Annotated in this window: 60 protein-coding genes, 1 pseudogene and 1 riboswitch (1 of these 62 cut by a window edge); of the genes and pseudogenes, 19 read left to right on the forward strand and 42 right to left on the reverse strand. The window is 43.2% G+C overall.

Annotated features, from left to right (window positions below; all coding sequences use genetic code 11):
* The first annotated feature begins 307 nt into the window (after positions 1 to 307).
* Positions 308 to 1,234 carry a helix-turn-helix domain-containing protein gene (locus tag ABF487_RS05575; protein ID WP_415634754.1) on the forward strand — a complete coding sequence of 309 codons (927 nt, stop codon included), beginning with the start codon at positions 308 to 310 and terminating at the stop codon, positions 1,232 to 1,234.
* On the opposite strand, the gene ABF487_RS05580 is transcribed toward ABF487_RS05575, so the two are convergent.
* Genes ABF487_RS05580 through sufC form a run of 6 tightly spaced genes read right to left on the reverse strand, consistent with a single transcriptional unit; the run spans position 1,231 to position 6,728 of the window.
* Positions 1,231 to 1,557 carry a metal-sulfur cluster assembly factor gene (locus ABF487_RS05580; protein ID WP_415634755.1) on the reverse strand — a complete coding sequence of 109 codons (327 nt, stop codon included), beginning with the start codon at positions 1,555 to 1,557 and terminating at the stop codon, positions 1,231 to 1,233. The two genes, ABF487_RS05575 and ABF487_RS05580, sit on opposite strands and share 4 nt — an antisense overlap.
* A gap of 9 nt (positions 1,558 to 1,566) precedes the next feature.
* Complete coding sequence (gene sufB / locus ABF487_RS05585; RefSeq protein ID WP_415634756.1) at positions 1,567 to 2,970, reverse strand: Fe-S cluster assembly protein SufB; 1,404 nt, start codon at positions 2,968 to 2,970, stop codon at positions 1,567 to 1,569.
* Positions 2,963 to 3,418: a Fe-S cluster assembly sulfur transfer protein SufU gene (sufU, locus tag ABF487_RS05590; protein WP_415626296.1), complete on the reverse strand. Its 456-nt coding sequence runs from the start codon at positions 3,416 to 3,418 to the stop codon at positions 2,963 to 2,965. Before sufU ends, sufB begins: the two co-directional genes overlap by 8 nt.
* Positions 3,405 to 4,643, reverse strand: a complete 1,239-nt coding sequence (locus tag ABF487_RS05595; protein ID WP_415634757.1) for a cysteine desulfurase — start codon at positions 4,641 to 4,643, stop codon at positions 3,405 to 3,407. The genes sufU and ABF487_RS05595 overlap by 14 nt, the downstream gene beginning before the upstream one ends.
* Entirely contained in the window at positions 4,636 to 5,907 is a 1,272-nt protein-coding gene (locus tag ABF487_RS05600; protein ID WP_415634758.1) for a SufB/SufD family protein, read from the reverse strand. The genes ABF487_RS05595 and ABF487_RS05600 overlap by 8 nt, the downstream gene beginning before the upstream one ends.
* Positions 5,904 to 6,728, reverse strand: coding sequence for a Fe-S cluster assembly ATPase SufC (gene sufC, locus ABF487_RS05605; RefSeq protein ID WP_415634759.1), 825 nt, complete (start codon positions 6,726 to 6,728; stop codon positions 5,904 to 5,906). The genes ABF487_RS05600 and sufC overlap by 4 nt, the downstream gene beginning before the upstream one ends.
* 250 nt (positions 6,729 to 6,978) lie before the next feature.
* Here sufC and nrdD point away from each other — a divergent pair, with 250 nt between their 5' ends.
* The 3 genes from nrdD (at position 6,979) to ABF487_RS05620 (ending at position 10,793) form a co-directional block, all read left to right on the forward strand.
* Positions 6,979 to 9,147 carry an anaerobic ribonucleoside-triphosphate reductase gene (nrdD, locus tag ABF487_RS05610; protein ID WP_415634760.1) on the forward strand — a complete coding sequence of 723 codons (2,169 nt, stop codon included), beginning with the start codon at positions 6,979 to 6,981 and terminating at the stop codon, positions 9,145 to 9,147.
* Entirely contained in the window at positions 9,148 to 9,720 is a 573-nt protein-coding gene (gene nrdG / locus ABF487_RS05615) for an anaerobic ribonucleoside-triphosphate reductase activating protein (protein WP_415634761.1), read from the forward strand.
* A gap of 98 nt (positions 9,721 to 9,818) precedes the next feature.
* A complete protein-coding gene (locus ABF487_RS05620) occupies positions 9,819 to 10,793 on the forward strand; it encodes a HoxN/HupN/NixA family nickel/cobalt transporter (protein WP_415634803.1) in 975 nt (324 codons plus the stop codon).
* Positions 10,794 to 10,838: 45 nt separating this feature from the next.
* Here ABF487_RS05620 and ABF487_RS05625 read toward each other — a convergent pair whose 3' ends face one another.
* Complete coding sequence (locus ABF487_RS05625) at positions 10,839 to 11,126, reverse strand: hypothetical protein (RefSeq protein ID WP_007745296.1); 288 nt, start codon at positions 11,124 to 11,126, stop codon at positions 10,839 to 10,841.
* 152 nt (positions 11,127 to 11,278) lie between these two features.
* A riboswitch (Lysine riboswitch) is annotated at positions 11,279 to 11,450 on the forward strand.
* Between the two features lie 97 nt (positions 11,451 to 11,547).
* On the opposite strand from ABF487_RS05625, the gene ABF487_RS05630 reads away from it, so the two are divergent.
* The 3 genes from ABF487_RS05630 to mutY all read left to right on the forward strand — a co-directional run bounded on the left by ABF487_RS05630 (position 11,548) and on the right by mutY (position 15,138).
* Complete coding sequence (locus ABF487_RS05630) at positions 11,548 to 13,152, forward strand: ABC transporter substrate-binding protein/permease (RefSeq protein ID WP_415634762.1); 1,605 nt, start codon at positions 11,548 to 11,550, stop codon at positions 13,150 to 13,152.
* A gap of 6 nt (positions 13,153 to 13,158) precedes the next feature.
* Positions 13,159 to 13,905: an amino acid ABC transporter ATP-binding protein gene (locus ABF487_RS05635; RefSeq protein ID WP_007745294.1), complete on the forward strand. Its 747-nt coding sequence runs from the start codon at positions 13,159 to 13,161 to the stop codon at positions 13,903 to 13,905.
* Positions 13,906 to 14,016: 111 nt separating this feature from the next.
* A complete protein-coding gene (mutY, locus tag ABF487_RS05640) occupies positions 14,017 to 15,138 on the forward strand; it encodes an A/G-specific adenine glycosylase (RefSeq protein WP_415634763.1) in 1,122 nt (373 codons plus the stop codon).
* A gap of 69 nt (positions 15,139 to 15,207) precedes the next feature.
* Here the strand turns inward: mutY and ABF487_RS05645 are convergent, their stop codons facing one another.
* From ABF487_RS05645 to ABF487_RS05675, 7 genes are all read right to left on the reverse strand, one after another.
* A complete protein-coding gene (locus ABF487_RS05645; RefSeq protein ID WP_415634764.1) occupies positions 15,208 to 15,717 on the reverse strand; it encodes a thioredoxin family protein in 510 nt (169 codons plus the stop codon).
* An 8-nt stretch (positions 15,718 to 15,725) separates the two neighbouring features.
* On the reverse strand, positions 15,726 to 16,097 hold the full coding sequence (locus ABF487_RS05650) for a hypothetical protein (protein ID WP_415634765.1): 372 nt from the start codon (positions 16,095 to 16,097) through the stop codon (positions 15,726 to 15,728).
* Positions 16,094 to 16,357 (reverse strand): hypothetical protein, encoded by a 264-nt coding sequence (locus ABF487_RS05655; RefSeq protein WP_415634766.1) that lies wholly within the window; start codon positions 16,355 to 16,357, stop codon positions 16,094 to 16,096. The genes ABF487_RS05650 and ABF487_RS05655 overlap by 4 nt, the downstream gene beginning before the upstream one ends.
* A complete protein-coding gene (locus tag ABF487_RS05660; protein WP_415634767.1) occupies positions 16,354 to 17,712 on the reverse strand; it encodes a hypothetical protein in 1,359 nt (452 codons plus the stop codon). The genes ABF487_RS05655 and ABF487_RS05660 overlap by 4 nt, the downstream gene beginning before the upstream one ends.
* On the reverse strand, positions 17,687 to 18,403 hold the full coding sequence (locus ABF487_RS05665) for an ATP-binding cassette domain-containing protein (protein WP_415634768.1): 717 nt from the start codon (positions 18,401 to 18,403) through the stop codon (positions 17,687 to 17,689). The genes ABF487_RS05660 and ABF487_RS05665 overlap by 26 nt, the downstream gene beginning before the upstream one ends.
* Positions 18,404 to 18,430: 27 nt before the next feature.
* Complete coding sequence (locus ABF487_RS05670) at positions 18,431 to 18,646, reverse strand: hypothetical protein (protein WP_415625200.1); 216 nt, start codon at positions 18,644 to 18,646, stop codon at positions 18,431 to 18,433.
* Between the two features lie 90 nt (positions 18,647 to 18,736).
* Positions 18,737 to 19,360, reverse strand: a complete 624-nt coding sequence (locus ABF487_RS05675) for a sugar O-acetyltransferase (RefSeq protein ID WP_415634769.1) — start codon at positions 19,358 to 19,360, stop codon at positions 18,737 to 18,739.
* Between the two features lie 178 nt (positions 19,361 to 19,538).
* Here ABF487_RS05675 and ribB point away from each other — a divergent pair, with 178 nt between their 5' ends.
* Entirely contained in the window at positions 19,539 to 20,231 is a 693-nt protein-coding gene (gene ribB / locus ABF487_RS05680; RefSeq protein WP_415634770.1) for a 3,4-dihydroxy-2-butanone-4-phosphate synthase, read from the forward strand.
* Between the two features lie 54 nt (positions 20,232 to 20,285).
* On the opposite strand, the gene ABF487_RS05685 is transcribed toward ribB, so the two are convergent.
* Complete coding sequence (locus ABF487_RS05685) at positions 20,286 to 21,179, reverse strand: LysR family transcriptional regulator (RefSeq protein ID WP_007745279.1); 894 nt, start codon at positions 21,177 to 21,179, stop codon at positions 20,286 to 20,288.
* A 141-nt stretch (positions 21,180 to 21,320) separates the two neighbouring features.
* Between ABF487_RS05685 and ABF487_RS05690 the strand changes: the two genes are divergently transcribed.
* Complete coding sequence (locus ABF487_RS05690) at positions 21,321 to 22,532, forward strand: PLP-dependent aminotransferase family protein (RefSeq protein WP_415634771.1); 1,212 nt, start codon at positions 21,321 to 21,323, stop codon at positions 22,530 to 22,532.
* A gap of 65 nt (positions 22,533 to 22,597) precedes the next feature.
* Here the strand turns inward: ABF487_RS05690 and ABF487_RS05695 are convergent.
* A pseudogene (locus ABF487_RS05695) lies at positions 22,598 to 23,165 on the reverse strand (dTDP-4-dehydrorhamnose 3,5-epimerase family protein).
* A 328-nt stretch (positions 23,166 to 23,493) separates the two neighbouring features.
* On the opposite strand from ABF487_RS05695, the gene ABF487_RS05700 reads away from it, so the two are divergent.
* The 3 genes from ABF487_RS05700 (at position 23,494) to ABF487_RS05710 (ending at position 26,123) form a co-directional block, all read left to right on the forward strand.
* On the forward strand, positions 23,494 to 24,978 hold the full coding sequence (locus tag ABF487_RS05700; protein ID WP_415634772.1) for an ATP-binding cassette domain-containing protein: 1,485 nt from the start codon (positions 23,494 to 23,496) through the stop codon (positions 24,976 to 24,978).
* A gap of 64 nt (positions 24,979 to 25,042) precedes the next feature.
* A complete protein-coding gene (locus ABF487_RS05705; protein ID WP_415625207.1) occupies positions 25,043 to 25,315 on the forward strand; it encodes a DUF2087 domain-containing protein in 273 nt (90 codons plus the stop codon).
* A gap of 94 nt (positions 25,316 to 25,409) precedes the next feature.
* The gene (locus ABF487_RS05710; RefSeq protein WP_415634773.1) at positions 25,410 to 26,123 is read left to right on the forward strand and encodes a hypothetical protein; all 714 of its coding nucleotides are present in this window, start codon (positions 25,410 to 25,412) and stop codon (positions 26,121 to 26,123) included.
* Between the two features lie 300 nt (positions 26,124 to 26,423).
* Here the strand turns inward: ABF487_RS05710 and ABF487_RS05715 are convergent, their stop codons facing one another.
* The 10 genes from ABF487_RS05715 to ABF487_RS05760 form a co-directional block, all read right to left on the reverse strand.
* Complete coding sequence (locus tag ABF487_RS05715) at positions 26,424 to 27,095, reverse strand: hypothetical protein (RefSeq protein WP_415634774.1); 672 nt, start codon at positions 27,093 to 27,095, stop codon at positions 26,424 to 26,426.
* A 15-nt stretch (positions 27,096 to 27,110) separates the two neighbouring features.
* Complete coding sequence (locus ABF487_RS05720; protein ID WP_415634775.1) at positions 27,111 to 27,932, reverse strand: hypothetical protein; 822 nt, start codon at positions 27,930 to 27,932, stop codon at positions 27,111 to 27,113.
* A 50-nt stretch (positions 27,933 to 27,982) separates the two neighbouring features.
* Entirely contained in the window at positions 27,983 to 29,104 is a 1,122-nt protein-coding gene (locus ABF487_RS05725; RefSeq protein ID WP_415634776.1) for a hypothetical protein, read from the reverse strand.
* Complete coding sequence (locus ABF487_RS05730; RefSeq protein ID WP_415634777.1) at positions 29,101 to 29,790, reverse strand: ATP-binding cassette domain-containing protein; 690 nt, start codon at positions 29,788 to 29,790, stop codon at positions 29,101 to 29,103. Before ABF487_RS05730 ends, ABF487_RS05725 begins: the two co-directional genes overlap by 4 nt.
* A gap of 1 nt (position 29,791) precedes the next feature.
* Positions 29,792 to 29,992 carry a hypothetical protein gene (locus tag ABF487_RS05735; RefSeq protein WP_415634778.1) on the reverse strand — a complete coding sequence of 67 codons (201 nt, stop codon included), beginning with the start codon at positions 29,990 to 29,992 and terminating at the stop codon, positions 29,792 to 29,794.
* 34 nt (positions 29,993 to 30,026) lie between these two features.
* Positions 30,027 to 30,998, reverse strand: coding sequence for a hypothetical protein (locus ABF487_RS05740; protein WP_415634779.1), 972 nt, complete (start codon positions 30,996 to 30,998; stop codon positions 30,027 to 30,029).
* 76 nt (positions 30,999 to 31,074) lie between these two features.
* Positions 31,075 to 31,941, reverse strand: coding sequence for a hypothetical protein (locus ABF487_RS05745; RefSeq protein WP_415634780.1), 867 nt, complete (start codon positions 31,939 to 31,941; stop codon positions 31,075 to 31,077).
* Between the two features lie 177 nt (positions 31,942 to 32,118).
* Positions 32,119 to 32,421, reverse strand: coding sequence for a type II toxin-antitoxin system YafQ family toxin (locus tag ABF487_RS05750; RefSeq protein ID WP_007745252.1), 303 nt, complete (start codon positions 32,419 to 32,421; stop codon positions 32,119 to 32,121).
* Positions 32,411 to 32,689, reverse strand: coding sequence for a type II toxin-antitoxin system RelB/DinJ family antitoxin (locus ABF487_RS05755; protein WP_007745251.1), 279 nt, complete (start codon positions 32,687 to 32,689; stop codon positions 32,411 to 32,413). The genes ABF487_RS05750 and ABF487_RS05755 overlap by 11 nt, the downstream gene beginning before the upstream one ends.
* 229 nt (positions 32,690 to 32,918) lie before the next feature.
* Positions 32,919 to 33,386 (reverse strand): hypothetical protein, encoded by a 468-nt coding sequence (locus ABF487_RS05760; RefSeq protein WP_415634781.1) that lies wholly within the window; start codon positions 33,384 to 33,386, stop codon positions 32,919 to 32,921.
* A gap of 347 nt (positions 33,387 to 33,733) precedes the next feature.
* Between ABF487_RS05760 and ABF487_RS05765 the strand changes: the two genes are divergently transcribed.
* Both ABF487_RS05765 and ABF487_RS05770 read left to right on the forward strand, forming a co-directional pair.
* Entirely contained in the window at positions 33,734 to 34,051 is a 318-nt protein-coding gene (locus ABF487_RS05765; RefSeq protein ID WP_412178722.1) for a putative quinol monooxygenase, read from the forward strand.
* A 432-nt stretch (positions 34,052 to 34,483) separates the two neighbouring features.
* Complete coding sequence (locus ABF487_RS05770; RefSeq protein ID WP_415634782.1) at positions 34,484 to 35,851, forward strand: MFS transporter; 1,368 nt, start codon at positions 34,484 to 34,486, stop codon at positions 35,849 to 35,851.
* Between the two features lie 128 nt (positions 35,852 to 35,979).
* Here ABF487_RS05770 and ABF487_RS05775 read toward each other — a convergent pair whose 3' ends face one another.
* The 13 genes from ABF487_RS05775 to ABF487_RS05835 form a co-directional block, all read right to left on the reverse strand.
* Positions 35,980 to 36,225, reverse strand: coding sequence for a hypothetical protein (locus ABF487_RS05775; RefSeq protein WP_415634783.1), 246 nt, complete (start codon positions 36,223 to 36,225; stop codon positions 35,980 to 35,982).
* Positions 36,226 to 36,298: 73 nt separating this feature from the next.
* Positions 36,299 to 38,038, reverse strand: a complete 1,740-nt coding sequence (locus ABF487_RS05780; RefSeq protein WP_263779749.1) for an ABC transporter ATP-binding protein — start codon at positions 38,036 to 38,038, stop codon at positions 36,299 to 36,301.
* 143 nt (positions 38,039 to 38,181) lie between these two features.
* Entirely contained in the window at positions 38,182 to 39,429 is a 1,248-nt protein-coding gene (locus ABF487_RS05785; RefSeq protein ID WP_415634784.1) for an ammonium transporter, read from the reverse strand.
* An 81-nt stretch (positions 39,430 to 39,510) separates the two neighbouring features.
* Positions 39,511 to 40,377: an acetylglutamate kinase gene (gene argB / locus ABF487_RS05790; protein WP_415634785.1), complete on the reverse strand. Its 867-nt coding sequence runs from the start codon at positions 40,375 to 40,377 to the stop codon at positions 39,511 to 39,513.
* Complete coding sequence (gene carB / locus ABF487_RS05795; RefSeq protein ID WP_415634786.1) at positions 40,370 to 43,552, reverse strand: carbamoyl-phosphate synthase large subunit; 3,183 nt, start codon at positions 43,550 to 43,552, stop codon at positions 40,370 to 40,372. Before carB ends, argB begins: the two co-directional genes overlap by 8 nt.
* 12 nt (positions 43,553 to 43,564) lie before the next feature.
* Entirely contained in the window at positions 43,565 to 44,638 is a 1,074-nt protein-coding gene (locus tag ABF487_RS05800; RefSeq protein WP_415634787.1) for a carbamoyl phosphate synthase small subunit, read from the reverse strand.
* Positions 44,635 to 45,648, reverse strand: a complete 1,014-nt coding sequence (gene argF, locus ABF487_RS05805) for an ornithine carbamoyltransferase (protein ID WP_415634788.1) — start codon at positions 45,646 to 45,648, stop codon at positions 44,635 to 44,637. Before argF ends, ABF487_RS05800 begins: the two co-directional genes overlap by 4 nt.
* A complete protein-coding gene (locus ABF487_RS05810; protein WP_415634789.1) occupies positions 45,645 to 46,805 on the reverse strand; it encodes an acetylornithine transaminase in 1,161 nt (386 codons plus the stop codon). The genes argF and ABF487_RS05810 overlap by 4 nt, the downstream gene beginning before the upstream one ends.
* Before the next feature lie 9 nt (positions 46,806 to 46,814).
* Positions 46,815 to 47,996, reverse strand: coding sequence for a bifunctional glutamate N-acetyltransferase/amino-acid acetyltransferase ArgJ (gene argJ / locus ABF487_RS05815; protein WP_415634790.1), 1,182 nt, complete (start codon positions 47,994 to 47,996; stop codon positions 46,815 to 46,817).
* A 16-nt stretch (positions 47,997 to 48,012) separates the two neighbouring features.
* On the reverse strand, positions 48,013 to 49,062 hold the full coding sequence (gene argC, locus ABF487_RS05820) for an N-acetyl-gamma-glutamyl-phosphate reductase (protein WP_415634804.1): 1,050 nt from the start codon (positions 49,060 to 49,062) through the stop codon (positions 48,013 to 48,015).
* 197 nt (positions 49,063 to 49,259) lie between these two features.
* Entirely contained in the window at positions 49,260 to 50,252 is a 993-nt protein-coding gene (locus ABF487_RS05825) for a Gfo/Idh/MocA family protein (RefSeq protein WP_415634791.1), read from the reverse strand.
* A gap of 35 nt (positions 50,253 to 50,287) precedes the next feature.
* Complete coding sequence (locus ABF487_RS05830; protein WP_415634792.1) at positions 50,288 to 51,628, reverse strand: PTS sugar transporter subunit IIC; 1,341 nt, start codon at positions 51,626 to 51,628, stop codon at positions 50,288 to 50,290.
* 27 nt (positions 51,629 to 51,655) lie between these two features.
* Positions 51,656 to 52,678, reverse strand: coding sequence for a Gfo/Idh/MocA family oxidoreductase (locus tag ABF487_RS05835; protein ID WP_415634793.1), 1,023 nt, complete (start codon positions 52,676 to 52,678; stop codon positions 51,656 to 51,658).
* Positions 52,679 to 52,901: 223 nt separating this feature from the next.
* On the opposite strand from ABF487_RS05835, the gene ABF487_RS05840 reads away from it, so the two are divergent.
* From ABF487_RS05840 to ABF487_RS05860, 5 genes are all read left to right on the forward strand, one after another.
* The gene (locus ABF487_RS05840) at positions 52,902 to 53,774 is read left to right on the forward strand and encodes a MurR/RpiR family transcriptional regulator (protein WP_415634794.1); all 873 of its coding nucleotides are present in this window, start codon (positions 52,902 to 52,904) and stop codon (positions 53,772 to 53,774) included.
* A 14-nt stretch (positions 53,775 to 53,788) separates the two neighbouring features.
* Entirely contained in the window at positions 53,789 to 54,757 is a 969-nt protein-coding gene (locus tag ABF487_RS05845) for a Gfo/Idh/MocA family protein (RefSeq protein ID WP_415634795.1), read from the forward strand.
* 82 nt (positions 54,758 to 54,839) lie between these two features.
* Entirely contained in the window at positions 54,840 to 55,133 is a 294-nt protein-coding gene (locus tag ABF487_RS05850; protein ID WP_415633718.1) for an MFS transporter, read from the forward strand.
* Positions 55,075 to 55,497, forward strand: a complete 423-nt coding sequence (locus tag ABF487_RS05855) for a hypothetical protein (protein ID WP_415634796.1) — start codon at positions 55,075 to 55,077, stop codon at positions 55,495 to 55,497. The genes ABF487_RS05850 and ABF487_RS05855 overlap by 59 nt, the downstream gene beginning before the upstream one ends.
* Positions 55,498 to 55,547: 50 nt before the next feature.
* Complete coding sequence (locus tag ABF487_RS05860; protein ID WP_415634797.1) at positions 55,548 to 55,844, forward strand: hypothetical protein; 297 nt, start codon at positions 55,548 to 55,550, stop codon at positions 55,842 to 55,844.
* Between the two features lie 52 nt (positions 55,845 to 55,896).
* Here the strand turns inward: ABF487_RS05860 and ABF487_RS05865 are convergent, their stop codons facing one another.
* The 3 genes from ABF487_RS05865 to ABF487_RS05875 form a co-directional block, all read right to left on the reverse strand.
* On the reverse strand, positions 55,897 to 56,313 hold the full coding sequence (locus ABF487_RS05865) for a MerR family transcriptional regulator (RefSeq protein ID WP_415634798.1): 417 nt from the start codon (positions 56,311 to 56,313) through the stop codon (positions 55,897 to 55,899).
* 328 nt (positions 56,314 to 56,641) lie between these two features.
* A complete protein-coding gene (locus ABF487_RS05870; RefSeq protein WP_415634799.1) occupies positions 56,642 to 57,328 on the reverse strand; it encodes a flavodoxin in 687 nt (228 codons plus the stop codon).
* An 83-nt stretch (positions 57,329 to 57,411) separates the two neighbouring features.
* Positions 57,412 to 57,671, reverse strand: the 3' portion of a protein-coding gene (locus ABF487_RS05875) for an alpha/beta hydrolase (protein WP_415634800.1). Its footprint extends 745 nt past the window's final position; 260 of the gene's 1,005 nt are visible here — the last part of the coding sequence; the start codon falls outside the window, past its right edge — the gene reads right to left on this strand; the stop codon is at positions 57,412 to 57,414.

The raw sequence follows: 57,671 nt of genomic DNA on the forward strand, positions 1-57,671 counted from the left end.
TTCGAATCATGAAATTCCATACAAAATCCATTTAACGATCAGATTTTTCTGTGTGAAAAAACCTCAAACCAGCGTGATATCGCGATTATTGCCAAAGGATTGACAATTCAAAATGACTGAATTCTGATCAAACGGCATTTAATAAAATGACTGTTTATTATAACCGGTCCTTGATTTTTTATTAATCACATTGTTTGATTGCCTATCTATCTTTTTTTATTTCATGAATAATGATATGATTTAAGAATAGGGATTATTGTTAAGTCAATTTTCACAATAAACGAATAAACGTTTCTAGGAGAACATGATGTTTTTAAATAAAATCATAGTCGCGCGTAGAAAAGAAATGAAAATATCTCAGATAAAGCTGGCTGCAGGCATTTGCACACAGGCCACCATTAGCAAATTAGAGAGCCAAGGTTTGGCACCATCGCCAGATATTCTTGTAAGAATCTGCAAGCGTTTGAACTTGACTTTAAATGATGTATTTTCAGATTTTAACGACGAAGTTAAAGAAGCACTTCAAAATAAAATAGATCAGGTTTTTCAGCTGACTTCAAGCTACCATTTTGAGAAAGCTGCCAAATTGCTGGACTCGATTAAAGAAAATCAAGCTCGGGACAAGGGCCTGCTCAATGTATTGTATTATCTCAAAGGCAATCTTGCATTAAATTGGAAAAAGGATTTTGACGAAGCACAATTTTTCTTTAATTGGATATTGGAGCATACGGCAAATGACCAAATCAGTTATGAACAACTCTTTGCACTCAAAGGCTTGGGCATTATTTACTTTGAAAAGAACAAGTCCGATTTAGCTGCTTACTATTTTGACCAGATTAATCAAGTGATTGTCGAAGATAAGAAATTCCCGGATAATCAAAGATCAGTTCATTTGCTGGCTAATTTAGCTAATTTTTACGCATCGAACAAGCAGTTCAAGAAGAGCCTCAAGGCTAGTCAAGCAGGCTTGGACATTATTAAAGAGACAAAAGTCTTTTCATATCTAGAACAGCTCCTTTATGCTAGAGCGTATGCACTGACTCAGACCGAAGCCGATTCTGAGCAGGTTAAGAGCTTACTGCAGCAAGCTCAGGCCTTTGCTCGTTTTAGCGGCAACCAATCGGTGGTCGATTATGTTGATCATTATTTCCAGACAGGAGAATTTAAAGCAGCCGATCGTCAAGAAGACGCTGTCGCAGATACAGAAAGTTTCCCGCTGCCATCCGGTAATTAATGAATGCCCAGATCCATCTTGGCCTCGCGCGACATCTTATCAATTGACCAGGCTGGTTCCCAGACTAAATCAATCTTGACTTTTTTAACCTCAGGCAATTCCTCTAATTGTTCTTGAATGGACCGATTCAGATAATCCGATAAAGGGCAGCCCATAATCGTCAAAGTCATTGTGATTGTGCAGCAGGCATCGGCCGATAGAGAGATACCGTAAATTAGACCGAGATTAACAATGTCGACGCCTAATTCTGGATCGATAATTTTAGATAACGATGCTAACGCTTTTGTTTCAAAAGCGTCTTTTTGTCCATCAGTCTGAGTCATGAACAATGTTTAGCCAATCGACCCTGCCATCTCAAAGCTGATCAAACGATTCAACTCGACCGCATATTCCATTGGCAATTCCTTGGTAAAGGGCTCGACAAAACCCATAATAATCATTTCTGTGGCTTTCTGTTCGGAAATACCGCGGCTCATCAAGTAGTAAAGCTGTTCTTCAGAAATCTTGGACACTTTGGCTTCATGTTCCATTGAGACATTGCCATTATAAATCTCATTGTAAGGAATCGTGTCGCTGGAAGATTTGTCGTCCATGATAATCGTGTCGCACTCGACATGCGAAAAAGAGCCGTCCGAATGTTCGCCAAAACGCACCTTGCCACGGTAATCAACGCGGCCGCCATCTTTTGAAATGGATTTGGAAATAATCGACGAAGATGTATTTTTTGCATTGTGAATCATTTGGGCACCTGTGTCTGAATCCATGCCGCTGCCGGCAACAGCAATCGACAGCATCGTACCGCGAGCACCTTCGCCATTCAAATACACCGACGGGTATTTCATCGTGGCCTTGGCGCCCAGATTGCCGTCGACCCATTCCATGATGGCACCTTCTTGAGCTTGAGCACGCTTGGTCTCCAAACTATAGACATTTTTTGACCAATTTTGGATCGTTGTATAACGGCAATAAGCATGTGGCAGCACATTAACTTCGACGACTGCGGCGTGCAGACTATCCGATTGATAATTCGGTGCCGTACATCCTTCGACGTAATTGATGCTGGCATCTTCATCAACAATGATTAAAGTCCGTTCGAACTGGCCGGAATTTTCAGCGTTCAAACGAAAATAAGACTGGATCGGTACAGTCGTCTTAACACCCTTAGGCACATAAATAAAACTGCCGCCCGACCAAACAGCTGAATTTAAAGCAGCAAATTTATTGTTGTCTGATTTGACCAGTTTGCCAAACCATTTTTTAAACAATTCCGGATATTCTTTTAAGGCCGAATCCGTATCCGTGAAGATAATACCTAGTTTTGCAAATGAGTCGCGCATATTGCCGTAGACAGCCTCGGATTCATATTGGGCCGAAGAACCAGCCAGATACTTTCTTTCTGCTTCAGGAACACCCAAGCGGTCAAACGTCTGCTTGATTTTATCCGGTACCTGATCCCAATCCCGATATTTTCTATCAGTCGGTTTTTGATAGTAAAGCATCTGCGACAAATCCATTTTGGATAAATCCGGGCCAAAATTCGGCATCGGCAAAGATTGATAGATTTGATAGGCATGCAGTCGATAATCAAGCATCCATTTCGGCTCTTCTTTTTCTTGGGATATTTGTCGAATAATATCTTCATTCAGACCACGACCGGTCGAAAAAACAGGTGCCACATTATCGTGAAACCCAAATTCATAACTGCTATCTTGGACAACATCCGACACTTTACTCATGCTTTTTCTCCAAATACTGGTCTAACAAATTATCCGCTGCATGCCAAGCCAGCGTTGCGCATCTAATACGCGTTGGAAATTCTGCGACAGAAGCTAAAACTGCAGCATCCCCGAGAGCCTGATTTTCTTGATCAGAAATAGGCTCGCCCATGATCAAGCGGCTAAAAGAAGCGATTAATTTTTTAGCATCGACCAAATTTTGACCCAGCAAAACGCTTGTCATCATACTAGCTGAGGCTTGAGAAATTGTACAGCCTTGACCTGTAAAAGCGATCTCGGCCACCTTCTCTGCCTGGAAAACCATTTCAACATCAATCGTATCGCCGCAAGTCGGGTTGCGCAGCATTAAGTGGTCGCTGAAATTTGTCAAATGGCCATAATGCTGGGGATGGGCTGCGTTTTCTAAAATCAGCTGACGGTATAAAAGATTTAATTTATCTAGCTGCATTAGAAAAGAACTCCTTTGTCCGCTGCAACCCGCTGATCAGACGGTCGACATCATCACGCGTATTGTAAAAATAAAAACTCGCACGAACAGCTGCGTTGATACCCAAATAATGCATCAAAGGTTGGGCACAGTGGTCGCCAGCACGGACTTCAATGCCTTGCAGATCCAAGGCCGTGGCCACATCGTGTGCATGCAGTTTGCCAAGATTAAAAGCAAGGACTGACGCATGTTTTGCAGCATCCAAAGGTCCATAAATTGTCAGACCATCAATCTGCGACAGACCTTTTAGAGCAGCTGCCATCAAGTCTTGTTCGTAGGCCTCAACCTGGTCCATACCTAGTGCCTGCAGATAATCGATCGCCGCAGCCAAACCAATTGCGCCGCCAATATTGGGCGTACCTGCTTCAAACTTCAAAGGGGCGGCCGCCCAAGTCGCCGATTGTTCATCCACGCGGTCAATCATTTCACCACCGAATTGGACTGGCGGCATCTGATCTAATAATGCCTTCTTACCATATAAAACGCCAATCCCTGCTGGTGCCAGCATTTTATGTCCGGAAAAGGCATAGAAATCAGCATCCAAATCCTGCACATCGACAGCAAAATGCGGTGCCGCTTGTGCGCCGTCAACGACCATATAAGCACCTTGCTCATGTGCCAAACGCGCGATTTTCTTAATCGGGTTAATCGTGCCTAAAACATTGGAGACTTGTGCAATGGCGACAATTTTAGTCCGTGAAGTCAGTTTGCGTTTTAAATCAGTCATATCTAGTTCGCCATCTGCTTGTAAGCCTATGTAAACAAGTTTGGCCTGTTTGCGCTGAGCTAATTGCTGCCAAGGAACCAAGTTGCTGTGATGCTCCATCTCGGAAATCAAAATCTCATCGCCGGCTGTCACAACCAAATCACCAAAACTACGGGCAACTAAATTCAGGCTTTCAGTCGTCGAGCGCGTGAAAACAATCGACTGGCTGTCAGCTGCGTGAATAAATCCCGCCACCTTGTCGCGTGCCGCTTCATAGCTATCTGTGGCGCGGCTGCTTAAAGTATTGATACTACGATGGACATTGGCATTATCATGCCGATAAAAGTCACTGACGGCTTTTAAGACAGATACTGGCCTTTGAGCAGTTGCGGCACTATCCAAATAATCCAGTTTTTCGCCATTAATCAGCTGTTGGAAAATCTCGAAATCATTTCTGGAATTGTTCAATCCATTATCCATTAAAAAGGCTCCTTTCAATCAAGAAAATCGCGTAGTCGGCAATCGCTTTATCGGAAATTTCACTCAAAGATTCAGCCAAAAAACCCTTGACTAATAAAGACTGGGCTTTGGATTTTGTCAGGCCGCGGCTGAGCAGATAATACAACTGCTGGCGATCAACCTGTCCAATACTGGCTGCGTGCCCGGCTATAACATCATTTTCATCAATTAATAAAATCGGATTGGCATCGCCCTGTACAAATTCAGACAACATCAGCAGACGATTTTCCTGCTGGGAATAAGCAGCGTGAGCCCCTTTGATAATCCGGCCAATGCCGTTAAAGACAAGTTTGGATTCATCCAGCAAGACGCCGTGCTGGACAATGTTGCCCACGCTATGACGTGCATAATTCGTAATTTTGGTATTAATACCCTGTGTCTGTTTGCCAGCAGTGATCGCCACGACTTTTGTCTCGGCGTTGGATCCGCTGCCGAGAAGATCAGAATAAAATTCGCTGACGACATTACCCTGATTCATTTCAACAAAAGTCGACTGAACCCTGGCATCTTGGTCCAGTTGCGATTTTCGGTAAATGTGCGCGCTCGTCTTAGCAGATAGTGTGTCTAAAACCGTATAAGTCAAAGTACTGTCGGCGTCGGCAAAAATAACAGTGCGCAAATCTGCTGCATTAGCACAATCACCCAAGGTAGAGACTTCCTGAGAAATTTCTGCTTGGGCACCAGTCTCCAAAACAATGATCATCAAATTGATGAAATTCTCTTCTTGACGGCTATCCTGCAGCTGCAAAATCTTCAGTGCTGAAGACAGATGAACATTTTTCGGAATATAAATGAACAAACCGCTATTGACTAAAGCAGCCTGCCACAAAGCTAAACCGTCCTGAGCCTTATTGGAAAAACATTTTCGAAAATATTTTTCAAATAAGGCAGCCCGTGTCGTCATAGCCTCTTCTAAATCGCAAACAACCACACCCTGCGCAATCAAATCTGCTGGCAAATCAATTTTGATCGTTTTCCGACCAAGAGTCACAACCGCCTGTGCCTTTCGGACCAAATTACCAGGCACATCAATGTGCGGCGGTATCGCTTTTAAATCAAATAAAGGCCAATCACGATAATCAATTTTTGGAAAACGCGGCGGCTGCTGATTCAGTGCCTGCTGCCAGCTATCCGCACGAAATTCAGCCAGCCATTTTGGTGCCTGAGGTAAAAGCCGTGCAGGCCAATCAGTATGCGTTTCAATTGACTGAGCAAGCGTCGTCACGATGCCTGGCCTCCCTGATTGGCTATTTGATCATCGTCAACTAAATCCACTTGAATACCCAGTTCATCGCGTAAACCAGCATAACCTTCGGCCTCTAATTTTTCCGCCAAAGAAGCATCACCTGTTTTGACAATCCGGCCGTCCATCATCACGTGAACCTGATCAGGATGAATATAATTCAGCAAACGCTGATAGTGCGTAATCATCAAAGTACCAAAATCTGGACTTGCCATCGTATTAACACCCTTAGCGACAACTTTTAGAGCATCAATATCCAGGCCAGAATCGATTTCATCTAAAATAGCAAATTTAGGACGGATCATCATCAGCTGAAGAATTTCATTACGTTTTTTTTCACCGCCGGAAAATCCTTCATTTAAATAACGGTCAGCCATGCTTTCCGGCATATTCAACAAAGCCAAATTCTGATCCAAATCTGACAAAAATTCACGGATTGGCATCGGCGATTTTTCCGGTCGCTGGGCATTAATCGCCGCACGCATAAATTCTGCATTCGTAATACCCTTTATTTCGACTGGATACTGCATGGCTAAAAAGAGTCCCAGGCGTGCTCGCTGATCGACCGAGTCTTGTAAAATATTATGGCCGTTCAGTAAAATCTCCCCTTCAGTGACCTGATATTTAGGATTTCCCATAATCGTCTCGGATAAGGTGGATTTGCCAGTGCCGTTTGGCCCCATGATGGCATGCGTTTCACCAGTCCTCAAAAGCAGATTGACACCCTTGAGAATCTCGTCTCGCTGTTTTGTCTCTTCATTTTCAATGCAAACATGCAAGTTTTTTATTTCCAATTTATCCATGCGATTCTGCTCCTTAGGACTATGATAATTAACTCACACTAACACGATTATTTTTTGTTGGGCAATGTTAAAAATTGATTAATTTTTTTGATTGGTATTTTGGCCGGCAGTCATTGCAAACTGTTAGTCGCACATACTTGTGAAGTCACTTTACGTGGTTTTTACAGCTGTTTTCGTAACAATTTTTCTGTTGCTTTTTGCCCTGATATCTCTTACGATAGTCCTTACCAAATCGATCAAAGGAGTTATGATGGCAGAAACAAAAACTGACTTAGAGACAGATAAATACTTGCTGGATAAGCTAGCTGTCATTAAAAATGACGGCGAGAAGACGAAGTTCCACTTATATAAAATAGGACTTGTATTGGACCAGATTTTGTCCGATGAACAGTCAGATGCAGGAGACGAAATTATCGCCAAACTGCTGGCTTTTTGCGAGGGCAGAAATGAAATCTCAACGGACGATATCCACACATTTATGATCGCGAGTTTGCGTGATCTTGGTTTAGACCAGGCCGCAGAAAAGTACATAGCCTACCGACAACAGGATATAAAAAAATTTGAGGAAGCTGTTGACCCAAGAATCAAACTTGAACAACTTTTAAGCAAAAAAGATAATATTGTCCACGAAAACGCTAATAAAGACAGCAATGTTTTTAGTACCCAACGCGACCTGACAGCCGGTATGGTCGGCAAATCTTTGGGACTAAAAATGATGCCGGAAACAGTTGCTAAAGCTCATTTGCGCGGCGACATTCATTACCATGATTTGGATTATTCGCCAATGACTGAAATGACCAACTGCTGTTTGGTCGACTTTAAAGAGATGCTGGCACATGGTTTTGAAATCGGCAATACCGATGTGACACCGCCGCATTCTATCGAGACGGCCACAGCTTTAATGGTGCAGATTTTTGCTAACGTTGCTTCCAGCCAATATGGCGGATGTTCATCGGACCGTACTGACGAACTGCTGGCACCTTATGCTGAGATGAATTATAAGAAGCATTTGGCTGAAGCGGCAAAATGGGTTGAACCTGATCAGCGTGAAGCGTTTGCCAAATCGCGGACGAAAAAAGACATTTATGATGCCATGCAGGCTTTGGAATACGGTATCAACACACTACTTTCTTCTCAAGGCCAGACGCCCTTCACGACGGTCGGATTCGGCTTAGGCACTTCTTGGATTGAGCGTGAAATTCAAAAAGCCATCCTTCAGATCCGTATCGAAGGCATGGGCAAACAGCATCGAACAGCCATTTTTCCTAAATTAATTTTCACTTTGAAACGCGGCTTGAACTTAAAGCCCGGTGACCCTAATTATGATGTCAAGGAACTCGCGATTGAATGTTCGACAAAAAGAATGTACCCGGACATCTTGATGTATGACAAGATCATCGAACTGACAGGCAGTTTCAAATCACCGATGGGCTGCCGCAGTTTTCTGCAGGGTTGGAAAGACGAAAATGGCAAAGAGGTTAACGCCGGGCGCATGAACTTGGGCGTTGTTACGATTAATCTGCCAAGAATCGCGATTGAATCCAAGGGAAACATGGCCATTTTTTGGGAAATCTTCAATGAACGTGCCGCAATTGCCAAAAAAGCCCTCCTAAATAAAATTGAACATGCCAAAATGGCCAAGCCGCAAAACGCCCCGATTTTATACCAGTCTGGTGCTTTTGGGAAACGACTGAAGGATGACGAGTCTGTCGATCAGCTGTTTACCCATCGCCGCGCGACTATTTCACTTGGTTACATCGGTCTATACGAAGTCGGGACAGTTTTCTTCGGGCCAAAATGGGAACACAATCAGACGGCTCACGATTTCACAGTCGAAATCGTTAAACAGATGCATGATTGCTGCGTTGCTTGGGAAAAAGAATACGATTATCATTTCAGCCTCTATTCAACACCGGCTGAGTCGCTGACTGATACTTTCTGCCAGCTTGACGAAGATCGTTTTGGCAAAATCCCGGACATCACAGAGAAGGAATATTATACAAACAGTTTCCACTATGATGTCCGCAAGAACCCAACACCATTTGAAAAGTTAACTTTCGAAAGGGATTATCCAGTCTACGCTTCTGGCGGCTTTATCCATTACTGCGAATATCCGAATTTAAAGCAAAATCCAAAAGCGTTGGAAGCTGTGTGGGATTGGGCCTATGACCAAGTGGGTTATTTAGGTACCAATACTTCCATCGATCATTGCTACAAATGCGGTTTTGACGGTGAATTCAAGCCAACCGCTAAGGGCTTTGAATGCCCAGTCTGCGGGAACCGCGACCCAGACACTTGTGATGTTGTTAAAAGAACCTGCGGCTATCTGGGCAATCCGCAAAAACGGCCAATGGTTCACGGCCGCCATAAGGAAATCGCATCCCGTGTTAAGAATATGACTTTAGGGAGCCTTGATTAAATGACAGTCGGTCCGAAGAATCCAAAACCTAAAGAATGGCTCTCAAAGGATCACAGCCTAGGCTACATCGCTTCTTACAAACCCTTTAATATGGTTGACGGGGAAGGTGTTCGCTGCAGTTTGTATGTCTCAGGCTGCTTGTTCAACTGCCCTGGTTGTTACAATGCCGTCGCACAAAACTTCCATTACGGCCATCTCTACACACAAGAATTAGAAGATCAGATCGTTAAAGATATGTCCCAGCCTTATGTCCAAGGCCTGACGTTACTGGGTGGCGAACCCTTCTTAAATACAGGCGTCACGATTAAAGTTTGCAAACGAATTCGGAAAGAATTCGGCCATGACAGAGATATCTGGTCTTGGACCGGTTACAAATGGGACGAACTGATGCAGGAATCAGACGATAAATTAGAGCTCTTAAGTTACTTGGATATGTTGATCGATGGCCGTTTTCTCGAATCTCAAAAGGACCTGACCCTGCAATTCCGCGGCAGTGCTAATCAGCGCATCATCGATGTACCAAAATCATTGCAGCAGCACAAGGTGGTTATTTGGAGCAAACTGCTTCGTTAACATTAGTATCCCGAAACAAAACAATAACTGTTTCAATTGTTTTGTTTTTTATTTCTCTTTTTTTGGAGTTTCCGTTGAAAAAAACAATCAATCACTCAATGATCCATGACTTTATTCGTTATGGCTTATATGTTTTACTCATTTTTTCCTTGGGCATCGGCTTGCTGTTAACGCACGCATTCAAGTATCCATCTATTTTAGCCTTGGCAATTTTGGCTTTCACTTTTGGTTTGCGACACGCTTTTGACATTGATCATATTGCCGCCATCGATAATATGACGCGGAAATTATTAAATGACAAAAAGAATGCACATGGTGTCGGCTTCAGCTTTTCTTTTGGTCACTCACTCGTAGTGATAATGATGACCATTATCACAGTACTGCTAGTCCAATGGGCCAAAAAAAGGATGCCGGATCTTAATCAATTCGGTGCGGCTATCGGCACTTTTCTGGCTGGAATGATGCTGATCATTTTGGCTGTTGTCAATATGTTTATTATCAGATCCATTTGGCTGAATTTTAAACACAGCTCGGAAGAAAACAAAAAACGCGGCACTGAAGGCCCCATCTATCATCTTTTTACAAAGTCACTCAGTCTTATTAATCATAATTGGCAGGTAATGATTGTGGGTTTTATTTTCGGATTGGGCTTTGATTCGGCTACACAAGTTGCTGTGCTGGCCACTTCAGTTGCCGCCGCTGATAAAGGCCTTCCTTGGATGGCAATTATGTCGATTCCAGTCATGTTCACAGCTGGTATGTGTTTAATGGATACCTGCGACGGTCTCTTTATGAGCACAGCCTATAGCTGGGTCTTTTCATCACCTTTTAGAAAACTGTATTACAACCTCGTCATCACAACTATCTCAGTAATTTCAGCCCTGACAATCGGGCTGATTGACCTTTATCAATCTATCAGTGTGATCTTCCACTGGCACAATGCAACGGCCAGTTGGATCAGCCAACTAGATTTCAATAAAATGGGTATCGCCTTAGTACTGCTGTTTGCCTGCACTTGGGCTGCTGCCATTATTTTTTGGCGATTGTTTTCATTAGATAAATATGATAAATAAAAAGAGCACCTTTAACTGATGCTCTTTTTATCATATTTTTTTAAATTATTTAACCTTTGCCCAAGTCCGCAAATCATCAAATGTTTTCTTAGGATCCTGTGATTCATCTCTGGCCAGCTCATCAATCCGGCTAGCAACCTTTTTCATGTCAACTTTAGGATATTCGTCAATCTTTTCAGACTTATGAACACCCGTATTATCATAAATTGACTTAAGCAAGTACCTTTCCACATTTTTGTCTTCATCCGCATTGAATGCGTCAATATTCTTGGCTAACATAACGGACAAACCTTCAATGTTCAGTTTTTCTGCTTCGGCTTCTTCTAATGCCATTTTGTTCACCTCTTACAACTCATATGATAAACAATAGTCAGGAAAGGTCAAACGTTTTTGGCAACTTTCTGCAACTTTAAGCAGACTGTATCAACTGACAAATTTGACTTGTGTTGATTTCCATAATATACTGCATAGGAATCTAGTAACCGCAATAAAATAGAGGCGCGGTTATCACGAAAATTGCTGAGCAGACAAAAGCGTTGATGCAATTGTAAGGATCGCCGCCGAAACAAGATTGAACCTGTCATTTAATCTTTGTTGGGCCATGTGGAAAGACTGCATGGACTGTCCTAGGATCACCTAGGGGGTGCTATTAATTGGGAATCTTATCTTCTTAATTTAAAATACCTTTTACCTCTATTAATCTCTGTTATTAATAGAGGTTTTTTGTCGTTGCAGGTTTGATGAAGGAGAGAAAATGTATTTGAAACAGAAAAGAAGCTGGCTGTCTATAATCGGTCTGCTCTTTGCCATACTCGTGATAGCTGCAGGAACTTTTCATAGCAGCCAAGCACAAGCCGCAAAGAAATCAAAGAAAGTCTTTTTAGTTGGTATGGAGGCCAACTATCCGCCTTTCAACTGGACGCAGCAGGATGCCAGCAATGGTGCCGTGCCCATTCAAGGATCCAATCTTTATGCTAACGGCTATGATGTACAAGTTTCTAAGCGCATTGCCAAACGTCTGGGACGACCTGTCGAAGTTGCCAAGACTGAATGGGATGGCCTGCTGCCAGCTTTGACTTCTGGAAAAATCGATGCGATTATCGCTGGTATGACGCCGACACCAGAAAGAGAGAAAACGATTGATTTTACTCGGGCATATTACAACTCCAAACAGATTATTGTTGTCAATAAAAACAGCAAATATGCCAAAGCAAAAACTTTAAAGGATTTCAAAGGTGCTAAGCTGACCGGGCAACTAAGCACTGTTCAATATGACCTGATCAAACAGATTAAGGGTGCTATCAGAGAACCAGCCATGCGCGATTTTTCATCGATGCGTGTTGCCCTGCAATCCAACACGATTGATGGCTACGTAGCCGAACTACCGGAAGGATACAGTATGGCCGTGGCTGACCCTAATGCCACTTACATTAATTTATCAGGCAAAGGCGGATTTGTGCTGGACAAGACCGAATCACAGGAAGCAATCGGCCTGCGTAAAAATGATCCGAATAAAGCAACGATCAATTCTGTCTTATCCAAATTGCCCAATAGCGAGCAATCACGTCTGATGCAGCAGGCCGTTAAAGAGCAGCCGCAGACAAGTTCTCAGGGTAACTGGTTTATTGATATTTGGCAGCAATACGGTGGCATGCTGCTACGCGGTATTGGTATGACGCTGCTGCTGGCAATTGTCGGAACGGCTGTCGGCTTTATTATCGGGCTGCTGATAGGTATTGTGAGAACCATCCCAGCACCCAAAAAGCGCTTGCAGCGTTATCTGATTAATTTCGTTAACTGGCTGCTGTCTGTCTATATTGAAGTCTTTAGAGGCACGCCCATGATCGTTCAAGCGGCAGTTTTCTATTACGGCGCCGCTCAAGCCTTCGGCATTAACTTGGATCGAACCACCTCGGCATTGATTATTGTTTCTATTAATACAGGTGCATATCTGGCCGAAATTATCCGTGGCGGTATTATCTCAATTGACCAAGGCCAATTCGAAGCTGCGACTGCTTTGGGGATGACGCATTTTCAGCAAATGAATAAAATTGTCCTGCCGCAAGCTGTCCGCAACAGTATCCCGGCCGTGACCAATGAATTTATTGTGAACATCAAAGACACATCGGTGCTAAGTATCATCTCTGTGTCAGAACTGTTCTTCACCGGTTCAACAATTGCCGGACAGAACTTCCAGTTCTTCCACACTTATCTGACCATTTCTCTCATCTATCTGATCATGACCTTCACGATTACACGAATCTTCAGATTGATTGAAAAGAAATTAAATGGTCCGAAAAACTATGATTTAATGACCAATGATTTCCAAATTGCAACACCGAAAATTGCCGGAAAGTGAGCGAAAATGGAAAAAGATAACATTCTAACGATTCAACATTTGAAAAAATCTTTCGGACAGCACGAAGTTTTAAAAGACATTGATTTGCAGGTGCAACGCGGTGAGGTCATGACCATCATCGGATCTTCCGGATCCGGTAAATCAACATTACTGAGATGCTTGAATTTGCTGGATGATGCCACGGCTGGTGAAATTCTCTATAACGGCCAAAATATTCTTGACCCGAATTTCAACCGTATTCAGTATCGTGCTAAAGTCGGTATGGTCTTCCAACAGTTCAACCTCTTCAATAACTTAAATGCTTTGGAAAATTGTGTTGTGGCTCAAACAACCGTTTTGAAAAAGAGTCCTGCTGAGGCTGAGAAGAATGCACTGGCTCAATTAGAAAAAGTTGGTATGGGCCCGTATGTCAAAGCTAAACCAGCACAACTATCTGGTGGGCAAAAACAACGTGTCGCAATCGCACGAACACTGGCAATGTCGCCTGATATGATTTTGTTTGATGAGCCGACTAGTGCCCTAGATCCAGAAATGGTTGACGGGATTCTTGATATCATGAAAGATCTAGCACATACCGGACTAACAATGATTCTTGTTACGCATGAAATGGGTTTTGCCCGTGATATTTCCGACCATGTCGTCTTCATGGACCAAGGCGTGATCGCTGAACAAGGCAGCGCCGAACAGATTTTTTCTTCTCCGAAGAATCCGCGGACGCAAGAATTTTTGCAGCGTTATTTGAAACGACTGTGATTTCAAAAACTGGATCTGCCAAAAATGGCAAGTCCAGTTTTTTTATATCAATTTTTAAAAATCTTCGGGCGTTACAATATAGTCTGAGTGAGATAGGAGCAGCAATAGTACATGATTGAGTGGCCAGAAAGCAAAATTCATGCTTTTCAAAAAACATTATTAGATTGGTACGATCATAACAAACGCGATCTGCCCTGGCGGCGGAACCATGACCCCTATCATGTCTGGATTTCAGAAATCATGCTCCAGCAGACGCAAGTCCATACGGTCATTCCTTATTACGAGCGTTTTATGGGTGAATTTCCGAGTGTGGCTGATTTAGCCAACGCAGATGAAGGCAGATTAATGAAAGCCTGGGAGGGACTAGGCTATTATTCACGTGCCCGAAACTTGCAGAAAGCGGCTAGGCAAATTGTCCAGGATTATGACAATGTCTGGCCGCGTGATATTGCTAAGTTGCAAAAGTTGGCCGGCATCGGGCCTTATACGGCTGGTGCCATCGCGAGTATCGCTTTTAATCAGCCAGTCCCAGCAGTCGATGGCAATGCTTTTCGCGTTTTCTCGCGCTTGTTAGAAATTGATGATGAAATCAGCAAGCCGCAAACACGCAAAATTTTCGAACAAGTTATCAGCAAAATTATCTCTCAAGAACGCCCTGGCGATTTCAACCAAGCCATTATGGATTTAGGTTCCAGCTATATGACTGCAGCCAATCCAGATTCAGACCACTCGCCTGTTAAGGCCTTTAATCAAGCCTACATTGACGGCGTTGAACTGAACTACCCTGTGAAAAATAAAAAGCCCCGCCCTATCGAAGTCGACTATTTTGCTTTGGTTATTCGTTCATCGGCTGGCATTTTGATGGAAAAACGGCCGGATAGCGGCATCCTAGCTGATTTTTGGACTTTTCCTCTCGTGGCCAAAGAAGATCTGCTGGCCTTTAGCGGACAAGACGAATTTGCAGAAGACGATGATGCGCTGACAGCCATGACGGATTATTTTGCCCAGCAATATGGGCTAACTCTGGCCTTTCAGTTCTTGCCCGTCAAGAAAGTCACGCATGTTTTCACTCATCGCAAATGGCTTATGACACTTTTATCTGCTGATTTGACGGCTGAAAGCGACTTAAGTCGTTTTCCAGGCCGATTCTTTAGCAAAGAGGATTTTCTACAGCACGCTTTTCCCAAAGTGCAGCAAAAATTAATCGCTCAAGTGAATTCTTTGGATGAATAATCTATACAAAAATTTCGTCTATTCCTTGAACGTTTTCAATTGAAGAATTTAGCAGGATAATCTCACAGCTTATTCCGTTATCAATTCTCTTAGCTGCTTTTCTAAGCGTGAATGCTGTTCTCTCGTCATCGATGCAAGTGGTGCATTGTGGCCTTTGACTGTACCGATATGTGTTTTCACTTTACCATCCTTTTGAATCACGACGATAAAGGGTACGGACAAGCGTTTTTCAAAAGTATGCTTGATGAAAAACTTTTCTAAAACAATGTTATCGACACTTCGATAGTTATCTGCACGCGTATTCACCACTTGTGCCTGCTTATGCTGACGTTTTAGTTCACGATCGAATACCGGCAGCAGTTCGACACACCAAGGACAATTTGGATAACCAAAGTAATAGATGCCTGGTTTAGCCTCTCTGGTCATGGCCGCCAATGTTTTTGCAGGTGCATCGTGAATAAAGCGTGGGCTTTTATCTTGATAAACTGGTGTTTTTGTCTGAGTTTGTCTGACTGCTAGAACATAAGTTGCATAAAAACCAGCTCCTAACAAACATAGTGACAATATAATAAGACTCATTCGTTTCATTATGTTTTATTCTCCTTGATCAAGTTATAAACAGACAGAAAAATCACTTCGCCATCTGTTGTAATGGGCAATAAATTAGCAACATTAGTCAGGCACAGGATTTTGGCAAGCCCAAAATACGGTATTTCTGAATTAATCAACATCCCCAAAATAATCAAACCAACCGGTGCTGATAGAGCGACCACCAAATTTTGTGCATCCCGCCCTGGATTCTTGTAGCTGATCATTGGCAATAAAAATCGATTTATTTTGAAGACTGGCCGCAAATGAAATACTTTGGCTGCTATGAAGTGCAGGCTTTCATGCAAGGACACCAGAATAAAACAAACCAAACCATAGATGGCTAACAAGGTTAGTACTGACCGGATCATGCTGCTTTCTTAATTTGAAACATGTGGTAAACCGCAAACCAAATTACAAGGAACAATGCATATAAGCCCACAGCCTGCCATGTTAACGAGAACAACGAGTTCAGTTCATCCGGTGTGATATGTGTTTCAATCCTGAGACCGGTCAAGGTGGTGACAACCCCGCTTTCATCGATTTGAAAAAGTTCAATTATATAATCCAAGACAAAGATCAACATCCAGCAGCTTGAGGCAATACTAAATTGTTTCATATATTTTTTCATGGTTTTACTTTCCTTTCTTTATTTAAGATGTATCCAACCAACAGCAATAACAGACCATCTACGATGTATAAAGCTGAAGGAATACTTATCAGAGAAGCCAACAGCAGCATCATAATGATGCTCAAGAAGGCCGATAAACTTTCGTTCATATTGCCTTGTGATTTCGGAAATAAGAAACCAGCAGTCAGAGAAGCAAGCGAGACCCCTAATCCGAGAAGAAAAGGGTCAATAAAAGCATGAGCCACAAACCCAACTATTAGTGATGGTAGCAAAATGAATACCATCGCTAATAAAATCGCGCATAATTCAGCATAAATACTTATTCGATATAGATTGAATAGCGGTCGGAAATTTAACAAAGCATCTGCGTAAAAGGTCCATATCAATCCAATAAGTGGCAAGACAAAAAGCATATTTTGTAGCATTTCGTTCCATCCAGAAAAATGAATCGACATGGCAGCAAGCCCAATAACAATCACAGCATAATAACTCGTAATTTTGAAACGCAAAATAGCCATCCAAGGTAATTTGATTAATTTCATAGAGGATGATTTAGGCACCACATGAATAAAGGATGATTTAATTCTGCCCGCAATATCAACTGTTAAGTGCCAACGTGCAAATAATGTCACGACCAAAATACACAGAAGCGGCACCAATGCATAAATCATCATCGTAAGTAATGCCGTTTTTTGCGTAGCCCAGAAATAGTCCACTATAAAGCGTGTTTTAGTAAAATGGATACCGCTCAGCAGCAAACATGTACCATCTAATACCAACGGTAAATATTTGGCAAATCGATTTTTAAATCTGGTAGTTGCAGAATAAATTAGTTCCAATAATTGAAAAACAGTAAAAAATAACAGATGAAATGTTAACAAAGCTAAAAGTGATTCAAGCACCGAAAGGGACAATAGCCTCAAAATTGGCATCATCATAGCTAGAATCAGTTCAAAAACAAATATGCCTACGCTGAGACGGAAAACACTCAAACTCAACAAAATTTCTTTATATTTGAAAGGCAGAGTCTTTATAAAAAACAAAGAATTACGGCTGAGGCTGAAATTTGCATTAACCATAGTAAAAATAAAAACACTAAAAATTAAAATTGTATTGTAACAACTACTGAGAGTCGTCCTGGCAGCCAAGGCAAAGACATCTGGTTGAGCGTTTGCTGCTCCTTCAGATAACCGAACAAAAGCAACCATATTGACATAAAAATATGCCAGATACAACCAAATGAATGCAGCTAACAGCAAGTAACGGTTACGTTTTTTCTGGAAAAAAGGCCTTTTAAACAGACCATGAAAAGCATCTTGGTATATAAATTTAGTTAAGGTTGAAATGTTCTTCAATTTGGGCGAGTTTGTCATGGACTTCTTTTTCCTGTTTGATAGTCTGGGTTAATTCCGTGATTGTACCCGTGAACTGTGTCAGCCTCCCCCGCTGCATGATCCAAATATTGTCTGGAAAACGCAATAAGCAATTGCTTTCGTGAGAGACTAATACGATTTGCTGTTTTTTAGATAAATGATCGAACACCTCCTGCAGCAGTAAAACGCTCTGAAAATCCAGACCACTGAAAATTTCATCGGCCAAAATATACTGTGCACCCGATGCTGCAGCAGCCGCAATTTGTAATTTCTTCTTCATGCCAAAGGAAAAACCACCAATGAGGTGATCCTTCTGTCCAGACAAATCAAAAATTTGCAGCAAGACCTTAAACTGTGTCATGTTCCCTTTTGGATAACGGCTTAGAACAAAATGGCCATACTCTAACGCAGTCATAAATTCTGATAAATAAAAATCTGACGGCAAATAAAAGAGTTGCTGTTTGAAAATTTCAGACCCCGACGGCATATCATCAATTGTGATTTCGCCGCTATCAATATCAATCAAATTGCAAATCGCATTAAAAAAAGTCGTCTTGCCACTACCATTAGTGCCGACAATCACAGTCATACCTTTTTTGTCGAAAGCCATCGTTAAATCATTAATAACAGATCTTCCTTGATAACTCTTGTCTAAATGTTCAACTCTTAACATGTTAATCTACCTTAATTGCATCCAACTTTATCGTCTGCAGGCAATACCCATTTCCCAAAAATGTGGCCAATGTAATTTAATATGCCCTGAAAAATTCAGCCCTTTATGTGTGCAATAAAATGCGTATGAAGCAACTATTAGTAGCACAACAACCGCGAAAACTTCCCAAAACCAGCGGTTCTCGATTAACCGCTGATATTTCAAAGCCAGCTCGTTCCTATAAGTTTCCATCATTGTGATCATTTCATTTCCTCCTTCGAATTCCTATGCTTGTTTATACGCAGTTTTCAAGAGAAATAAAAAAACACCCGCTATTTAGCAGATGTTTTTGATTTAACGGTGGAAGACTTCATCGCTGGCCAGCTGATTAAAGAAACGCTGTGGCGTTTTACGATCTTTAAAGTAGAACTCACGATCTTTATCATTGATTTGCCGTGCGACTTTAGCTGGATTACCATAAGCAACAACGTTTTCCGGAACGTCTTTAGTAACAACACTACCAGCACCGATAACACTGTTCTTACCAATCTTAGTGCCTGGCGTAATCGTGACGTTAGCCCCAATCCAGACGTTATCACCAATCGTAACTGGAAAGGCATATTCAGCACCAGCCTTTGTACGCAACTCTGGATCAATGCTGTGCCCGCCTGTATAAATGCCTGTATAGGGACCGATCAGGACATTATCACCAATGCTGATTTGAGCAGCATCAGCTAGTGTCAAATTATTATTACCAAAAAAATTATCCCCAATGTGAATGTTGAAACCATAGTCAACCTGTAATGGTAGCTCTACGAAAGCATTTTCGCCGACATCGCCAAACAGTCCGCCTAGAATTTCTTTTCTCTTATCTAAATCTCGATACGTCAAATGATTATATTCATAGAGCTTGTCCCTCGCCTGCATATTTAGCTCAAACAGCTCTTCGTCCTGGTGATAAAGCTCGCCATGGATCATGTGATTGAATTCTGAATCATTTTTCTTGTACTCGATAAGTATTTCTCCTTAGTAATTATTTTGGTGTAATCAAATTTAATTATAAACAAAATTAGTATTAATTGCAAATCAAAAGTTCGATTCACCTATCAGTCAGCAAATAATATTAAAACAATCTTCCAGTTACATTTTCGAAATAATGGCGCAGTACACTTGCAGTGTTTCACAAAAAAATAAAATGGGCGGACGGAAAATGAGCTATTCGACGATTGATGAAGCAGTTAAGCAGTTAAAAGCAGGCGGTTTGATTATTATTTCAGATGATGAAGGACGTGAAAACGAAGGTGATCTTCTGGGCATTGGTTCTCAAATGACACCGCAAAACGTCAACTTCATGATTACGCAAGCACGCGGATTACTTTGCACACCAATTTCGGCTGAAATTGCCGACAAATTAGCACTTAAGCCAATGGTCGAACACAACACAGAAATCAATGCAACGGCTTTTACGATCTCTTTGGACGGCAGCCATGAAGCGACTGGCGTTACAACCGGTATCTCGGCCTTCGATCGTTCGGCTACGATCATGCAGCTGGCTAAAAGCGATGCCAAAGCCAGTGATTTTGTTCATCCCGGCCATTCTTTCCCATTGGTCGCAGCAGCGAGCGGTACACTGGAACGCCAGGGGCATACTGAAGCAGCAGTTGACTTGGCTAAGCTGGCTGGCGAACCAGCAGTAGGTGCTATTTGCGAAATTGTACTGCCTGACGGCCACATGGCACGTCAAGATTATCTAGCAGAAATGGCTGAAAAGTTTCATCTGCCATTTATCACGATCCAGGAATTGGTTGCTTATCTAAAAGACAAAGCCAGCTCAAAGTCATTGGCTTAAAGATCAGTAATCAGTCATTTTTAAAAACGGAGAATTTATTTCTTCGTTTTTTATTTAGGCGAATAAGCGATCAGGATAGCTTTCTTTCAGAAAACGATTGATCTCGCTAGTCATGCGTTTGGTTGAAGGTGCCTGTGCTTGTGTCTTATTCATAACCAAACAAATTGTCCGGGCAAATTCTCTATCAAAAGGATAAATATGGACATCCCCAGTCAGTTTTTTCAAAGCTAATTTTGGCAGAATGCCAAGGCCCAAACCACTTTCGACCATCGATAAAATCGACTGGTCGTCAATGGAATAAGTTAATGAATTCGGTGTCACGTTGTAGCGATCCAAAGCGTTTTTCGTATCACGGTCATAATCAATCTGCTGCAGAATAAAGCGCCGTTTGCCAATGTCTTTTTTCGTCACGGCCTTGCCGTCCTGTGGCACAAAATCTGTCGGGGCGACACAATAAATCGGATCCTTGATCAAGGGCTGAACCAAAAGATTGTCTTCGATCGGCAGCGAACTAAAGCCGATATCAATCGTCCCCTCACGGACACCGGCGACAATCTGATTGAAATCGCCTTGAAAAATCGTCACCTCAATCTGAGGATATTCGCTTTTAAAACGCCGCAAAATGGTCGGCAGCCAATTGATACAAACACTGCTAAAAGCACCAATGCGAATCCGCCCGCTGTTCAGTCCTTTGATATTATCAGCAACCTGGCGCAGTTCTTCTTCTGTATTTAAAATCGACTGAATGACGGGCAGCACTGTTTTACCGTCATTAGTCAATTCAACGCCGCTGCGATTCCGCAAAAACAAGGCAAATCCTAGATCTGTCTCTAACTGATTGATCGAGTGGCTGACGGCGCTTGGTGTCACATTCAAAGACTGGGCGGCATGGAAGAAGCTGCCCTTTTCGACTACTGCTGCAAAGACTTCGTAAGAAAAATTAGCCATGAAAACTCCTTATAGTGAATTTATTTCATCTATTTATGAAAAACTTGAATTTTACTTATCCATAACCTGAGGATAACATTAGAGAGGAAAAGTACAAGACCCAAATAGCCGGTTACTTTTAAAAATTTTGAGGTGAATCACATGGATCAATTAGCAAGCAGAATCGAAAGAACATCACATAGCGGCTTGGACAAACTCTTTGCGCCGGCGCAGCCTAATCAAATTATTTTCTCAGCCGGTTATCCTGATCCCGCCCTTTTTCCCAAAGACGCTTTGGACCGCGCAACGCAGCATGTCTTTTCACAAGGCCAGGACAAATTATTGCAATACAATACGGCCGCTGGATTGCCAGCTTTAAGGCAGAAATTAGCTGACAAAATGGCTCAAAAAGACGGTATTCATACGGATGCTGATCATATCATGCTGACCCAAGGCGCTCAGCAGGCAATTGATTTAACAGCCCGTCTCATGTTGAATAAAGATGACGGCCTAGTTGTCGAAGGCCCGACTTACATTGGTGCTTTAGCTGCTTTTCAGGCTTACGAGCCGACTTTCTATGAGATACCAATGGCAGAAGACGGCATGGATATGGATAGTCTTGAAGCAGTATTGAAAGAACATACTGTGAAAATGATTTATACAGTTCCTGATTTCCAGAATCCGACTGGCGTGGTTATGTCTCTGGAGAAACGGCAGCGTTTGATCGATTTAGCCAACCGTTACGATGTGATTATTCTAGAAGACGGCACCTATCGTGATTTGCGTTACGATGGTGAAAATCTGCCAACGGTGAAATCGCTGGACACACAAAGTCGTGTGATTTACGTCAGCAGTTTCTCTAAAATTATTGCACCAGGTTTGCGTATGGGCTGGCTGACAGCTGACGACAATCTGTATCGCGATATTCTGGCTTTGAAAAGTGGTGCCGATATCGAATCCAGCAATTTGATGATGTCGATTCTGAATGCTTATTTGGATGAAAACGACTTGCAAAAACATATTCAGATCGTTTGTGATAACTACCGTGAGAAGAAGAATGCCATGCTGGATGCAATGGCTAAGTATCTGCCTAGCCAGGCTTGTTTTACAAAACCTGAAGGCGGCTTCTTCGTCTGGCTGACAATGCCCGAAGACTTTAATATGGCAGACTTTTTAGACAAACAACTGGTTCCGCAGACAGGCGTGCGTTTCACACCTTCTACGAATCTATTCCCTTCCGGCACAATTCAAAACGGCGCTCGCATCAACTTCACAGGCGAATCAATTGCCAATATCAAACGCGGCATCCAAGAACTAGGCCAGACACTGACAGCCGCCTGGAAAGAACAAGCAGCCTATGTCGAAGCAGATTAATTATTAAAAAATTGGAGACAGTTTATAGATCGCAAATTAAAAAATGACAGAAATCTGTCATTTTTTTATAAACCGGTGATATCGCGCCAACTCGGGGCTTTAGCATCCTTTTCAGATATCTGTTCACGATTATTTGCATCAATCGGGATCGGCCAAGCAATTGCCAAGGCAGGGTCTAAGGGAGATAAGGCCGTTCCCGACATGCCTGAGACCCACTCGTTATCAAAAAAATACAGATATTCAGTATCATCATCGAGTGCTTGAAACCCGTTACAAACACCTTGAGGAACAAAAACTTGGACACCCGGCTTAAGAGCCACCGTCTCAATTGCGCCGGCTGTATCACTTTCAGGCCTTGTATCCACATAGACGCCAAAAGCCGATCCATAAGCAACCGTCACAAGTTTGGCCATAGTTTCACCGTGCAGGCCGCGGACAGCACCACGTCGAGTTCTAGTGAGATTCACTTGGCTCCAAGCAGAGACAGTCCTTGGCAAAACGTCTGCATAACTACTCTGGCGATACAGTTCGCGGACAGTGCCACGCCCCTCGGTCACCATTTTGGCTTGGATAAATTTTTAAACCATTGATTTTTGAATTTGAAACAGATAAAGGATCGATATGTAGATTCATTTTTTACTCCTATTGACGCACTATTCTTTGTTTATTAAATATCTTATGACAATGAAACTGTTTTTCTCAATTCAGACGACTATTTTCTTGGAAGAAAAACAATTATTTTAAAAATTAGGCCTGTAAATAACTATGTGCACTTAGACAATCTATTGATAGTCGTATACTTTATTAAAGGAAAAATCTGAACAACGGCTCGTGATCAAACAATTACTAAAAATGGCATGATTGTTTTTCTGAAAAGATTTGTGAATAAAAAGGATTACTTTCTCTCGATTATTTTTGCACTGCTGATCAGTGTTGATGCTTTTGTAATGCCGCAGATGGTTTGTTCAAACGGTCATTGCACCTGTTAATACTCGCTGTTTTGTGGGGGCTTTTAGGCCAGTATTTTGTCGAGCTAGTTGGTTTCTTCTGGCAAAAATATATGTACCGCACAATCTGGCAGATCAACACGAAAACCAAGCTGGCTCTGCTGACTCATTTTTACCAAAGCCCCGTGGGTCAGATGAAAGAAAGTGCAGCCTCTGAAATTTCCTTTCTGTTAAATGATGTTAAACAAATTGAAAATGGCGCTGTCTCAGCTTCAATTAATCTGGTCAACTGCATTTTTCTGTTTTTAGCTGCCAGTAGCTATGTTTTCTATTTAAATTGGCAGGTTGGTGCTGTGTTTGTGCTGACATCACTTCTGCCCTTGTTTGTGCCAAAACTGTTTGCCAAAAAATTACAAAGCAACACCAAAAGATGGTCTCAATCCAATCAGCAGACGACTGAACAGGTCACCGATGCCGTTCATGGTGCTGAAACCATTGTCAGCTATCAAGCCGAGAAAGCTTTTTTGAGATTTATCAAGACTTTGGTGGACCGCACAGAAAAGTATTATTACCACTATAATTTTGATCGCGTTTCAGTCAACACCTTTGCGGACTTATTCATGATTTTTGCCAATCTGCTGCCGGTATTCCTAGGCGGCCTGCTCGTGTTAAATGGCCAGCTGTCAGTCGGTAGTTTATTGGCCGCTTTTATGGCTGCCGGCAGTATCACCTCGCCTTTAATGAATGCGATTAGCTACTATAACCAGATTAAATCGACTGAGCCAATCATCGAGCATTTAATCCAGCAAACGACTAATGAATCTGATCCAACACTATCAGCACAGCCTTCGCTGCCACAAATGACCAAACTCAGCCTGCAAGATGTGACTATCAAACAGAATCAGCGGTCGATTTTTGCCCATCTCAATTTAACTGTGGCAGCTGGCCAGAAAATTTTACTGATCGGTGAATCCGGCGCCGGCAAGACAACTCTTTTAAAGACACTGATGGGTGAACTAACACCGAGCCAAGGCCAAGTCTTGGTTAACGATCAGGCCGGGTTAACTGTTGATACCAGCCAATTTGCCTATGTGCAGCAGGATGCTAACTTATTTGATCTCAGTTTGCGAAATAATTTGACCCTTTTTCAGGATTTTACGGATACTGAAATCGAAAAGTCCTTGCTCGAGAGCCAATTAGCTTCTATATTAGAACAGCGCGGCCTGGATTTTGTGATTGGGCCCAAAGGAGACAAATTATCCGGCGGACAACGACGGCGAGTTGAAATGGCTAGGGCTCTGCTTCACGAACGCAGCTGGTTGATTGTTGACGAGGGTCTGGGGTCTCTCGATGCGGCAACTGCGAAATTACTGCATGAAAGTATGATGCAATTGCCGATGACCTTGATTGATGTTGAACATCAGGTACCACAAGCTTGGTACGAGGATTATGACCAGGTTTTGGAGTTGGCTAACGGCCAGTTGCAGATTGTAAATTAGGTGGTGAAAAGACAACCTGCGATTTATGATAATTTAAATATATCTATTCCAAGAAAGATTAAAGATGGCCGATAGCGAAACAATTGTTAAAAATTATATGAATGACGGTTTGATTTTTATGCTGCCGAAAAAAAGGAATCGTTTGACCGAAGTCCTAGCTTATATCGCAGACAAAATTCCTGCCGGAGAACTCAGCGAAACAGATATCAACGCCCAGATCCAAGGGGTTATTAGTTTCCCAGATTATGTTTCTGTACGGCGGGACTTGGTCGATTTTGCTTTCTTCAAGCGTACCGATGATGGTCGTGTTTACGAAAAAATCCAGCAGCCGAAATAAATATTTTGGATAGGCATGCAGCGTCGTCGCGTGATAAAACGGATCAAAAAATATCCTATGATAAAATGCTTTCGTAACCAATAAGGGAGCATACATGAAAAGAAAGCTTATCATCGCAACAACAAGCGTCATTGCCCTATTAATCCTAGTCTTGTTGTTTTTTCAGTTCACCAACCGCAAAAACAACCAGTCACCCACTGATCTTGTTTCTCAAAGGTCTAAATCTAGCTGCAGCCAATCAAAAGCCGAGGCCAGTGCCGGTTCTTCAGAGTCCTCTTCATCAAGCAGTACCTCATCTAGTCAAGCCAGCGCCAAGACGGTTAGCAATTCTGACCAAGCACTGCAGGCTTTAAGAACTGCTATTAATAATCCTGCTCTGACCTACAGCTATTTGGCTTATACAGATGGGATTTATGAATGCTCTGTATCAGCTCCGAATACGGCTGATAACTTGAATCAGACTGGGAATTATCTGGTTTATGCCAACGGCCAAGTCCGGCCAGAAAATCAGGTACCTGCAGATGCCGCTAAATTCGATCGATATAAAAAAGTGGCACCCAATGCCCCAACAGATAAGCCAGACCGGACGATTCGTGTGCATAATGCCCAAGAAGCTGTGGACCTGCAAAGACAGCTTTTACAAGCACAAGGCATCGATAAAGGTGACTTTGTCTATGAAGACAGTGCGGTTGCGAATGGTGATTATCAAGTCGTCGTGACTTCTAAATCACTGGCAGCTAACGGTGGCAGTGGGACAGTCGGCATTTATCTTGTGAGTCCAAACGGCCAGTCCAGGCTGCGCAATTAATTAAGAAAAAAGCGCTACTAGAGCAGTGCTTTTTCTTTAACCTTTGAAACAGTATCACAATTAAACTTAGTTAAAAAAATCCAACAGTGGGATTAAAGATTAAATGCTGGATATTAAAGAAACAGCCACACAGGCATAAGTTTGGCCATTGTCAGCACAGCAAAAAAGACCTGTCTTTCAACAGGTCTTCCATCCTTCGTTTTTGAAAAGGGTGCAGCTATTAACGGCTGCCCCTTTAGTCTAACAAAAACCCACTGCTGATAGCAGTGGGTCCGATAGCTCTTCAATACTTGAAGTTAATTAATCGTCTTTCTGCGTCCCATCGATTAGCCAGTAATCAGCCCAACGACGAGTTCTAGGATTCTTAAGCAGATGATTGTAATAAGTCGTAGGCAGTTTTTCATAGAGACCTGGCTGGTCGGCTTTTCTAATGATCCAGCAAGAAGCGATGGTATGAGCTTCTTTAGCTGCCAGCCAGACAATCAAGTAGCTAGGTAATTTGATCATTTGTCGGATCTTTAAATCATCTAATGCGCTGTTAGCCGCAGGCATTGAATCAAAGTGGCTAGTTTTGGTGGGGAAACGAGCCAACAAAAACTGATCGAAATGTTTCAAGCGTTTTAATAGGATCATGATGACTACAATCAAGACCACTATCAGGGGCGAACACATGCCATAAATAAAAGTAGCTAACCCAATACGCTGGATAGACACGGATAAAGGAGACAGATCCATCCCTTTGATCAGGAGCTTTGAAACTGACCACATGACTTGTAGGGCTATCCAGGAGTCAGGCAGATCGAGCAGAATGGCAATAACCCCCACAATTAATGCTCCTGAAAAGAAGCGGTCTCGCTTTTTAAACTGTCGATTATGCGCATGTTTATCAGCTAGTAACAGCTGATAAGCATTTTTAATCTCAGTCAGTTCTGCAGCAGAAAAGGTATAAAAATTGTCTGGATTTTTAGTCATATCAAGTCGCTATTTTTAGCCTAGTAAAGAGTCCAATAATGCTAGAATGAGCGGATAACCAGTGCCATCGGTCACCACTACAGCAGCTGCTGCTAAACCAAAAACAAGCAACGTTGCCAGACCTCGTTGTTCTTGAGGTGACATCTGTCCAAAACGTGCTATATTTTGATTTCCTTCTTGATATTCGTTGGATGCTTCTTGCTGGCTAAGGGGTACCAAATGAATACTTGCCTTTAGTATAATGGCTGAACTGGTTTCCACACCATTAATTTCACTTTTGTTGTTAATCAAAGTAATAGAAAGGCCAACTCCAGTTCCTGAACCAGGCCATGATATTTTTAAAAGCCCTGTGTCAATGCCGGCCGCAATATCTTCGAGTTTATCTGCTAGGCTTCCTTTGAGCTTAGCGGAAACTTGTGGTCCTAAGAAAGTCGATAGTGATGCCTCAAACCCATTTTCTAACTGGCCAGCTGAAATATTGAATTGAATATCGCTATCACCTGAACTTACACTGGTGGTTAATTGGGCCGTGAGCTTTAACAGTTTATTGTCATACAAGGTAATTTCTGGTCCGTCCCAAGTCAAAGAACCACCCAGGTAAGCTGATCTTAAAGGCGCAAACTCGGTATCAAAGATCCGGCTTAATTGGACGGATGCGTTTAAAGCTAGGACCCCCTCATCTTCGTGAGAGACATTGACATAATCGATGGCCGGCACGCCGCTGGCACCAGAATCATCTTCGGCAAATTGGTCAAAGGCCCAATTTAAAGGCTGAGAAAAACCGAGGTTGCCAGAATAGCCCTTTGGGCTCATAAGGTTTTTTAATGATGTTCCCATCCACTGATTTCCTTTTTCACTCAATCTTTCAAAAACGAGCCATCATACTCTCATGTCCGATTACGCAATCGGCCAGCCAGCCATAGCAGGCAAACAGTAAAAAGCACCAAGAATAAGAGGCTAAGCGGGTGCTCTGTGACCGGACTGCCTTGCACAATCTGCACAGGCCAAGCCAAGGCGTTCAGAGGATTAAAAGAACTGTGACCGAAAAAGGCTGTTAGTTCACCCGCGACTAGTAAAGCAATAAAACTGATCAGAGCCGTGAGCTCTTTTTTATTGACTAAAACAACGATTTGAAAGAGAGCCAAGGCAAAGAAAACAGCTAAGGAACCGTTTAATAATTGTAAGAAAAAGCGCGAGCTGATCCGAGGCAGCTGCATGCCTAAAAAGACAGGCCGTGTCCAAGAATAATGCCCACTGCGCAGATAGGGCGTTGAAGAAAATAATGAGAGGCTAATAGCAATAACTAATGAAACAACCAGTCCTATCAGATACTGCCCGACAAAATAGCCTTGAAAAGCACGAACCCAACGACCGCTATCAGGTGAATTAGTATAGAACAAGCGATAAGTCGGAGATTTAGCGTCAATTAAAAAACCAATAGCAATGACCAAGACTATGGCGAAAATCCCAAGAGGTGAAAACAGATAGCTCGCCAAGATCACGAGAAAATTAGGGAAAACCGCCGAAACAGTCGGCTGTTCTAGAGCCAGATGATGACGAGATAGATAGGCATACCGCGCTAGTTCCTGATCACTAATGAAAAAGCCGAGATCAGCTTCAGGATGCTGAGTCGTATACTGGGTCATTTGCCGGTGCAAGGTCAAAGTATCCCTTAAAAATGGCTGGCCTTGCTGGCTATCAAAATCATTGGAAACTTTGCTAGCTAAACGGCCTAAATGGGACAACTGAGTCATTTGGGCAGATAATCCTATGTAGGTTTGCGAACCTTTACTTGTCTTTTTTAGCTGCGCACTGGCAGCTAAATAGCTATTGCTAATAGCGGCATGCGTCGTTTGGATCTGTCCGGACATGGAACGATGATAAAGAGCTACCTGCTGTGTTTGATAAAAGAAGATCGCGATTGGCAGAAGCAAAAAGAAGCCTAAAGGAATTAAACGGCTGAGGCTTTTGCGTGTCTTTAAGTATTCAAAAGCAATTAAGTTTCTCATGGCTGACTCATGTAGAGCTTCTCATAGACGGCTTCAGAGGATTCGTTACTCGAGAGCTCTTTATAAAAGATTTGTTGATTCTTGATAAAAAAGATTTTGCGAGTGACTTTATCCAGCTCATCTAAGTTATGAGAAGAGACCAATAGTGTTTTGCCATGTTCTTTCATGGCTAATAAGGTCTTTCTAATAATTTGCAGACTAGTTGGATCAAGCCCATTTAGCGGTTCGTCTAACAAGACCAGCGGCGTATCTGCAATCAAGGCCATGGATAAAAGCAGGCGTTGTTTCATGCCTAAAGAAAAGGCCGAAACTTTTTTCTGAGTCAGGTAGTCAGTCATGTCTAACAGCTGGGCAATTTTAGTGATCTGAGATAAAGGAATCTGACGCAGCTGGCAAATCAGTTTTAAATGATCATAGGCCGTCAGATAATCATAGAGAACGGTATTATCTTGTAAAAAACTCGCCGATTGAAAGAAGCGCTGCTGGTTATCCGGCTTGTCAAACAAACTAATCGAACCTGCATCAGGGACTAATAGATTAGCAATCAGATTTAAAAGTGTGGTTTTTCCAGAACCGTTGGGTGCTACCAAACCATAGATACCCGGCTGGGAAATGCTTAATGCCGTTTGCTTGAAAATGCTTTTTTTCTTAAAGGACAGTGAAAGTTGTTGGATGTCTAAAATCATCTTAGAGACCTCTTTTCCATTTTAATAAGGACCAGCCGGCTAGGACTATCAGCAAGGTATAACTCAGCAGGACAGCGGCAGGCAGCCAGAGACTGTTTGAGAAGTGATTTAAAAAAAGATAGCCGTCGACTGTCTGACCGATATTCAAATAGCCGACAGGCAAAAACCACAATTGCTTGACGAAGGCCCCACTAACAATCACAAAGATCGTGGCGATGCTTGCACCCCAGAACTCTTTAATCAGAATTGAGAAGAAAAAAACTGACAGCTAAAACAAATGCCGCAGCCAAGATGAAGACCAAGCCGCCAGCAGCAAGCATACTTGATAAAGGACGAAAGTCATAACTACCGTCTGTTTGCCAATGAAAAACCGGATAGGCCAGGCTGCCTAAATGCCCAGTTAAGAGAGTCACCAGCAACAAGACACCGACAGCTAACCAACAACTCAGTAAAAAGTAAGCTAACAACAGGACGTATTTACTCCGATAAAAATTGCCCGGCTTAATTCCTTGAGTCCAAAGCAAGTGATAAGTAGGATGTGTTTTAGTCAATTCCCTGCTGACAAAAGCGCAAGCCAACAAGGCTAACACAACAAATAAGAGAAAAGATACATAATTGTTAGTCACTAGCGACCAGAGAAAATACCAGCCATAAGTATAAAAGTGAGCCCCATAGAGGGCAGCATCAGCCGACCAGTTGGTCAGGTCGCCCTGATAGCTGGCACGACTATTTTCGTTGAGTAATAAGCGCGTGGGAAACATAGTTGGCAGATGCTGTTGTTTGATCAGTGTGAGCTGGTCGTAAGTGGCTTGAATCGTCATAGGATCGAAACCGGAACTGCCAGAACTGTCAAAGCCCACCATGAGCGGGCTGAACAAGTCACCTTTGCTTGAGTCGGCAGCGGTTCTGGCTCGCTGCATAAAACGATAGTAATCGCGAAAATAACGCGTCGGCTGTTTTAAGGCCTGCTTTTCTGTTTGAAAAGGGTTCATGAAGCGACGGCTAGTGATGCCCACTTTTTCTTGCCGCCGGCCGCGCTTAATATGTTGTTGCAATCGAGCTGTATACTGCGTGACAAATTGTCTTTGCAAGTAGAACTGGCCACCAAAGCCAATAAGCAGACAAAGAATTAAAGTCAATGAAAACAGCCAAGTCGTTTTTCGCTGCCAGAGTTTGTTCATTTCAAATTTGAAGTAGATCTGATTCATATTAACGCTCCATAATTTGTCATTAGTATACCTGTTGTTGTGGGCCGTGAAACAAAGTAACAAGATATGGTGACTTTTAGCTGGATTGCTGCAAAAAACTGGTCATGTAATCTTCGTAGCTTTGAGCTAAAGTGGGCCCAGACAATCTGAGCAGTTCTAAGAGATGCTGATTTTTATCGATACCTTGTTGTCTGTTGTTTTCTAATAGGTTGGCCAAGAAGGTCATCTTGATCCTAGCTTGTGACATTGTTTCCGGAATGGCTAATTGCTGCATGTGATGCAAGACGCTTTTGGCCTGGTCAATCAAGCGACGATTCATGAGAGTTTCAATCGTATTTGCCAACAGAGACAGGTAGCGTTCATAATTATCGGCGATCTTTTCAAAAGTGTGAACCTTTTCATCTAATTCACGAAGGATCAGCATGATCATCTTGGAATTGATAATAGGTAGGCAATTGCCTAAAGTCGCAATCTGAAAGCTGTCCCAATCATTCGTGGCTAGAAGATAGTTGTTTAAGTGATCGGCCAGTGCATGATCAATCACAAAAGATGGCTCTAAGTCTTGAATCAAGACAGCGGCCGTGGCTTGAGTCACTAGATAAAATGGATCTTGAGTCAGTTGATAATTTTGAGCTTGGCAGTGGTACATCGTTTCCAGTTTTTTGAGATCATTTTTGTAATAGTGATCAGACAGTTCGGTTAAAAAAGCTGTGTATTCATCTTCTTGCTGTCCTTGCAGCAGAAAAGAGAACTCGTTATAGCTGATATGCAGACGCCGTAACAAGGCTAACAATTTTGTTGAGACAATATCACAACTACCCTCTTCAAATTTGCGTAACAGAGAAACTGACATAATATTGGTCGTAACTGTTTTCGCTGAATAACCGCGGTCTTTGCGTAAGCGACGGAACACTTGGCCGGCTTTTTGGTTATTGTTTTGCAACACGGATTATCTCCTTTTCTTAGAATTAAATTTATTATCCTCTTAATGATGGTACATATAAAAAAGCCTCTGCCATGAGAAATCATGGAGAGGCTTTTAATTTAAATCTTTCTTTTAACCCCGGAAGTTACCTGTATACTGGTCGACAGTAACATAGGATAATCCTGCGTATTGATTTCATTGATCTAAGATTTCATGGGAACCAGTTGCAACTAATAACAGAACTAATTCTTCGTCGTTTAGCTGATAGATCACAATCCAGCTATCGTAAATTTGACCATAGCTGCCATACCTAGCAGGGTGAAATTCACGATAGCCCCGCCATTTTCCTTTTAAAGCGTGATCCTTAATCCGTTTTAAGATAGCCTGATCTTGTTCGGCCAGAGCCTTTAAACAAGCCTTTAAGACTGAAACAGGAAAATGTTTCTTGGCTAATTTTTTTAGTTGGCGTTCAAATGACGGTGTTTGTTTAATTTGCATCTAACTGATCAACCCAGTGATCGAAATCATCTAAGGAACCAATCGTTTTGACTTGTCCTGTTTCAGCTTCTCTTTTTGCTTCTAAGGCTTCAGGAGAATCTAAAAAGCTGACTAAACGAACTTCATTGTTGGCCGCTTTAACTAAAGATAAACGAATATACTCAGAAATAGTGAGGCCCTGCTTGGCCAAATTGCTTTTGGCTCTTTGATCAATATCCAAAGTCACACGTGTTGAAACTGTTTTATTTTTAATCACGCTTGTACTCATTGTATTTCGCCTCCAAATGTTTACCATCGTACTACATCATTGTATTTCATTTTTTGGTTTTCTGCAACTAAGGAGTTCACAACCTATGCAGCCAGTCGTTCTGCCAACTGAATCTATCAATACAGTTGAAATTAAAGATAATACCCTTTATATACAACTACCCTATAATCTCACAAAAACCCATTGCTGATAGCAGTGGGTCTCATAGCTCTTCAATATTTCGAGTTAATTAATTGTCTTTCTTTGTCCCATCGATTAGCCAGTAATCAACCCAACGACTAGCTTTCGGATTCTTTAACAGATTATTGTAGTAAGTCGTAGATAGCTTGTTATAGATAGCTGGCTGGTCGGCTTTTCTAATGATCCAGCAAGAAACCTGGTCAGGTGTGGGTATGATCTGCCTTTCTTTAGCTACTGGCCAGATAATCAAGTAGTCAGGTAATTTGATCATTTGTTGGATATGAAAAGTTTTCAGGTAAGGAGTGTGGTTATAGCGGACAGCAGAAGTTGGGAATTGGTTGAACAGGTATCGGTCCAAATCCTTCTTGTGTTTGATCCAAACAAATTCAATGATCACCAGCAACATCACCAGCGGACCGCTCATGATGATTAAAATTGTGGTGGGATACCTAGCAAGTGTTGAGGAGATCGATCTTAAATCCATGCCTTGAGCCAGCATGCCGAAAACAAAGCCCAACAAACGAATGGTCAGCCAACAAAGACTGAGGCTGAGAACAAAGGAAACTAATAGAATGACCAGATTCCATTGGAAATGTCTCTCTCGTTTTTTAAACTGTCTATTATGTGCTGCTTATCAGCTAACAGTAATTGATAAGTCTCTTTAATCTCAGCGAGTTCTGCAACGGAAAAGGTATAACAATTGTCTGGTAATTCAGGCATATTAACTATTATCCTTGCTTGGATGCCAAATAGCTACTGAGAAGACAGTTGCGACACCGAGTTTTGTTATAAAATTTGGCAACATCATCATTGAATAACCTGGCGGCAAAGTCTACACTACGAACAAAAAGGAGGCATCCCATTATGATGAACAAGTTTTGTAAGTTTAGTAAATTACAGGCCACCAAGGGAAACGGTGATCAACTGCTAAAACTTTTATTAAAAGCATCGAAAGAATTAGAACCAGTTGGCAATTGTTTTTGTTATATTGTCGGAATGGATCCACATGAGCCTGATGCTGTATATGTTTATGAAGTTTGGGAGAATGAAGCCGCCCATAATGATTCATTGAAATTGCCCGCTGTTAGAAATTTAATCAAAGCAGCTGGGCCGATTTTGGACCGGCGTCAATTAGAAAATTCCCCCAATTTGACCATTTATGGTGGAAAAGCGTCATTGTGACGATTCAGCCCTCAAATAAGACGATTTTGTCCATATCAATGACAAATTAAACCATAAAAATATTAAGCCGTTTTCCGCTGGTAAGCACGCACTGCAAAAATGTAGGCCACCAGCATAATCCCGATACACCGTGCCAGTGCAATCCAAATATTATTACCAACGGTCTGCTGCATTAGCTAGGAAACATCTTTCTAATGCCGTTTCAACTTTTTTCTATTAAAACACGCAATCAAAAAGACCAATTAGATATGCCCTAGTGGCCCGTTTGCGATTTTGAATTAGTAAGGCTGACTTTGAAAATTAATTTAAGTCATAATGAACATTGTCATTAAAATCATAAGCAGTCCAGCACTTAGAGCTGCTTTTGAAGTTTCGCTAGTTCATAGATGTTTCTGAAAACAACGAGAAAACTCACATCCAGGAGGCAGCTTTTTGTATCGAGTGAAAAATATAAGATTATTGGCTGCGATTATTTCGATCGGCTTTTTGAGTTTTTTGGGAATAGTTGTCGAAACAGCCTTAAACATTGCCTTTCCACAACTGACAGAGATTTTTGTCATTCCTATCAGTCAAGTTCAATGGTTGACTACCGGATACATGCTAGTCTCGACGAGCCTAATTCCATTTGGTTCATTCTTTTTAAAACGCTTTCGCGTGATTACCTTATTTAGAGTTTCCTGCTTAAGCTTTTTAGCAGGTACCTTGATTGCAGGCTATGCCAACAGCTTTCAATTGGTTTTACTCGGTCGTTTATGTCAGGGAATCGCTGATGGCATCGCTTTGCCTTTAATGTTCGCCACGATATTAAATCAAGTGGCACAGAAAAAAGTGGGCACATTTATGGGAATAGGTAGTCTTGTGATTGCTTTTGCACCAGCAGTAGGACCCATCTATGGCGGCATCATACAGGACACCTTGAATTGGCATTTTCTATTTATCATTTTAGTGCCTTTCATTATTGCTGCCTGGGTAGTCGGCGAACTTAGCATCAAACAGGTTACACCAGTCCGCCATGTTGCTTTTGATGCGCGCGGCGGCTTTTTCTTAGCAATTTTTCTGACAACTGCTTTGATGTTTGTGGTCAACTTAACTGCCAATAGCAGCTCAATTCAATTGAATCTGTCTTTGCTGGGCGTAGCCTGCTTAAGCGGCATGATTTTCCTTCATAGCGAGAAAAATAAAAGCAATCAATTGTTGGCATTAAGTCTTTTTAAAAATAAACAGTTTGTAAGACTGCTCAGTGCCTTTTTTCTTTTGCAATTCAGTTCTCTTAGCATGTCCTACTTGATTCCCAATGTTCTCCAAATACTTTTCCATCAGTCTCCCGGTTTGGCTGGCATTCTAGTGGCTCCCGCGGCTGTGATTGATGCCCTGCTATCGGTCGCTGCTGGTATGATTTACGATAAGACCACGCCCCGTTTACCAATTATCAGTGGATGTACGATAATCGGACTGACCTTCTTGTATGCCATGCTGATCACGTCAGACATTAACCGATTGATTGTCATCTATATGTTCTTTATGGTCGGACTCGGCCTAAGCTACAGCAACATCATGACCTTTAGCCTATCTCAGCTAGCAGTTCATCTAAGAAACGATGGCAACGCGATTTATATGACGGCGCAATCCTATTCAGCCGCAGTGGGAATCGCAATTTCATCATCGATTATTTCTTTTATGCAGGCGCAGCAAGGCAATGTGCTCTTAGGAGCACGACAGGGATTGGAAATCAATTTTTTGATTTTATTTTTGGTCGCCATAGTCACATTGTGGCTGTGTCGGGCAAGTTTAAAAGAATAATTTATTTTGGTCAAGTGCCTTGTTTGGTGGCTCAGTTTTGTAAAGCAATTTTTTCTGAGTCAATGATCTGCTCACTCATGTGTTTCAAACTGTAGTTGAGTAGGATCCAAGGGCAAATAGAACGGTTCTCAGAACTTTATTCCTAATTCCTTGGCATAATCCTCTAGAGAACGATAGCGACCATTTTTAAAATCATTAAAACCAGTCTCGATTTCGGACTTTTTTGTTTGAATTTCTCCTAATAAAAGACCATGGACCGCATGTTTGGTCACACAGATTTGCCCTTCTTTAAGAACAAGTTTTATAGAAAAGACCACGCCAAATGCATTCCCGACTTTTCTCACTTTTGTGTCCATCGATCGAATTCCTTTCATATAACAAGTTACAACTAAGACAGTCTATTCATAGGACTCTTGAGAGGTGTGTGCTTAAGCTGATGGGATATTTTTAACCCTGTTTGAGCAGCTGTTCTTGAACATATTTACGGTAAAGCGGGTGGGTTTTATACAGCTCATCATGTGTACCTTCGCCGGTAATTTGACCGTGATCCAAAAAGAGAATCTGGTCGGCATTTTTAACAGTTGCCAACCGATGAGCGATCATAATAATCGTGGCCTTGGCTTTGATCTTATCGATAGCTTGCTGGATAAAGAATTCAGATTGGCTGTCCAAGCTGGCTGTGGCTTCATCAAAAATATAAATATCGGCTTGTTTTAAAAAGGCCCGGGCAATCATAATCCGCTGCAGCTGGCCGCCAGAAAGATTGGCACCACGTTCGGACAAATCAGTATCTAATTTTTTAGGAAGTTTTTCAACGAAATCAAAAGCCGAAGCATCTTTCAAAGCTTGATTGATTTGCTCGTCGGAAACCTCTTTTTTTAATCCAATCGTCAGATTATCACGCAGCGTCCCGACCAGCACGGAACCCTGTTGAGGCACATAGGCGACATGATCACGCCAATAATGCAGGCCGAAATTTTGGATATTTTTTCCGGCCATGGATAATTCCCCTTTGCTGGGCAGATAAAACTTTTCGATTAGCGAAATGATTGTCGATTTGCCGCCGCCTGAAGGCCCGACGAAAGCCGTCACGCTGCCAGCTGGAATTTTGAAATTTAGGTTTGACAAAACATCAGCTTTCGGATTATAGGCGAAAGAGACTTGGTCAAAGACTAAGGGCGAAGCAAAAGTACCTGCCGGAACCAGTTGCTGATTGTCGGTCTCTTCACCTGTTTGCAGCAGAGCGACCAGCCATTTAGAAGCACCATTGGCTGATTGAAACTGATTAATCGTCTGAGCGATGCTGCTAATTGGAGTCATGATTTGCAAGAAATAGATAAAGAAGGAAACTAAAGCACCGATCGTCATGCCGCTTGAAGAGACCATCAGGCCGCCGATAATCAGGACAAAGAAAATGCTGGAAAAGAGGATCGTGTACTCGATTGGGTCCAGTAATGAATTGATTTTTAGAACCTTCATATTAAAACGGTACAGACGGTCGACACTGTCATCCAGCTTTTCTTTTTGCGATTCTTGGCCATTGAAACTTTTAATCATGCGAATTTCAGATGCAACTTGATTCAAGCGGCTGGAGAAATGGCCCAGTTCGTTTTGCAGACTGGCCGAAGTCTTATTTTGAATGTTGCTAATTGGTGAAAGAATTAAAAACACGGCAATCAGAGCCAGCAGGACAATCAGCGTCAAAGACCAATTAATCAGAAACAAGATTACAATCGAGCCAATTACCAAAATCACACCGCTAATAAAGGAAGAGACATTCTGACGGATCAAGAGATCAATTGATTGGGTGTCGTTGGCAATATGGTTAGAAATTTCACCGGATTGTTTATCCGTAAAGAATTTGATCGGTATATTCATCAAGCGAGCTGATGCTTTTTTCCGAATCGAGGCAATAAAAGTCTGACTGGCTTTGCCCATCGTGTAACTGTTCAACACACTGAACAAGGTGGAAAACAGCAGCGTCACAATTACGGCCAACACAAGCGGAAGCGAAAAATGTTTTCTAAAACTATCAATCAAATTCGCAATGAACAGTGGAAAGACCAAGGACAAAGCAGCACTGAGGATGGAAAAAATCAGGCCAGTCGTTAATAAAGATTTTTTGATTTCCGCATATTTGAATAGTGCGGTTAACCCAGATTTTTGTTGTTTACTCTTTTTTGCCATGAGGCCTCCCACAAGCAACTCGTCACCATCATCATTATCATATATGGTAAATTAATTAAAATATTTTAAATTGCTTGCTGCCATTATATGACAAAATTTTTGTAAAAAAACAATTAATTAAAAAACTGCCCTCAGGCAGTTTTTTATTCGGTGATCGTCACGGCCGAAATACTTTCGTCAGCAACTTCACCATGTTCGCCTTGATCGAGTCCGGCTTTTTCTTCAGCACTGTCGACGCGCATCTTCATGAAGAGTTTCAGAACTCTGATGATGACAAAGTTCAAGACACTCACAAAGACAATCGTAAAGAAGGTGCCAAACAACTGCAGGCCAAAGAGTTTAAAGCCGCCGCCGTAGAACAAGCCGTTCGACGCAATCGATGGATTAACAGCTTTGCTAGCAAATAAACCAGTCATAATACTGCCAATGATCCCGCAGACCCCATGACAGCCAAAAGCGTCTAAAGCGTCATCCAAACCAATACGCTGCTTGATTTTGTTGACAAAGAAGTAACTGGCCGCCGCAGCGACGAGTCCGATCCAAAATGAACCAGCCACTGTGACATAACCTGTCGCCGGCGTGATGCCGACCAGGCCGCACAGAGTCCCATTACAAATACCTGACAGCGATACTTTGCCCTTCAAAGACATTTCTATCAGCGTCCAAGCCATCATTGAACTAGCCGTCGCAACCGTTGTTGTCAGAAAAGCCTGCACTGCAATTTGATCGACTCCTAAAGCAGAGCCGGCATTAAAACCATACCAGCCGATCCATAAGACGGTCGTACCCAGCAAAGCCCAGGACAGGTTATAGTGTTTTTCCTGTAAATTCTTGCGGAAACTGTCACGTTGACCCAAAGCATAGGCCAAAACCAAAGCTGTGATACCGGCGTTGATATGAACGACCGTCCCACCAGCGAAATCAATCACGCCGAGTTTGGCCAGAAAGCCGTTTGCCCAAACCATGTGAACCAAAGGGTAATAAATGAAAATTGACCATAATGTCGTAAAAGCTAACAAGAACTTAAAACGCAGGCGGCCGACCACCGCACCAACGAACAGGGCGGGTGTAATCACTGCAAACATCATCTGGAAAATCAGATAGATACTGGTCGGAATTTTTGTCGCAGTCAGAGCTGTCAGTTTTACGCCATGTAAGAGAAAGCCCTGCAAACCGCCGACAATACCGGAGAAATCGCCGATAAAGGACATTGAGTAACCAAAGACGACCCATAATAAGACGGCTAAACCGCACATAATAAAGACGGACGTCAGTGTATTGACGACATTCTTTTTTGATCCGAGGCCCGCGTAGAAGAAGGCCAAACCCGGTGTCATAAACAGCACCAAAACACTCGAGATAATTAAAAATACAGTATTTGCTTTATCCATAAGTTAATAATATAAAGGTCTTGGTGTCTGCTTCTGCTCAGATTGTCAGCTAAGATGACAACGGTCTAGACAAGCTGACCATCAATTACTAATTAAGCTGCCATAACCGCGATCAGAAAAAAGTTCCAGCAAGAGCGCATGTGGTACACGGCCATCCAAAATCACTGCTTTGTGCAAACCAGCCTGCATGGCTTGGATGATCGCTTCCAGCTTGGGAATCATGCCGCCTTGGATCGTTTCTGAAGCGATTAATTCCTGTAATTGTGTCACTGTGAGATCGCGATACAAAGAATCTGGATCCGCTGGATCTTGTAAAATGCCGCGGACGTTGGTCATTAAAACAAAGGATTCAGCTCCTAGTGCAGCGGCGATTTCAGCAGCTGCCGTATCAGCATTGATATTGTATAGCTGACCCTCGCTGTCGACACCAATACTAGCAATCACAGGCATGTAGCCCTGTTCCAAAGCCAGAGTCAGCAGATCAGGATTGATCTTCATGACATCCCCGACATAACCTAATTTAGCCGAACGCTGTTTGGCTTGAATCAAACTGCCGTCGACGCCAGAAAAGCCAACAGCCTTGGCACCAGATTTAATCAGGCCGGCCACCAGGCTTTTGTTCACTTCACCAGATAGAACCGCATTAATCAGCTGCAAATCCGTTTCATCTGTGTATCTCAAGCCGTCAATAAAATGCGTTTCCCTGTTGGCTTGTTCCATAGCGCGATTAATCGCTGGGCCGCCGCCGTGGACAAGTACAATTTTGATGCCGACAGTCTGCAGTAGACACAGGTCGCGCATGACCGACAATTTCAGCTGGTCGTCCGTCATTGCATTCCCGCCGTATTTCACGACAATCGTCCGGCCAGCATATTTCTGCATATAAGGCAGCGCTTCTAATAATAACGCAGCCTGTTTTTGCGAAGCTTGATCGACTAAATCACTCATGTGCGACCGCCTCTCTATCAGCTGCTTGTTCGTAAACAACCATCTCATTAGGCTGTGACTGCTGAGTTTTTAAAACAGAGACATAGGCTTGTGCTGTTTTAAAGGAAGTCATAACAATCGCGGCTTGTTCAACTGCTTGGTGACGCAGATCTTTCATGGCGGCGGATTGTGATTTCGAGCTTAACAGCAGTTTAATCCCACAAGCTGACAGACTGTTTTTCGTGTTATCCCAGTGTTCGACTGACAAATGATGTGCCTGCAAAAACTCACAGCTTTTAGCGTCGGCCCAGACTGCCAAGCCCAATTTCGTCAGGTCTTCAGCTAGAGACAAAAAGTCCTGATTTAATGTCTGACCGACTAATAAGACTGACGATCCCTGCCTCAATAACGGGTATCCCGCAGCCACAAAAGCTTTGTCTAATGCGCCGTTCACAGTATCGGCCACGCCCATAACTTCACCCGTGGACTTCATCTCTGGTCCCAATAAGGCATCGACACCCGACAGTTTACTAAAAGAAAAGACAGGTGCTTTGGCGTAGACTAAGGGCCCGACTGGCAGCAATCCCGTGTGAAAACCGAGATCTTTTAACTTACGGCCCAAAATGACCTGGGTCGCCAAATCAGCCAGAGGAGTTGCCGTCGCTTTTGAGATAAAAGGCACGGTTCGAGACGCTCTTGGATTAGCTTCGATGATATAGACCTGTTCATCTTTCACAACGAATTGGACATTCATGAGGCCAACCGTCCCCAGCCCGTGAGCCAATTTGATAGCTGCTTGCAGCATTTGTGCTTGAACAGCCGGACTGAAACTCTGGCAAGGATAGAGTGATATCGAATCGCCAGAATGGACGCCAGCACCTTCGACTTGTTCCATAATGCCGGGCACGACAACCGTTTCGCCGTCGCTTAAGACATCGACTTCTGCCTCACGGCCGACTAGATAAGCGTCAATCAGCAATGGGTGCTGCAAGGATAGAACAGCCGTTGACAAATAATCGGCCAGTTCCTGATCGTCGTGAGCAATAATCATGGCACTTCCGCCTAAGACGTAAGAAGGACGCAGCAATACCGGATAACCAATTTGCTCAGCGACCGCTTGCGCTTGTTGGGCACTATAGACAGTCTGCCCAGTCGGTTCAGCCAGTTTTAAATCCATGACCAGTTTGGAAAAGGCCTTTCGATCTTCAGCCTGCTGAATAGTTTGCAGACTGCTGCCCAACAATTTCACGCCAGCATTTTGTAAAGGTGCGGCTAAATTAATCGCAGTCTGACCACCGAATTGGACGATCACGCCAAGCGGTTTTTCTAGGTCGACGACATTTAAGACGTCCTCTAAAGTCACAGGCTCGAAATAAAGTTTGTCAGACATCGAAAAATCAGTCGAAACGGTCTCTGGATTAGAATTGATCACAATCGCTTTATAGCCAGCTGCTTGAATGGCCTGCACAGCTTGAACGGTCGCATAATCAAATTCGACACCTTGGCCAATACGGATCGGGCCGGATCCTAAGACGACCACACTATTGCGAAGAGGGGCAGATTCGTTTTCCTGCTCGTAAACTGCATAATAATAAGGTGTCTGTGCCTGGAACTCGCCGGCTGCTGTATCGACCATTTTATAAGTAGGCAGCAGATCTAGGCCAGTCCGAAATTGACGGATTTTTGCAGCTGAAGACTGCCAATAACGGGCAATCGCAGCGTCAGGGAAACCCGTTTCTTTAGCTTTTTTTAACAGATCTGCATCAAAAGGATGAGACTTTAATGTTTGCTCCAGCTGCACCAAATGGGCAATTTTTTCGATGAAAAAGCTGTCGATACCGGTCTTGTCATGCAGTGTTTTTTCATCAACACCACGGCGCAATAATTCGGCCAATTGGAATAAACGCTGGTCACTTGCCGGTAAGAGTTGTGCTAATAACTGGTTACTTGTCTGATGGGGAAAAAGCACATCATCCAAAGCTAAAGCACCAATTTCCAGCGACCGTATCGCTTTCATTAAAGCCGTTTCGATATTGCGGCCAATGGCCATCACTTCACCGGTGGCTTTCATCTGCGTACCTAATTGCCGGTCAGCCGTTGTGAATTTATCAAAAGGCCAGCGCGGGATTTTAGCTACGACATAATCAAGCGCTGGTTCAAAAGCCGCCTTGGTCTGACCGGTAACCGGATTAAGCAGTTGGTCCAAAGTGCAGCCGACTGCCAGTTTGGCAGCCAATTTCGCGATCGGATAACCGGTCGCTTTAGAGGCCAAAGCTGACGACCGGGAAACACGCGGATTCACTTCAATGATGTCATAAGACTGGCTATGCGGATCCAAAGCCAGCTGAACGTTGGCACCACCCTGAATTTTCAGCGCCCGGATAATTTTAAAAGCTGCATCACGCAGAGACTGATAATCGTGATCCGACAGCGTCTGCACTGGAGAAAAGACAATCGAATCACCTGTGTGGATGCCGACCGGATCAAAATTTTCCATGGACGCAACAACCAAACACTGATCATCAGCATCACGCAAGACTTCAAATTCGATCTCCTTATAACCGCTAATCGAGGCTTCAACGAGAATCTCTGTGACAGGCGATTTGGCCAAACCATGAGCGGCAATCTGCCGCAATTCAGTTTCGTTATTGGCAATCCCACCACCGCTGCCGCCTAGCGTATAGGCTGGCCGGATGATTAAGGGATAACCTTGTTTATCAGCAAAAGCCAATGCCTGAGACAAATTTCTCGCGATCTGTGAAGGCGGTGTCGGTTCGCCCAACTGTGCTATTAAGTTTTTGAACTTCTCTCGATCCTCAGCCTGCTCAATCGCGTCTAATTTTGTCCCAAGCAGCTCAATACCCAGCTCATTTAAAATACCGTCTTCAGCTAGCTCCTTGGCCAGATTCAAAGCTGTCTGGCCACCCAAAGTCGCTAAAATGGCCTGCGGCATTTCTTTATGAATAACAGCCTTCACAGCCGGCAAAGTCAGTGGTTCGATGTAAACATGATCGGCCGTCTTAGGATCTGTCATGATCGTGGCCGGATTAGAATTAATCAACACGACTTCATAACCAGACTCTTTTAAGGCCAGACTCGCTTGTGTGCCGGAATAATCGAATTCAGCTGCCTGGCCAATGATAATCGGGCCAGAACCAATCACGAGAATTTTCTTAAACGTTTGGATTTGTGACATGTGTCCTCCTTTTTATGTGAGTTGTTGTTTGGTTTGACCGATCAGCTGCAGGAACTGATCGAAAATTGCCTGGCCATCATGCGGGCCAGGTGCAGCGTCTGGATGAAACTGGACTGAAAAGGCCGCGTCCTGAGTGGACTGAAACCCTTCAATCGTCCCGTCATTAATTTCTCGGTATGTGACTTGCAGTTTTGTGCCTGGAATCGAAGCTATGTCAACTGCAAAACCATGATTCTGTGCCGTGAAAAAAGCCTTGCCATCGTCACTTTTGACAGCATGGTTAAAACCACGATGACCAAATTTCATTTTGAAAGTTGTCGCGCCGTTAGCCATAGCAAACAGCTGATGTCCCAGGCAAATACCTAATAATGGTTTAGCCTGCTGCAACTGGCGAATTTCAGGCAGGACATCAAGCCAATGTTCGGGGTCGCCAGGTCCGTTAGAAAGTAGAATGCCGTCCGGATGAATGGCGAGAACTGTTTGAGCGGTTGTTCTTCCCGGAAACACAATCACAGAACAGTTACGTGCTGCCAAAGCCTGAATAATGGATTCTTTAATCCCGAAATCCATCACAGCAATCAGCGGGCCATCCCCTTTTGCGGCTATATGTTTATGCACTGCGAGTGCTAACAAAGACGGCAAAACATGCATGCCTGACTGCAAGCTTGCAATCGTTTTGTCGCTTACTTCATCCACCAAGCTGGCCGCCATGACACCTTGGTCGCGCAATTCTTTGACTAGTTTCCGTGTGTCGATGCCTGATAAGCCAGGCAGTTGTTCGGATTTTGCCCAAGCATCCAAAGACATTTGACTGCGCCAATGACTGGGCGTGACTGCCGCTTCATGCACAATCACAGCGGCAGCCTGCGCTTTGCTGCTTTGATTGTCAGCAACGTTAATACCGTAATTGCCGATCAAAGGATAACTGAAAACAATCAGCTGCCCTTGGTAAGATGGATCGGTCAACGTCTCTTGATAACCGGTCATGCCAGTGTTGAAGACTAGTTCACCACTGGCGGAGACATCAGCACCAAAAGCCTCACCGCTGTAAATAGAGCCGTTTGCTAAAACAAGATACCGTTTCATAACTCTAAAGCCCTTGGAATAAATAAGTCGCCTAAGGTCGCGGCCATGACAGCTTTAATCGTGTGCATCCGATTGGCTGCCTGCTGGAACTGATGGGCATATGGTGCGTTGAAAACCTCATCCGTAATTTCCATCTCTTTGAGGCCGAATTTTTTAAAAATTTCCTGCCCCATCGTCGTGTTTAAATCGTGAAAAGCTGGCAGATCGTGCAGTACGACTGTGTTGGGGTTATGCGTTTTAGCAACTGTCTTCGCATTAAGCTGATAAGGCTGCAGCAGCTTAATCCGAGATTCCCACAAATCCTCTTCGCCCATCGAGGCCCAGACATCCGTGTAGAGCACATCGACACCGTCGACTGCTTTATCCAGATCATCACTGATAAGAAAGTTGTCCGAATATTGACTGGCTAGATTAATCACCTCTGCACCCGGCTGCAGGCTCTTCGGGCCGACCAGATGAATTTCAGCACCCAGCATCGATCCTGCTAACAGGAGTGAACGAGCGACATTATTGCGTGCATCTCCTAAATAAGCTAATTTAATCCCTTTGATGTGGTCGAATAATTCATCAATTGTCATAAAATCAGCCAGCATCTGAGTTGGATGCCAGTCGTTTGTCAGGCCATTCCAGACCGGTACTTTAGAATAAAGGGCTAGATCCTCGACATTTTTTTGTTCAAAGCCACGGTATTCAATCCCATCGAACATACTTCCCAGCACCTTCGCCGTATCGGCCAAAGATTCTTTTTTGCCAAACTGAATATCATGTGCCCCGAGGAATTCGGCATTTGCACCTAAATCCTGCGCGCCGACCGTAAAAGAAGAACGCGTCCGAGTACTAGTCTTTTCAAACAGCAAAGCGATATTTTTGCCAGCCAGATAATCATGCTGAATATGTTTTTCTTTTAATTCCTTGAAATACTCGGCCAATTTAATCAGCGTATAAAATTCATCAGGTGTAAAGTCGGCTTCTTTGAGAAAGGAACGTCCCTTAAAAATATTCATTGTCATGCTGTTACCTCGCTTTGTTTTTTAATCACAGATGCAATTGTATCCACGGCAGCAGCCAGATGTGCTTCATCAATAATCAAAGGCGGCAGCAGACGCAATGTATTGTGTTTGGAAGAGAGTGTCAAATAACCCGCCGCCTGCAAATCACTGATCACAGATGTGACTAGCAATGAATCGGCTAGTTGAATGCCGATCATCAGGCCCTGTCCGCGAATATCCTGGACTTGCGGAAGATCCTGCAGCTTCTCTTTTAATAGTGAGAAAACAAAGCTGCCTTTTTGCGAAACATCTTTTAAAAAGCTATCAGTTAATTGAGACAAAACAGCATTGGCACTAGCCATTGCCAGTAAGTTACCACCAAAAGTTGTGCCATGTGAACCAGGTGTGAAAGCAGAACCCAAGACTTTTTTGCCCATCATGGCGCCGATCGGAATACCGGCTCCCAAAGCTTTAGCACTGGTAATAATGTCAGGCTCCAGGCCATAATGCTGAAACGCCAAAGCAGCTCCAGTACGGCCAATACCGGTCTGGACTTCATCGACAATCAGTAAAGCACCACAAGCTTTAGCTTGATCGGCCAGCTTTTTCAGCCAATCTGGATCAATCATGTTGACGCCGCCTTCGCCTTGAATCATCTCGACAATCACAGCCGCAAAAGAATCATCCAGCAGGTGCAGCGCGAAGGGATCGTTATAAGGTGCCACCACAACACTAGTCTGATCAACGAAAAAGCCGCTTTTAATGCCGGGATAGTCGGTTACCGCCAACGAACCGTAAGTCCGGCCATGAAAAGAATCAGTAAAAGTCATGACTTTTTTCCGTCCTGTGAATTTATGCGCCAGTTTCAAAGCAGCTTCATTGGCCTCAGTCCCGGAATTAGCAAAAAAGGCTAAATAATCAGAGCCGGCAAGCTGTGTCAGTTTACCAGCCACTTCTTCTTGAAGGCTGCTTTCATAGAGATTTGAAACATGCCAAATTTTATGCAGCTGCTTGTCAACGGCATCCACAATGGCCGGATTATGATAGCCGAAGCTCATCACACCGATGCCGCTGGCTAAATCCACGTATTCTTTGCCCTGTTTATCAGTCAGATGAAAATCGTGGCCATCGACCAATTCAATTGGAAATCTGCTGTATGTATGAAATAAATGTGTCATTTTTTCTCCTTATGTCCTGTACATGGCGTTAATTTTCACGTAATCGTAAGTCAGATCCGATCCCCAAGCCTGGCCTTTTCCTAGCCCCTGGCCTGCTGATACGTCGAAAACGATTTTTTTGCTTTTCACGGCTGCTTCTAAGGCCGGTAGATTCTCTGCAACAATCTCGCCTTGATCAATAACTGGCACTTGATTAATGGCCAAGGCAATCTGACCAGCTTGCAAATCCACACCCGCGTTACCAATCGCATCAATCACACGTCCCCAATTAGGATCTTCACCAAACGCCGCCGCTTTAACCAAATTCGAACCGACAATTTTTTTAGCAATCATACGGGCCTGTAAATTATCACCACTGCCGCTGACATTAGCCGTGACCAGTTTCGATGCGCCTTCACCATCCTCGGCAATTTTGATTGCCAGATCTTTCATCAACAAATACAGCGCTTCTTTAAATTCATCGTATTCAGGGCTGCCGACCAAAATTTCAGCTTCCTGGCTTTGACCATTTGCCAGCACGAGCAGCATGTCATTTGTCGAAGTATCGCCATCAATCGTGATCTGATTGAAAGTAATTTCCGTCAGTTCCCGCAAAAGCTTTTGCAGCAGCTGGCCGTCAATACTGGCATCCGTACAGATAAAGGAAAGCATCGTGCCCATGTTGGGATGAATCATGCCGGACCCCTTCGCCATACCAGTCATTGTGATCTTGCCAAACTGTAATGCCGCCACTTTTTCCTTTGTATCAGTCGTCATAATGGCTTGAGCAATCTGGGTACTCTGACTTTTTTGAAGTTGGGCAATCCCGGTCATCAGTTTTGCCATTGGGAGTTGTTCACCAATAATACCGGTCGAAGATACAGCGACTAGATCCGCTTCAATTCCTAGTTTCTTGGCGACAATTTCCTGCTCGCTTAGGGCGTTTTCATATCCTTGCTGTCCTGTAAATGAATTAGCATTAGCTGAATTGACGATCACAGCCTGCAGCTTCTGAGATTTTTTAACTGTCGCTTGCGTCAGGACGACTGGTGCTGCTGGAAACTGATTCAATGTGAAAACGCCAGCGGCATCAGCAATAACATCCGAGACGATCCAACTTAGATCTGGTTTATCAGGATTATGCCGTAAATTCGCATGCAGCCCATCGCTTGAAAAACCTTTGGGCCAAATTAATTTATCCAAAATTTCCATTTTCTCTCCTACTCTCCTATACAAGCGCTGGCATCAGCGGCAAGCCGGCCAACGGATCAAATCCAAACAGCTGATTCAAATTCTGTACAGCTTGTCCGGCCGCACCTTTTAACAAATTATCGATAACACTCACGACGAATAAGGTTCTTGTCGCCGGGTTATACTGCCAGCCGATTGCAGTCAGGTTGCTTCCGACAACATCTTTGATAGAAGGAAATGCCGGGCCGCACAATTTAATGAAAGGATCATTTTGATAACTGTTTTCAAAAGCCTGACTAATTTTCTCTGCGATTTGCGCCTCGTCATCCCCAATACCATCAGGAATCTTGACGTAGATACTAGCCATAATGCCGCGCGTGATCGGCAGCAGCGTCGTGGTCATCTGAATGGCTTTTAAATGCGGGTCAAACAACTGCAATTCCTGCATAATTTCTGGAATGTGCTGATGCTGATTGACTTTATAGAGGCTGAGATTATCGTTGACTGATACAAAATGATTAGACGCACTGGGACTTTTACCAGCACCGGAAACACCAGACTTGGCATCGACAATGATCGATGACAGATCAATCAAATGCTCTTTGACTAGCGGTATCAGCCCTAAGAGCACAGCCGTTGCATAACAACCAGGATTGGCGATGTAATGAGCTGGATGCTGATGCGTTTCCACAAGGCCGTAACTGGCTTTAGCCAGATAATCATGATCGGCCGCCGGCTTGTGATACCACTTTTCATAAACAGCAGCAGCGTGAAGACGGAAATCACCAGACAAATCGATCACCGGAAAGCCAGCTTGGATGAAAGGCAGCGCGATGTCTTTTGTGACACCGGCTGGCGTAGCAAAAAAGACGAGATCTGTTTTTGCCATAATCACATCAGCATCAAAAGCAGCGATTACAGGATCAGCTTGCTTATATTGGACAAGCCCAGCGATTAAATCAGAAAGGTGTTTTCCAGCATTAGTCTTGCCAAAGAGTAAAATTTTATCGACATTAGGGTGATTTTGCAGTAATTGATACAGTACGCTGCCTGCATAACCCGTTACGCCGACCAAAGCAACAGTCATATTCATGAGATTCTCCTAAATTTGAGTACAAAAAAACAGTTAACTTACACAAGAAAAAAAGTGTCAGAAAACTGTTTTATCGTCGAACGATATTAAAAGAATGGAATGAACTTGTCGCCTGTAAGTGCGTCATAATTAACTTGATATTCACTATACACGCTTTTGACAAAAATGCAAGAACATGAAATTAATTTTTATTAAATAGCTGATACATGCAGGTTTGGCGCAATTTGTGTACGCGCCTGTTCCAAAATACGCATGACCTGATAACTGTGATCAAGCATTTTCAGCATCAAATCCCAATCATCATCAGCAATCGCCTGGTTAAAGGTCTTAAATTCGTCATACATACGATGCTGATCGACTGGCACTGTTGTCAAATCTTCGTCATCCGTGTGCAGGGACAGCGCTGCTAATTGGTTAGTCGGGCTTTGGACGCGAATGAAACCCTTTTCGCCCTCGATCACACTACTGTCGCCTTGCAGCAATGAATAAACATCCTTACCCGCAATCGCAGCAACAGTGAGATCCGGATAGGACAGGGACAGTACGCCCGAGGTATCAACACCATTCACAATGTTCGGCGCATAATGAATGGCCCGAGGCTGCCCAAATAATCCGACAGCCAGATGAATATTGTAAACATTCAAATCCTGCAAGGCACCACCACCGCGGTTAACATCGAAAGCTGGCAGAATCGTACCAGCTTTGAATTGATCGTAACGGGAAGAGTATTGTGAATAATTCAAAACGGCTAAATGAATCGGGCCTAATTTAGGCAGCCAATCCTGCAGTGTCTGGAAGTTGGCCAGATACTGGTTGCTGATCGCCTCATATAAGTGCAGATGACGCTTCACAGCTAACTGTTTTAATTCGTGAAATTCAGCTGTTGTCTGAACAAAAGGCTTTTCTAGTATGACGTGTTTGCCAGCGGTCAAAGCTTTTTTCGCGTAAACAAAGTGCAAGTTATTCGGCAGGCCGATATAGATCGTGTCAACATCCGGATCTGCTAACAAGGCGTCCACATCTGTATAAATTTTCTGAATCCGGAAACTCGTTTGGAAGGCCTGCATATTTTCCAGATCAGCTTCGCGGCCGAAAATCGCCTGCAGATTAATTTCCGGAAATTGGCCGACCATGCTGAGAAAATCTTTCACAATTTTTCCAGCACCTAAGATTGCTAATTTCATAAAAGTTCTCCTTTTCGTTTAATAGATGAAATAACTTAATTGACGGCTGATTTTAATTCGCCCTCAACTTCCTGCTTGGCTGCCTCTTCAGCAGCTTTCTTGTTCTCAGCATCGACGGCTAATTTATCAGCCGTCTTGAAGAACGGCAGATAAACAGCTACAGAAATTAGAATCTGGACAATATTCAGAACTGCACCACGCCAGCCGCTGACCAAGAATCCAGCGATGATCGGCGGTGTCGTCCAAGGAATATTAACTCCGTTAGTTAAAGGAACCAATCCGATACGCATGGAGATATAAGCGACCAAAGCCATAATGATAGGGTTCAAGATAAAAGGAATCACCATCAAGGGGTTTAGCACAATTGGCAGGCCAAAGATAATCGGTTCATTAATCGTGAAGATTTCCGGCCCAATTGCCAGTCTGCCAATCGCTTTGAATTGCTTAGAATGAGCAAAGAATAACAGCAGTAAGCACAAGCCGAAAGTTGCACCAGAGCCGCCAATCTTAATAAAGTTATTGTAAAATTGATAATTCACAATATTTGGAATCGCTTTACCAGCTGCAAAGGCGGTCGCGTTTTGAGCTGTTAAGGCCAGCCAAATTGGCGTCATGACACTGCCGACGACGTTGGCACCATGAATACCAAATGACCACAAGAGACCTTCAATCAGCAGAACCAAGATAGTCGCTGGTAAAGAGCTGCCCAAGATTGTCAAAGGCGTTTGCAAATTGGTAAAGATAAAACTTTGAATCGATCCAAAGGATGTCTGCTCAAAAATAATTCTAACCAGATTGAAAATGATCACGACAAGCGCCAATGGGATCAGGGACGAAAATGACTCCGAAACATTTGTCGGCACAGCATCGGGCATCTTGATTTTCCAGCCGTGTTTATCGACAAAATGCAGTATTTCAACGGCCAAAATCGATACGATCATGGCAACGAACAGACCTGAAGCACTCAGATTGTTCATGGGAATACCGATACCTAAAGCCCCATTTTTAAAAGTGTACATAGGTGTGACAACAAAGAATGCGGCCATGGCTGAAAAAATGGCACTAATTTTATTTAAATGATATGACCCCGCCATTTCATTAGCGACTTCCACAACAATATAAATGGACATCAAATTCATTGAAATGTTGTAAGGGATATTAAAAATGCGCTGCCAGCCAGTACCAAAAATGCCACGCATAAAACCGGCATAAGCGGGAATTGGTAGATTAGCTAGGAGAATGAAGAAAGAACCAACAATCAAGATAGGCATAGCTGCGATAAATGCATTTTTAATCGCGCTGAGATAACGATTTCCATCTAATTTAATGGCAATTTTGGACATTCTCGTTTGAAAAGATTGCATGAATTTTTCCATTTTTGAAACCTCTAAAATTCCGTGAAACTATTCTTGAATCTGCTTGATTGCTGTTTCCAACATTTCAAGCTGCAAAACTGTTTCTTCATCTTTGACCGGTTTTTCTTTGCCATTCACAATCGCATCATAGACACCAGCGTACATCCGGCTGTAGTCGCCTATTTCAGATTCGACTTTCTCTTCGTGGTACTTGCCGGCATCATCGAGATAGGTTAAAGTACCGTAATCTTCGGGCCGGTCAATCCCGAAGTCAGCATGGTCAGGCATGTAAAAATGTTTCAAATCCACTTCTTGACGATCTTTTTCCTGTTTGACAAAGACGCCTTTTTTACCATAAACAACAAAACTAGGGCGTGCTTTCAACCTGAAATAACTGGACTTGACCGACACTTTTAAAGGCCCGTCGTAGAACAAATCCAGATCAAAATAATCATTCATACGCCCCTTGCCCAGCAGCTGGCGAACCTCAAAATGTGTGTCCCTCGGTTTGCCGAAAAAGGAAATCACCTGATCCAAAGTGTGGCAGGCATGTCCATATAAATAACTGTTGTAGACAGAAAATTCCTTAACACTTTCTGGTACTTCGGGCCGGAAATAGTCATAACTCATTTCGACTTCCAGCAAATCTCCGAGCAAGCCGCTTTTAATCACTTTTTGTGTGGTCAAAAAATCCGAATCATAGCGCCGGTTCTGGTAGCATTGAACAAACAAGCCTTTCTCTTTAGCCAAGCTGAACAGTTCTCTGGCCTGAGCCGAAGTTTCTGTGAAAGGTTTTTCGACCAGCGCGCCCTTGCCATGCTCCAAAACATCTTTAGCCAAGGAAAAATGCGTATTGCTGGGTGTGGAAATCACGACCAGCTGGATCTCCGGATCATCATAAATATCATGAATGTCATTCGTATAGTTAATGCCGTCAATTTTTGGCCAACTGCTGTCGGGCCTTCTTGAATAAATCGTCTTAACTTTGATCTTGTCTTTCAGCTTCAAAGAAAAAGGCAAGTGGTAACGATTTGCGCTTTTCCCGTTTCCAATGTAAGCAATGGTCAGCATTTCATAAAACCTCCTGAAATAACTTCTTGATTTGGTGTAAAGTTATCTTCAAAATTATTGTACGGGCTGGATTTTGTGAATTGATCGCGTTTTGGCAAGCTGGTCAGGATTACCAATAAATGAAAGCGCTTTCTTTATCTTTGGCCCTTTTGTTCAGCTTCTCGGCCTATGAAGACAGGCGCGTTTTCGAGTTAACAAATATAATTAAGAATGAAGGTGAATCATGCTGCTAATCGATAGATTGAAAAATCAGGACAAGCTCACAGCGACAGAAAAAAAGATTGCCGATTTTGTTTTGGAAAATTTGACCGACATTTCATCAATGAGCATCGAGAAATTAGCCAAACAAAGCTACACGTCGCATTCGGCCATTGTGCGTTTTTCCAAAAAAATGGGCTTTGACGGCTACAAAGAACTCCGGATCGCCGTATTGAAAACGATCCAGGCGCGCCTCTATAATCTGGAAAACGTCGATACCAATTTTCCCTTTACGGCCACTGATTCACCGCTTATCATTGCCAAAAAACTAGCTGATTTGACTGTGAATACGATTAAAAGAAGTTATGCCCAATTATCAGAGGACCAATTAATTCAAGCTGTCGACATGTTAACCAAGGCCGACCGGATTTTTCTATTTGCGGAAGGCGATTCTCAAATTCGAGCGCGCAGTTTCCAAAATAAGCTTGTCAAAGTCAACAAGTTTCTGATTCTCGGCGAAGAATATGCCGACGAAGATTGGACTGCAGCCAACATGACACCCAAAGATTGCGCGCTTTTTATTTCTTACGGTGGCAAAGTCCGGCAATACGGGCGCATGCTGAACTATCTAACAGATCAAAAAGTGCCAACGATCGTGATTACGGGAAATCCAAAATCCAAAATGATTGAAACAGCCAGCTTGGCACTGGTTATTGTTCAAGATGAGTATGATTTTCTAAAAGTTTCCACCTTTTCGTCTCAGATCAGCTTTGAATATTTATTGGATACACTCTTCTCAATCCTATTTGCGCGTGAATACAATCAGAATATGATCAATTTAAAACGTAAACGCGGCATTTTGGAGATCGGCCCGTTGTCAGGCAAAAAATATTACTAATAAAGAGGTTGCTTATGATTAAATTTGGAATTATCGGTGCCGGCCATATCGCCAACCGTTTTGCACAAAGTTTGGCGAATTTTCCGGATGCTGAGCTCTATGCCATTTCCGCTCGCAGCATGGATAAGGCTCGCGCTTTTCAGCAACAGCATCCTAGTGAACTGATTTACGACCATTACCAGGCACTTTTAGACAATCCACAAGTACAAATCGTCTATGTTTCTTTGCCGCATGGCCTGCACCGGGAGTGGGTCTTAAAAGCACTGGATGCCGGCAAGGCTGTGCTGTGTGAAAAACCAGCCGGCTTAAATGCTCAGCAGACACAAGATATCATTGACAAAGCACAGGAAAAACAGCTCTTTTTCATGGAAGCGATGAAAAATCGTTTCACGCCGGCCTATCGAAAAATTAAAGAATTGGTGCAAAACGGTGCTATCGGCCAGCTGACGCATATAGAAGCTACCTTTGCACGTGTTCTGCCTGAATCACAAACAACTTATCACTATCAGCCGATCCAGGGTGGTGCCTTACTGGATATGGGCATTTATGATATCGGCCTCATCGAAGATTTTTTCAAAGGGCCGCTGACAGTCGGACAAGTCGATTACAAAATGCATGAAAACGGCATCGAAGTTTATGCACAAGCACAACTCTTAGGTGACCGCTTTTCAGCTCAAGTCACAGCTGCTTTTGATCGCGATGCGCCGACGACTGCCGTCCTGACAGGAAGAAAAGGCATGATTACGATTGAAAATTTCCACCGTCCGGAATCATTCACGCTAAACACTGCTGGAAAATCCCAATCCTTTCACCTGCCCTACGACCACGATGACTTCCATGGTGAGATTAAAGAAGTGATTGCCGCCTTTAAATCACAAGCAAAAGAAAGTGCGATTATGTCACAGGCGGACAGTGTCACTTGTGCTGCACTGATTGACGCGATTAAAAATAAAATACCCGAAATAAAAAATAGAAATTTGTGAAAAAACCTGACTCATTTCACGGTTCTAATTATTTAGAATCAAAAACGGCAAAAACCTCCAAACTCAGCTGGACTCTTCCAGCTTGGCACTTTTAATGGATAGCTATAAAGGCCGCCTGCGGACAAGAGCCATCGCTTATTATGGTGCTGTAGCCGGATTAGGATCCAGTTTCGGCCTCGTGATCGGTGGTATCATCGCGAGCTACTTTTCCTGGCGCTGGGGATTTTTGTTAAACGTCCCGATCGGAATCGTCCTCAGTATCATGAGCCTGATTGCCATCAAGGACGTTGATCGGCAGCGTACGCCGCTGGACATTTTTGGCAATATTACCTCTCTATTTTGGGCTTTATCAGTCTCGTTTACGGTACGGTATTAATGGCCCAGTCGGCAGACAGGCCGCACTGATTTTTGCTCTGATCATGCTGAGGATCTTCGTGATCATTGAGAGCCGCGGTAAATATCCGACGATGCCTTTGCGCCTGTTTGCTGATTTGGAAAGATCCAGCGCTTATATTACGCGTTTTTTCTACATGGGCACCATGCTATCTTTTTTCTTCATCATTCCACAAGCGCTGCAAGACGTTTACGGCTTTACGCCCCTTTCGGCTGCTTGGGCTTTTTTGCCAGAAACCGTTTCGCAGTTTATCGTGGCCGTGCTCGTCGCGCGTATCAGTATGCGTTTTAGCAACACACAAATTGTCATGACCGGCATTATTATCACCTTTTTGGGCACGGTCTAGGCGCTATAGTCGGTATTCAGCACGGTTATATTCTCGCCTTCGCACTGCCAATGCTGCTGGTCGGAATTGGGCAAGGCTTGGCTTTGAGCACTCTGACCATTTCCGGTATTGCAAATACACGTGCCGATATCGCTGGGTCCGCATCAGGCGTTGTTAACACCTTTCATCAAATCGGCAATTCATTTGGTTTATCCTTAGTAACCGCTCTGACGGCTCAGATTAAGACACCTTTAAATGAGTTCAATCATGCTTTTGGCGTGATTGCGTTGCTGATGTTATTCTCATTAATTGCATCCTTGGGCATCCTATTGGCTAGTCTGCGCAAAAGACAGCAACTTGCAAAATAAGATAATAAAAAAACATCAGATGAAACTTTCAATTAATTTCACTTGATGCTGTTTACCTAAAAGAGCGTTTGCTCTTTTTATTTTGTTTTTCCAGCCTGGAGAGCTCTGCCTCGGCTTTAGCCATATGATCTTCATAATGGTCCAGTTTCCAAGTCAGATGGTTGATGGCGGCCTGCAAATCGTCACGTTTTTCTTCCATTACCAATAATTGGTCCTGTAATAATTCTTTCTGCTCTTGGATATGGTCCTCATTAGAATCAGCCAACTGCATATATTGCTGCAGGTTTTGAATACTCATCCCTGCAGAACGCATCTGCTTGACAAAATTGACTCTGCCGATAATGCGTTCGTCAAAATCACGTATACCGGATTCCGTCCTATTGATAGCAGGAATCAATCCTATTTTTTCGTAATAACGAATCGTGTCGGCACTCACCTTCGTTATCTCGCTAGCTTCCTTGATATTCACGAAACTTACCCCTTTGATCTTATTTCCTACGAACCATGAAAACACTCAAAGTTTTCCGCCCAGTCGCGGGAAAATAATATTTAAAATCTAAAATGTCCAAGCAGATCAAAGTTCATTCAATCCGCCAGTCGAAGTTTCCCTGTGGATTGCCGTCCAAGGCAGCCTCGACATGATATAAAACAACAGCATGAAATGGTTTCAAAGCTATTCAAGCCATGTAACAAATTATTTTACAAAACTCGGGAAAGATTCCCATTTCTATTTGAACATATCCCATTGAACACCTTAGAGTCGTCTCCAAGTCAAGACTTTTTCAAAAGAACTTCGATTAATAGCCCAACCTAGTCAGCCAGCGATCGACTGCGCCTTGTGAATTAGCAGCATCCGACCCTCGAACACCCAATCCGCGTAAAACATCCGCTTTGGGATATTGACGCCGCAAAGTCTCCGGCGTATTGCCCAATCCAGAACCTTCATGCGTGGTGAAGGGGATGACGTGTTTACCGTTCAAATTCACGCCATCCAAGAATGTCCTGACAACCATCGGATACTCGCCCCACCAGACAGGCGCACCGACAAAGACATTATCATAGCCGCTGACGTCAGGCAGCTTATTTTTGATTTTCGGCCGAGCGTTGTCATTTTGTTCCTGTTGAGCCACGCGTGTTGTCGCTTCATAGCTCGAAGGATAATCTTTGACGGGCACAATTTCATATTCATCGCCGCCAGTCTTTCTTTGAATAAAATCAGCAACGCGTTTTGTATTACCAATTTTTAACGGTCCATTGTAAACACCATTCGTGCGTGAAAAATAGACGATCAAAGTTTTACCGTTTTTATCAACTTGACCGCTTTTTGAACTACCGCTGGCACTGCCGGAAGATACTGAGGCAACAGAAGTTTGGCTGCTGGATTGTGCGGATCGGTTTCCGCTTCGATTGGCAATATCCCATCCGATTAAGACTGCAGCAATCACAACAATGACTGCTGCGAAAATGACAACTTTTTTTCTCATTTCAGGCTCCTTGTCTGACTTGTTATTGACATCATAAAGGCTGAAGTGAACTCTAAGTCAAGTCATTTTGTCATTTTTTTTAATTATTTGCGCTGATTGAAAAAAAGCGGCAGCGAATTATAGGCCTGATTAATAAACGATGTCTCGTCATGACCGCCACCGGGGTCAATTCGGTAGAGCAGACTCTGATTAGTGAACAAGCTGCCATGCAGACGATGCATCTCACGAATCATCGGGGCCATCGAAGCACCCGTGCCATCAGCACCGCCGACCGAAGCAGAAATCAAAAAATCTTTCGCTTGCAAATGGTCGTCCAAAACAGTTTTCGCTAATTTATCCGCCG

Origin of the sequence: Oenococcus sp., assembly GCF_047725585.1 — a bacterium.
Classification (GTDB): Bacteria; Bacillota; Bacilli; order Lactobacillales; family Lactobacillaceae; genus Oenococcus; species Oenococcus kitaharae_A.

Bases quoted from the DNA above. Each gene is read 5' to 3' on its own strand.
- nrdD (WP_415634760.1), top strand. From the start codon at position 6,979: ATGGCAGAAACAAAAACTGACTTAGAGACAGATAAATACTTGCTGGAT.
- ABF487_RS05785 (WP_415634784.1), bottom strand. From the start codon at position 39,429: ATGGATAAAGCAAATACTGTATTTTTAATTATCTCGAGTGTTTTGGTG.
- argC (WP_415634804.1), bottom strand. From the start codon at position 49,062: ATGACTGTTGCTTTGGTCGGCGTAACGGGTTATGCAGGCAGCGTACTG.
- ABF487_RS05720 (WP_415634775.1), bottom strand. From the start codon at position 27,932: ATGGGAACATCATTAAAAAACCTTATGAGCCCAAAGGGCTATTCTGGC.
- ABF487_RS05755 (WP_007745251.1), bottom strand. From the start codon at position 32,689: ATGAGTACAAGCGTGATTAAAAATAAAACAGTTTCAACACGTGTGACT.
- ABF487_RS05650 (WP_415634765.1), bottom strand. From the start codon at position 16,097: ATGATCCGGTCAGTACTAACCTTGTTAGCCATCTATGGTTTGGTTTGT.
- ABF487_RS05710 (WP_415634773.1), top strand. From the start codon at position 25,410: ATGAAAAGAAAGCTTATCATCGCAACAACAAGCGTCATTGCCCTATTA.
- ABF487_RS05705 (WP_415625207.1), top strand. From the start codon at position 25,043: ATGGCCGATAGCGAAACAATTGTTAAAAATTATATGAATGACGGTTTG.
- sufC (WP_415634759.1), bottom strand. From the start codon at position 6,728: ATGGATAAATTGGAAATAAAAAACTTGCATGTTTGCATTGAAAATGAA.
- ABF487_RS05690 (WP_415634771.1), top strand. From the start codon at position 21,321: ATGGATCAATTAGCAAGCAGAATCGAAAGAACATCACATAGCGGCTTG.
- ribB (WP_415634770.1), top strand. From the start codon at position 19,539: ATGGCGCAGTACACTTGCAGTGTTTCACAAAAAAATAAAATGGGCGGA.
- ABF487_RS05845 (WP_415634795.1), top strand. From the start codon at position 53,789: ATGATTAAATTTGGAATTATCGGTGCCGGCCATATCGCCAACCGTTTT.
- ABF487_RS05675 (WP_415634769.1), bottom strand. From the start codon at position 19,360: ATGATCCATGGCGAGCTTTATCACCAGGACGAAGAGCTGTTTGAGCTA.
- ABF487_RS05630 (WP_415634762.1), top strand. From the start codon at position 11,548: ATGTATTTGAAACAGAAAAGAAGCTGGCTGTCTATAATCGGTCTGCTC.
- ABF487_RS05595 (WP_415634757.1), bottom strand. From the start codon at position 4,643: ATGGATAATGGATTGAACAATTCCAGAAATGATTTCGAGATTTTCCAA.
- ABF487_RS05580 (WP_415634755.1), bottom strand. From the start codon at position 1,557: ATGACTCAGACTGATGGACAAAAAGACGCTTTTGAAACAAAAGCGTTA.
- ABF487_RS05635 (WP_007745294.1), top strand. From the start codon at position 13,159: ATGGAAAAAGATAACATTCTAACGATTCAACATTTGAAAAAATCTTTC.
- ABF487_RS05765 (WP_412178722.1), top strand. From the start codon at position 33,734: ATGATGAACAAGTTTTGTAAGTTTAGTAAATTACAGGCCACCAAGGGA.
- ABF487_RS05860 (WP_415634797.1), top strand. From the start codon at position 55,548: ATGCTGCTGGTCGGAATTGGGCAAGGCTTGGCTTTGAGCACTCTGACC.
- ABF487_RS05835 (WP_415634793.1), bottom strand. From the start codon at position 52,678: ATGCTGACCATTGCTTACATTGGAAACGGGAAAAGCGCAAATCGTTAC.
- ABF487_RS05830 (WP_415634792.1), bottom strand. From the start codon at position 51,628: ATGGAAAAATTCATGCAATCTTTTCAAACGAGAATGTCCAAAATTGCC.
- ABF487_RS05840 (WP_415634794.1), top strand. From the start codon at position 52,902: ATGCTGCTAATCGATAGATTGAAAAATCAGGACAAGCTCACAGCGACA.
- ABF487_RS05775 (WP_415634783.1), bottom strand. From the start codon at position 36,225: ATGAAAGGAATTCGATCGATGGACACAAAAGTGAGAAAAGTCGGGAAT.
- ABF487_RS05655 (WP_415634766.1), bottom strand. From the start codon at position 16,357: ATGAAAAAATATATGAAACAATTTAGTATTGCCTCAAGCTGCTGGATG.
- ABF487_RS05625 (WP_007745296.1), bottom strand. From the start codon at position 11,126: ATGGCATTAGAAGAAGCCGAAGCAGAAAAACTGAACATTGAAGGTTTG.
- argF (WP_415634788.1), bottom strand. From the start codon at position 45,648: ATGACAATGAATATTTTTAAGGGACGTTCCTTTCTCAAAGAAGCCGAC.
- ABF487_RS05740 (WP_415634779.1), bottom strand. From the start codon at position 30,998: ATGAATCAGATCTACTTCAAATTTGAAATGAACAAACTCTGGCAGCGA.
- ABF487_RS05620 (WP_415634803.1), top strand. From the start codon at position 9,819: ATGATCCATGACTTTATTCGTTATGGCTTATATGTTTTACTCATTTTT.
- argJ (WP_415634790.1), bottom strand. From the start codon at position 47,996: ATGGAAATTTTGGATAAATTAATTTGGCCCAAAGGTTTTTCAAGCGAT.
- ABF487_RS05665 (WP_415634768.1), bottom strand. From the start codon at position 18,403: ATGTTAAGAGTTGAACATTTAGACAAGAGTTATCAAGGAAGATCTGTT.
- ABF487_RS05715 (WP_415634774.1), bottom strand. From the start codon at position 27,095: ATGACTAAAAATCCAGACAATTTTTATACCTTTTCTGCTGCAGAACTG.
- ABF487_RS05780 (WP_263779749.1), bottom strand. From the start codon at position 38,038: ATGGCAAAAAAGAGTAAACAACAAAAATCTGGGTTAACCGCACTATTC.
- mutY (WP_415634763.1), top strand. From the start codon at position 14,017: ATGATTGAGTGGCCAGAAAGCAAAATTCATGCTTTTCAAAAAACATTA.
- ABF487_RS05870 (WP_415634799.1), bottom strand. From the start codon at position 57,328: ATGAGAAAAAAAGTTGTCATTTTCGCAGCAGTCATTGTTGTGATTGCT.
- ABF487_RS05800 (WP_415634787.1), bottom strand. From the start codon at position 44,638: ATGAAACGGTATCTTGTTTTAGCAAACGGCTCTATTTACAGCGGTGAG.
- nrdG (WP_415634761.1), top strand. From the start codon at position 9,148: ATGACAGTCGGTCCGAAGAATCCAAAACCTAAAGAATGGCTCTCAAAG.
- argB (WP_415634785.1), bottom strand. From the start codon at position 40,377: ATGAGTGATTTAGTCGATCAAGCTTCGCAAAAACAGGCTGCGTTATTA.
- ABF487_RS05685 (WP_007745279.1), bottom strand. From the start codon at position 21,179: ATGGCTAATTTTTCTTACGAAGTCTTTGCAGCAGTAGTCGAAAAGGGC.
- ABF487_RS05825 (WP_415634791.1), bottom strand. From the start codon at position 50,252: ATGAAATTAGCAATCTTAGGTGCTGGAAAAATTGTGAAAGATTTTCTC.
- sufB (WP_415634756.1), bottom strand. From the start codon at position 2,970: ATGAGTAAAGTGTCGGATGTTGTCCAAGATAGCAGTTATGAATTTGGG.
- ABF487_RS05670 (WP_415625200.1), bottom strand. From the start codon at position 18,646: ATGATCACAATGATGGAAACTTATAGGAACGAGCTGGCTTTGAAATAT.
- ABF487_RS05730 (WP_415634777.1), bottom strand. From the start codon at position 29,790: ATGATTTTAGACATCCAACAACTTTCACTGTCCTTTAAGAAAAAAAGC.
- sufU (WP_415626296.1), bottom strand. From the start codon at position 3,418: ATGCAGCTAGATAAATTAAATCTTTTATACCGTCAGCTGATTTTAGAA.
- ABF487_RS05575 (WP_415634754.1), top strand. From the start codon at position 308: ATGTTTTTAAATAAAATCATAGTCGCGCGTAGAAAAGAAATGAAAATA.
- carB (WP_415634786.1), bottom strand. From the start codon at position 43,552: ATGTCACAAATCCAAACGTTTAAGAAAATTCTCGTGATTGGTTCTGGC.
- ABF487_RS05750 (WP_007745252.1), bottom strand. From the start codon at position 32,421: ATGCAAATTAAACAAACACCGTCATTTGAACGCCAACTAAAAAAATTA.
- ABF487_RS05810 (WP_415634789.1), bottom strand. From the start codon at position 46,805: ATGACACATTTATTTCATACATACAGCAGATTTCCAATTGAATTGGTC.
- ABF487_RS05725 (WP_415634776.1), bottom strand. From the start codon at position 29,104: ATGAGAAACTTAATTGCTTTTGAATACTTAAAGACACGCAAAAGCCTC.
- ABF487_RS05645 (WP_415634764.1), bottom strand. From the start codon at position 15,717: ATGAGTCTTATTATATTGTCACTATGTTTGTTAGGAGCTGGTTTTTAT.